This is a genomic window from Paraburkholderia terricola, assembly GCF_900142195.1.
Taxonomy (GTDB): Bacteria; Pseudomonadota; Gammaproteobacteria; order Burkholderiales; family Burkholderiaceae; genus Paraburkholderia; species Paraburkholderia terricola.
Genome location: NZ_FRAB01000018.1, coordinates 1 through 57,671, shown reverse-complemented (window position 1 = coordinate 57,671; position 57,671 = coordinate 1). Strand labels below are relative to the sequence as shown.

Sequence of the window (57,671 nt, the reverse complement as noted above, 5' to 3'; positions counted from 1 at the left end):
TGAAAATAATCTCAGAAGAACAGAAAGAGCTTATTGATTCCATTACGGCGGAGGGACTCGCCGGAAATCTCTCCGCGTTTATTCTCGAGAAAGACATCCATGTCACCGACGCGTTGCACGCGTTGGCGAGACTGCGGCATCCGCACATTCAGTTTGTGTTTTGCGGCGGAACGAGTCTGTCGAAAGCCCACGGCCTGATCGAGCGAATGTCCGAGGACGTCGACTTGAAGGTCATCCCCCGGGGCGACCACGGGCTTTCGCAAAGTGGTGTGCGAACCCATCTCAGCCAACTGAAAGACGCCGTCATCAAGGCGATGACGGCCATGGGCTTTGGCGCAATCAAAGAAGAACAGCGTGCACTGAACGGGAGCCGTTACTTCGCGTCGGGCTGGCACTACAAGTCACGCTATGCCACGCACACCAGCTTGCGGCCTCATTTGAGTCTTTGAATTGACAGTGCGCACGCCGAGCTTCGCCGTCGTGCGCAAACCTCTCGGGTAGACCGTTGGGCGAATCGTGAGGGCGAGCCAACCGAGATGTCGTGTGTCGCCGTTGAAGAAACGCTTGCGGAGAAAGTCCTGTCGTTTTTGCGGCGTCACGCGGAACACCGCGCTGGCGTACGCGAGAAATGGGATCAGGCGTTGGTGCGCCACATCTACGACGTCCATTGCATCGTCTGCTCGAATGCTGAATTGGTCGATCGGGCGGCTGCCCACTTCAAGGACTGTGTCGAATACGACCGCGGGGAGTTTCACCGGCACGCGTCGTTCGTTGAGAACCCGAAGCAATGCATGACGGCGAGCCTGATCACGGCGGAAACAGAAGAGCAGACGAAGCGCGAATACCAGCATGTGCTGCTGCCGCTAATCTATGGAACGGTCCGGCCTACTTTCGAAGAGGCATTCGCGGTATTCAAGCAGGCCTCGACCAAGCTTCTGGCGGCGCTTTGACAACACACATCGTGCATTGAACCGCATGACCCCGCCACGGACTTTGCTATGATCACTGTATAAACATACAGGTTCCGTGAAAGCCCGTGGCAACAGATGCCCCTTCAAACCCCCCTTACTACCTGCTGAACTTCGAGCGCGCGCTCGCGTGGCTCGCAGAGCGCTACGACGACCTGCTGGATGCGCACGAGCAGGCATTCCTGCGTGCTTTCGCCGCCTTGCCGCAAGCATCGCGCGCGTTGCTGGTGCGCATGCTGATGCGCAAGGGCACGCTCTTCCGCGCGAGCCGGCTGTCTTATGAAGAGATCGGCTGCCCGTTGCAGGCGGCCGCGCCGTTGGCGGCGCTCGGCTGGGTCGAGACCGAACCGCCGCTCACACTCGACGATCTGTTTGCGCTCACCACGCGCCCCGAGTTGCTGCTGATCTTCGCGGATGCCATCGCATGGGTGCCCGGCGCGAAAAACCTGCGCAAAGCGGATCTGCTGGAAGCGCTGCGACCGTTCCACCAAAACATAGACGACGAAGCACACGCGAGCACGGCGCAACCGCTGTCGATGTGGCACGACCAGACGACCGACCGCGTGCTGCAGGTCGCCATTGCGCCGCTTTGCGAGCGTCTGCGGCTGATGTTTTTCGGCAATCTGCAACAGAGCTGGTCGGAGTTCGTGCTGGCCGATCTCGGCGTGTTCCAGTACGAGAAGGTCGCGTTCGCGCCTTCGTCGCGAGCCTTCCAGCAACGCGCGGACGTCGACGCCTATCTGGCGCTGCATGCGTGCCGTGAAGCGCTCGAATGGCTGCTCATCGGCGAGACGGCGCCGCAAGCGATCGACGAACTGGTCGCCGCAGTCAGCGCGGTAGAAACCTCGAACCCCTGGCTGGAAACGCGTCGCGCGAAGCTGCTGTTTCGCATCGGCCAGCATTGCGAGCGCGAGCAGAACTGGCCCGCCGCGCTGGCCGTTTATGAGGTCTGCGCGTGGCCTGGTGCGCGTCATCGGCGCATGCGCGTGCTGGAGCGCAACGAACGCTTCGACGAAGCCTTCGCGCTGGCCGTGCATGCCGCCGCCGCGCCCGAAAGCGACGAAGAAGCGCAGCGCGTCGCGCGCATGCTGCCGCGTTTGCAACGCAAGCGCGGCGAGCGGGTCGACCGCGTGCCGGCCGCGCGGCCGGTCGAGCGCAGCACGCTCGTACTACCGAGGCCCGCGGCCGCGCAAGCGGTCGAATACGTCGCACGCGATCATCTGACTTCCGACGCCGCGCCGGTGCATTACGTCGAGAACGCGCTGATCAACTCGCTGTTCGGCCTGTTGTGCTGGGAGCCGGTGTTCGCAGCGTTGCCCGGCGCGTTTTTTCATCCGTTCCAGCGCGGTCCGGCCGACCTGCATGCGCCGGATTTTCATGCGCGTCGCGCGGACCGGTTCGCGGCGTGTCTCGCGCAACTGGAGAGCGGTGCGTATCGCGAAACGATTCTGCGGCATCTGCATGGCAAGGCGGGCGTGCAGTCACCGTTCGTGTTCTGGGGGCTGCTCACGCCGGAGCTCGTCGCGTTGGCGCTCGACTGTCTGCCGGCCGCGCATCTGAAGCTATGGTTCGAGCGGCTGTTGCGCGATATCCGCGGTAATCGTTCCGGTTTGCCGGATCTGATCCGTTTCTGGCCCGCCGAGCGCCGCTATGAACTGATCGAGGTGAAGGGACCCGGCGACCGCTTGCAGGACAACCAGATTCGCTGGCTCGCCTACTGCGCGCAGCACGGCATGCCGGTGCGCGTGCTCGACGTGCGTTGGGCCGATGAAGCCGTCGCGCAGAATGCAACCGAAGCAACGCCCGGCACGGAGGCTGCCGCATGACTTACGTGGTCGCCGTGCGGGCGATGTGCGAATTCACCGCGAGGCGCGGCGATCTCGATCTGCGCTTTACGCCCGCGCCCACGTCTCTCGAAGGCATGGCGGGCCACGTGACGGTCGCCGGGCGGCGCGCGAGCGGCTATGAAAGCGAGATCACGCTGACGGGCACGCATCGCGGCCTGACCGTGCGCGGCCGCGCCGACGGCTACGACCCGGCGGCGAACCGCCTGGAAGAGGTCAAGACCCATCGCGGCGCGCTCGAACGGATGCCCGCCAACCACCGCACGCTGCATTGGGCGCAAGCGCTCGTCTATGGTCATTTGCTGTGCCGCACGCGCGGGCTCGGCGAATTGACGGTGGCGTTGGTGTACTTCGACATAGGCACTCAGAAGGAAACGCTGCTGACGCAAACGCATACCGCGCGTGAACTGGAGGTTTTCTTCGTCGAACAGTGCGAGCGGTTTCTCGATTGGGCCGTGCAGGAAGAGGCGCATCGCGCGGCGCGCAACGCCGCGCTCGGCGCATTGCAATTTCCGCATGCGCGGTTTCGCAGCGGGCAGCGTGAACTGGCGGTGTCGGTGTATCGCTGCGCGCGCGACGGCAAGCCGCTGATGGCGCAGGCGCCCACCGGCATCGGCAAGACGCTCGCGACGATTTTTCCGTTGCTCAAGGCGTGTGCGTCGGAGCAGATCGACCGCGTCTTTTTCCTGACCGCGAAGACGCCGGGCCGCGCGCTGGCGCTGGATGCAATCGAGACCTTGCATCGAGGCGCCGAGCGCTTGCCGCTGCGAACGCTCGAACTCGTCGCGCGGGACAAAGCCTGCGAGCATCCCGACAAGGCTTGCAACGGCGATTCGTGTCCGCTTGCGCGCGGCTTCTACGACCGGCTCGATGCGGCGCGCGGCACGGCGCTGGCAGGGCCGCGGCTCGACCGCGCGGCGGTGCGCGAAGCGGCGCTCGCTCACGACGTCTGCCCGTACTATCTGGCGCAGGAACTGGCGCGCTGGGCCGACGTGGTGGTCGGCGATTACAACTACTACTACGACGGCAGCGCAATGCTGTACGCGCTCACGCAGATCAACCAGTGGCGCGTCGGCGTGCTCGTCGACGAGGCGCACAATCTGCTCGAGCGCGCCCGGCGAATGTATAGCGCGTCGCTCGATCAGGCGGCGTTCCGGCTCGCGCGCAAGACCGCGCCGGCCGTGTTGCGCAAGCCGCTCGAACGATTGCAACGCGAGTGGAACGCGCTCAGGCGCGCGCAGACCGACACGTACCAGGTCTATGCCGAGGTGCCCGGCAAACTGCTGTCGGCCGCGCAGAATCTGATCGGCGCGGTCGCCGATCAACTCGCCGAAGCGCCGCTTTCCATCGACGACGCGTCGCTGCGTTTTTTCTTCGACGCGATGCATTTCGTCGCGCTGGCCGAGCAATTCGGCGCGCATTCGATTTTCGACATCACGCTCGCCACGGATCGCCACGCTCCACGCGACAAGACCAGCGCCACGCTATGCGTGCGCAACGTGATCCCCGCGCCGTTTCTCGCGCCGCGTTATGCCGCCGCCCGTACCACGGTGATGTTTTCCGGCACGTTCAGTCCGCATCATTTCTATCGCGACACGCTGGGGCTGCCGGAGCAGACGCAATGGCTCGAAGTGGACGGGCCGTTTCGCGCCGAGCAGTTGCAGGTGCGCGTGGCCGCCAACGTGTCGACGCGCTGGCGCGACCGCGAGCGTTCGCTCGTGCCGATCGTCGAGTTGATCGCACGGCAGTACGCGGCGCAGCCGGGCAATTACCTCGGCTTTCTCAGCAGCTTCGAGTATCTGCAACAGGTGGTCGCGATGATGCGCGAGCGGCATCCGCAGTTGCCGGTGTGGGCGCAGGAACCGGGCATGGACGAAGCGGCGCGCGACGCGTTTCTCGCACGTTTTCGCACGATGCAACAGGGCGTCGGCTTTGCGGTACTCGGCGGCGCGTTTTCAGAAGGCGTCGATCTGGTCGGCCAGCAGTTGATCGGCGCGTTTATCGCGACGCTCGGCTTGCCGCAGATCAACGAGGTCAACGAGCAGATGCGGCGCACGATGGAAGCGAAGTTCGGCAACGGTTACGACTACATGTATCTGTATCCGGGCTTGCAGAAGGTCGTGCAGGCGGCAGGGCGGGTGATTCGCACGGAGCAGGATCGCGGCGTCGTGCATCTGATCGATGACCGGTATCGGCGGGCCGAGGTGCGCAGGTTGTTGCCGCGGTGGTGGGGGATGGGATAGCGTTTTTGGCCGTCGCAGCGCACGCGAAACCTTGCGCTGCGAACCCCTCGGGTTTCGATTCGTGCGCTTCTTCGGGTCATTCATGCGGCGACGTCGGCCCCGGATTGCCCGGCGTTCCCGGCCCGCCGGCCGGCTTGGGGTCCACCGGCAATTGGTCCTCCACCGGCGCGTCGGCCTTCCCGGCGGCCGCTTTCACCGAAGCGCCGGCAGCCGGCGTTTTGTTCGGTGTGTTGCTCGATGGCTTGTCGTCCGGCGCATCCTTCGGCTCGATTCTCGCCGGCGCGCTCCGCGCGTCCCACGTCAGCAAATTGCGTTGCGGATTCGCGATCACGATGCCGCGCGCGCTGAACTGGTCGACGATGCGCCGGTTGAACTCGCGCTGCACGCCCCAGCGCGCACTGTCGCGGCATTGCATCTGGCCCGCCAGCGTCACCGCCGAGCCGTCCACGGCATCCACGCCCCAGAAGCTGAAGTCCGACAGAATGCCGTCCTTGAATTTTTCGTCCTCGCGTAACGCGGCGCCGATTTCCTTGAGCGTGTCGATCGCCAGATCGACGTCCTGGCCGAACACGATGTTCACCTTCACCGCGGCATTGCCGAGCCCGCGGTTGGTGTTGTTGACCGTCGATACCGAGCTGAACGGCACCGTGTACAGCGAACCGTCGCCGCCGCGTAGCCGCACCGTGCGGATCGACAGATATTCGACGGTGCCCGACACGCCCGCGAGCGTGACCCAGTCGCCGACCTGCATCGCGTTTTCCATCAACAGGAAAATGCCGGTGATGAAATCCTGCACGAGTTTTTGCGAGCCGAAACCGAGCGCCACGCCGAAGATGCTCGCGCCCGCCAGCAGCGGCCCGATGTTCACGCCGAGTTGGCTCAGGCCGGTGAGCGCGACCACCAGCGCGATCGCGCAGAACAGCGCGCTGCGCAGCATCGGCAGCAAGGTGCGCAGGCGCGCGGCGCGCACCAGGTCGCCGCTGGTGGTCCAGCGGTCCAGCCGCCGTTCCACCGATACGTTGACGCTTTCCCACACCAGCAGCGCGATCACGGCGGCCACGCCGATCGTGGCGAGCGCCGAGGCGAGCCGATGCCCCACGGTGCCGTTGCGGAACAGATCGCCGACGTCCACGCCCCACACCTGCAACAGCGCCAGCACGGTGGCCACGCCGACGATCCACGAGACGATGCGCCGCATCAGCGGGTAGTAGCGATACGCGTGCCGATGCACGAGCGACTTCTCCGCGTCGTCCTGCGCATCGAAGAAGCGGGCCAGCCCGCCGAAGATCACGATCGACACGACCCGCGCACCCACCAGCACGGCCAGCGACAGGCCGCCCAGATGCAGCAGCGTTTGATAGCCGTTCCGCACGTCGAGCGCCCAGATGAACCACAGCGCCATCACGACGAATACCGCGAGCCACGCCCACGCATCCGCGAGGGCATTGCCGAACATCCGCAGCGATTCGCGCGCGGCGAAGCGCTGGCGGATCAGTTCGCCGACCGGCTTCGCGCATTGCAGGATCAGGATCGAGATCAGGATGTGGCCGGCGAGCGCGACCACTTTCATCAGCGCGAGATGCGCCGCATCGTTCAACCCGAGCGACCGGGCGATCTCCGCGAGCGCCGAACCCGCGCCGATCACGCTGACGATCCGCACGATCCAGCGGTGCATGAAGGCGGCCCACGCGTCGCTCATGCGCAACAGGCGCAAGCGCGGCGCGGCCGGTTGCAGAAAGGAGCCGCTGACGATCACGACCACGCGGCACAGCACGTAGATGTCGATCAGCGGCTCGAGTGCGCGGTCTTGCGGCGAGCCGTCGTCGATCAGGATCGACATCAGCGCGCTCGCCGCGCCGACGAACACCGCGAGCGGCACCAGCCGCAGCGCCATGCTCAACAGCGCGCGCGGCAGGCGCTGCAGGAGCGTCCAGTGATGCACCGCCTTCTGTTTGCCTTTGGCCTGGATGGCATCGTCCCTGGGCGAAGCGGCGGGGGATGCGCCGGCCTTCATCGCTTCTGCTTTTATCCGGGCCTCGGTCTCAGCTTCCGACGCGGACGAAGCGGGCAGCGGCGGCGCGGCGTTCGGCGCATCGGCGGGCTGCGGCCTGACATCGACGGGCAGGTCGGCTTGCGGCGCGTCGTCCTGATCGCTCTGTTCGCGGCGCGCGGCGATCGCCCGATAGGTGCGCCGCAACAGCCGCCGCGCGAGCCATTCCAGCACGAGCGCGGGCACCAGCGCGGCAAGCAGCGACCACGCGACGTGAACCAGCGTGCTGCGCGCCTGCGAGCTGGTCGATTGCCAGTTCCACCAGGCGCGCACCGAGGCGACGTCGAGCAGCGCCGCGACCGAACTGCGCAGCGAGGCGCCAAGGTGGACCGCCCAATGCGCGCCTTGACGGGCCAGTTGCGAGGCCAGTCCATTGGACTTGAAGGCGGCTGGAACAAGGGCGGCGGCACCGCTTGCCGCAGCCGGCGCGGAGGCGCCCGATGCCCCCGCCGCGGCGGCGGGCGGTGCGCTCAGGGCGCCGGCTGCGGCGATGGCTTGCAGCGTATCGGCGACCTGCGCGCGGCGTTTGGGATCGTTGAGGACGGCGAGGGCCTGGCGGGCCTGCTCGGGCGTCAGCGTGACCGCCGCGCCGGAGGCCTCGGAGGCGGGCGCGGCTTGCACCAGCGCGGCGACGGCCGGCGAAGCGCCGACGACCAGAACAATGAAAAACCAGACGTGAAGTAGTTTGCGCATAGGGTGCAAGGCGGGAGGCAAGGTGCGGGCGGCGGTGCCGCGACACGAGGACCGGTTCGGCGGGGTGATGATGAACCGACACCTTTTTGGTCGTACAAGTTCCTCGATGGGACGTCCTGGGTCCCGCCGTTCTGCCGGCCTGTCGAGCGCAAGCACCGGTAGCAGAAAGCTTGCCTGTCAAACCGCACTGGCGCGAATGCGCCTGGGATGCGCGGCGCACGCGCGTCCCCGCCGCGCGTGCTTAGGCCGCCCCGGCCTCGCGAACCGGCGCCACGCCGAGCGTGCCCTCCACCACCTCGGTGAAAGTCCGCTCCTCGCGCAAGATGAAACGCCTGGTCTGTGCGAACCTGAAATTCTCGCGTGCTTCGTCGTCGGTTCGCAGCCTTGCGCGATAGGTCTCGTAGGCCGCGAGGCTGTCGAATGCGACCAGGCCCCAGGCGATGTCGTTGGTGCCTTCGTGCGGCAGGAAATAGCCGATCAGATGACCGCCGCAGCGCGGAATAATGCGCCCCCAGTTGCGCGCGTATTCGTCGAAGGCATCGCGCTGGAATGGATCGATCTGATAGCGGACGAAACAGGTCAGCGTCATGTGAAAACCCTGGTCGAGTGAGGGTGGGTGGAAGTGGCCTGAACGGGCACCGGTACGCCAGTATGGCGACTCATCGAGCGTGACGTTTCACTGCTTTCTGAAGTGTGGGCTGGCGTGGTGCGTTGATCGTTGCTCGCTGCCCGCACCACGCACCACGCAACACAAACAGCGCCGCGTCTCGATGCTCGCGCTTCAGCGCGCATGCGGCGCGGCCGCTTTGCCGCTCGTCTTGCGGATCGTCCACACCGCCAGCGCCGCGCCGGCCAACGCGCACACCGCCGATACCAGCGCAACCGCCTGCAACGCCGCCGCGAGCGCATCGGCTTGAGCGCGCGTCACCTCGGCCCGCATGGCGGCGTTCGGCGCAGCCGTTGCGCGGGCCGTCGGCGGCGCGGCCATGCCGATCTGCGTGAGCCGTGCCGCCTCGCGGACGTCTCGCGGCGCATGCAATTCATCGAGCCGCGTCCCGAGCGCGGCATCGTGCGACCACACGAACACGATGCCCAGCACTGCGATCGCCAGCAGGCTCGCCACCCGCGCTACCGCGTTATTGATGCCCGACGCGACGCCGGTACGCGCGGCGGACACCGACGTCATCACCGTGGTCGTCAACGGCGCGACGGTGATCGTCATGCCGAGCCCCAGTACGGCGAGCGCCGGAAACAGGCCGCGCCAGTATCCGTCGCGCATCCAGGGCAGCGCGAACATCGCGAAACCGAGTGCGGCGATCATCGGGCCGACGCTCAGCAGGACGCGCGCCCCGTAGCGACCCGTCAGACCGCCCGTGAAGCGCGACAGCAGGCCGATCGTCACCGGCACCGGCAGCAATGCCGCGCCCGCCTGGGTCGCGCTGTAGCCTTCGGCGCGGATCAGCGTGAACGGCAGGAAGAACAGCGCGCCGCTCAGGCCGAAATAGAGCAGCAGCGTGACGAGATTCGCGCCGACGAAATCGCGTGAACGGAACACGTCGAGCGGCACCATCGGATTGCGGCTGTTGGCTTCGAGCGCGACGAAGCCGGCCAGCACCAGCACGCCGCCAAGGATCGACGCCAGCACCCAGCCGTCGCCGAAGCCGCGCGTCGACGCGAGGGTGAGTCCGTAGGTCAGCCCGGCGAGCCCCGCGGTTGCCGTGACCGCGCCCGGCCAGTCGAGCCGCGGCGGCGTTTCGCCGATACGTCGCCCGTGCGCGCGGGTTTGGCCGTCGTCCTCCTGGCGGCTGTCGGGCACGGCGACAAGCGCCAGTGCGACGGTCGCGCAGGCGATCGGCACATTCAGAAAGAAGATGGCGCGCCACGAGAACGCGTCGACGAGCCAGCCGCCCGCCACCGGCCCGAGCGCCGACGTGATCGAGCCGACGCCCGCCCATGTGCCGATCGCCCGGCCGCGCTCCGCGTCGTCGAACACCGCGCCGATGATGGCGAGGCTGCTCGGCACCAGCAGCGCCGCGCCGATGCCTTGCACCGCGCGCGCCGCGATCAGCGAGCCGGCGCCCGGCGCGAGTCCGCAGCCGATCGACGCCAGCGTGAAGAGGCTGATCCCGGCGACGAACACGGTGCGCCGGCCGAGCTTGTCGCCGAGCGAGCCGCCCACCAGCACCAGCGCGCCGAGAAACAGGAGATACGCGTTGACGACCCACTGGATCGCCGCGACGCTGGCGTGCAGTTCGGTCTGAATCGAAGGTAATGCGACGTTGACCACCGAGCCGTCGATGAACGCCATGCTGGAGCCGAGGATGGTCGCGGCCAGCGCGAGCTTCTTGCGCCGGCTTGGGCGGCCGGAGCCCGCGGGCTGCGCGCGGATCACGAGGGCATCGCACGGACTGGCCTGAGCGGGATGGGCGGAGGAGTGGCGGTGCGCGCGCGCCGCGATGTGCTGATCGGCCAAGTCCGCTCCCGTCTGGATGAACGGCTTTCAGCATAGCAACGCCAGGAGGGATCCGATAGGCGCGCGAGGCCTGCGTGGTCGGGAAAGGCCGGGCAACCCGGCAACCGGCAACCGCAACGGGAAGCCGCAATCGGCAACGGCAACGGCAACCGGCAACCGGCAACGGCAACCGGCAACGGCAACCGGCAACCGGCAACCGGCAACCGGCAACCGGCAACCGGCAACCGGCAACCGGCAACCGGCAACCGGCAACCGGCAACCGGCAACCGCAACTCGCAGCTCGCAACTCGCAGCTCGCAACTCGCAACTCGCAACTCGCAACTCGCAACCGCAACCGCAACCCCGGCAAGCCAGCTCACGCCGTGACGGGTCCCACATCCCCCACAAAACCAGTTCAGGCGCGCGGCGCTCCGAGTTCAAGCGAGCGAATGCGCCCGCCGCTCGGCCTCGTCGTCGGCGCCTGTGCCGCCGCTGCCGTTCAACGCGCGCGAGGCCGCCGGTTCCTGATGCAGCCGGTTCGCATGCATCAGCCGATACAGCGTTGCCCGTGAAATGCCCAGTTCGGCGGCGGCCTCGGACAACTTGTAGCCGTGCCGCTGCAAGGCATGCTCGATCGCATCTTTTTCGGCTTTGCTGCGGATTTCGGCCAGCGTCACGGCGGGCGCGTTGTCGGCCTCGGGCAAGCCGAGGTCGCCCGCGGTAATGAAGCGCCCCTCGCTCATCACGACGGCGCGGCGCACGCAATTGATCAGCTCGCGCACGTTGCCCGGCCACGGATAGTTCGACATCGCGACGATCGCGTCGCTCGACAGCCCGCGCAGTTTGCGCGCGCCGTCCTGCTTGTACATGCTGAGCGCATAGTTGGCGAGCAGCTTGATGTCGCCGCCACGCTCGCGCAACGGCGGCTCCACGAGGCGCAGCACGCACAGGCGGTGATACAGGTCGGAGCGGAACCGGCCGTCCTCGACCGCTTTGTCCAGGTCGACGTGGGTCGCCGAAATGACCCGAGCATCGACGTTGATCACGGCGTTGCCGCCCAGCCTCTCGATGGTGCCTTCCTGCAGGAAGCGCAGCAGCACCGCCTGGCACTCGTGCGGCATGTCGCCGATTTCATCGAGAAAGAGCGTGCCTTCGTGCGCGCTCTCGATCCGGCCGATCTTGCGCTGAAGCGCGCCGGTGAAGGCGCCGCGTTCGTGGCCGAACAGTTCCGCTTGCAGCAGGCTAGGCGGAATCGCCGCGCAATTGATCGCGACGAACGGGCGGCCCGCGCGCGGCGAGCGGTCGTGAATGGCCCGCGCGGTCAGTTCCTTGCCGGTGCCGGACTCGCCGGCGACGAACACCGGCGCCTCGGTCACCGCGCACTTGTCGATGCGGCGGTACAACTGCTGCATTGCCTCGCATTGTCCGACCATGCCGTGCCGGCCGAGCGACGGCTCCGGCGCGACCTCCACATGCCGCAAGTTCGACAGCCCATGCGCGTGGCCGAGCGCGAACACGAGCCGCTCGTTCAGCCAGGGCCGCGTGACGAAATCGAAGCAATAGTCGAGGATGAAGCGGCCGACCAGTTCATTGTCGGCCTGCCCCGGCGCGATCTGGGCGACCCAGTTGGTTTCGACGCGGCGCATGCATGACGCGAGCGCGGACAGATGCTGGGATGTGCAGTTGCCGGGTAATTCGACGAGGCCGACCTTGATGTTGCCGCGTTCGATCATGCGCTCGGCGGCGGCCGCGGTCTTGGCGTGCACGGCATGCCAGCCGGACGCGGCGAGGAAGTCCGCGAGTTTTTGATCGGGCAAGCTCGACACATAGAGAACGGTGCGTTCGGTGTCGACAGGTGTGCCAGTCGTGTTCATGTTACCCCCGGTTCGATGCTGCTCTCAGCACTGCAGTTCGGCCTACTCGCCAGGCCGGCAAGCGCGCCGATCCTCGGCCAACCAAGCTAGCCCGCTTCCGCGTGAACGGACCCGGGCATGGATTTTCGTCACGGCGATCGAGCCCGGTTGCGGGCAGCCCGGCGGTGACGGATTCACGGTAGCGGCAATGGCGGGGGCGTGATGCGTGCGGCATGAGCCGCGAGGTGCTACGCGTCGGGCGGACAGCGGAACAGCGGTCGTGCTGGCTCCTGCCCGGCGTTTTCATCCCCGAATCACTACAACCGATTCTTGACCTCGTTAACCTCGTTGATCTGATACAGGCGCTCTAGGCGGCGCGTGACTTAACCATAAGCGAAAGATCATTCGAATGCCATACAAACAAATAGGGATTCAGAAAGGATTTTTCGCGCCGATGTTGTCTGTGGCGCCGCTCGACGATAGCCGGCCAAATTCGTTATGAGCGCTATCGCACACATCGCGGCAGGTCGCCTTGCGGCATGGCGAAACCGACCTGGCGTCCAGCCATGCGCCGTGTCTCAAGCGTGCGACATATCGGGCCGCCTGCTCCGCTAGCGTTGAATGCCCACCCGCATCGGCACGAATGACCGACGCTTGCGGTCCAGGTCTGCTGCAAGCGGGCTGGCGCGCCGCCGCCGGAGACCCTGGCGTGCCAGGTTCATGCGCAACGCTTCGACGGAGGACTCAATCGTGTGTCGAATACGAATCAACGGCGGCCGGAAGGGGCGGCCCGGCCGTCTGCGCCGCGGTGCGGATCGCCGTGCGACAAGGCTTTCGACCCGCATGGCATGGGCGTTGCACTAAGCGATTCACAGCGAAAGCATTGCCGCCCGATGTGACGCACGGGGAAGCAGCGGTTGGAGCAGACCGGCGGCAAATAAAGACTTCGCAAGCGCGGCCGGGGAAGCCAGTGCGTTTTGCGAGGGTGCGGCGGGGCCATTGAAAAACGGATGTCAATAAAGCGGGGCGAACTGCCGATATACAGATATCGGTCGTTCGCGAACGGACAACGTGAACGCGGCCCCGCCACTTTTTTCGTCCGACTGGATGGAACCGAAGTTGCAGCCGACGTTGAAGCCGTAGTTGAAGCCGCAGTTGAAACAATAACGACAGGCATCGCGCTCATGCGGTTCGCGATCGATGCATGGAACAGGGAAGGGGCAGCGCTCGGCCAGGACCAGCCGGCGCGAGGAAGCGGGGAGAACGGGCCAGGAGCCTTCATAGAGAGGCGCGTGTTACGAGCTGAACCGGGCGCCGTGCCGCGCATTTGCGCGAGCACGGTCCACCCGCAAACGGCCCCGGGAAGGGGGCAACACATTGGGGGTTGTCATGAACAGACTGACCAGCAAGCCGACCATCGCATCGTCGTTGGACCGTCAAGCCACGGTGCGTACCGCTGATGTCCGCTATCAACGGCATGTGGCGCCGCCACGCGCGCTGTTCGCCACGCCTTCGATCGATCTGCAGACGCTCGTGATCGCCGACGCGCTCAAGCGCAAGGCTCAGGCGGAGATTCAGCGCGAGGCGCTGCGCGACGCGATGTTCGAGATGCCGGCGTCGCCCGAATGGACGCGCGATCGCGAGGCGGGCATTCAGCCATCCGATTTCGAAGACTGAAGTGCTTACGCGTCGATCGTGATCGGCGTGGCATCGTCAACCGAACGGCGTTAGACCGGAGGAGACCCCGCATGATCGACGTCTTTCTGCTTTCGTCCAGCACGGAACGCGCGCCGCACATCATCGCGCGCCTCGACGAAAGCGGCGTGCCGTACCGGCTGCGCGCGGCGCACGGCACGGCGCGGCAACTGCGCGTGCACGCCCGCGCGATCAGAAGCGCCGATCTGCTGATCGTCGACGACGTGCATCTGGGCGCGCGCGAACTGGACGGCGTCGAGGAAGCGCTGGCCTGCACCCCGACCTTGCATTGCATGCTGGTGACGCCGGCGCCTCCGGCCGCCTTGCTTGCCGTGGCGGCGCGCATCGGCGTGCGGCATGTGCTGCCGTGGCCGCTCGACGCCCATCAGATCGCCGCCGCGCTCACCAGGATCGCCGCGAACAAGAACATGGATATGCGCCGCGCCGGACGCGTCGTCTCGCTTGCATCGAGCAAGGGCGGCAGCGGCACGACGCTGATCGCCGTGAATCTCGCTTACTCGCTCGCCGCGCCCGGCAACCGGCGCGTGCTGCTGATCGACCTGAGCCAGCAGTTCGCCGATGCGAGCCTGCTCGTGGCCGACAAACCGCCGCCCATCACGCTCGCCGATTTGTGCTCGCGGATCGAGTTCCTTGACGCCGCCTTGTTCGAATCATGCGTGATGCATGTGCACGCGAACCTCGACGTGCTCGCGGGCGCGGGCGATCCGCTCAAGGCCGCGGAGTTGCTGCCCGCGCAACTGGAGCGCATCCTCGCGCTGGTGCGCGAACGTTACGACGCGGTGCTGATCGACGTCGGGCAAAGCCTCAATCCGCTGACGATCCGCGCACTCGACGCGAGCGATGCGATCTGCATGGTGGTGCGGCAGAATCTGCTCTACCTGCACGGCGGCCGACGCATGCTCGACATCTTCAAGGAACTGGGTTATCCGGCCAGCAAGGTGCGGGTGGTGGTGAATCAATACGACAAGAACGCGCCGATCAACCTGCCGACACTCGAACACACGCTCGGCGCGAAGGTCGCGCATCAGCTTCCGCGTGACGACCGGCAGGCCAACGAGGCGCTCAACCGCGGCGTGCCGCTCGTGACGTCGGCGAAAGACAGCGCGCTGGCGCGCGGCATCGGGCTGCTTGCCGACATGCTGTGGCCGGCCGCCGCCGAGCGCCGCAAAGGCGTGCTCGGCCGTTTGCTTCCGATATCGCCGGGCTTGCCGCGGCGGTTCAAGCCGGGGCATTGAACGCATGGCGTCAGGTTGAATGCCTGCGCTTACAATGCGTTCATACGATCCCCGCAACCATGCTCTTCGACACAAAAATGAGTCACCCCAACACCGAATTGATCGAGCGTTTCTACACCGCCTTCCAGCGGCGCGACGCCGAAACCATGGTCGCCTGCTATGCCGACGACGCTGTTTTCAGCGACCCCGCATTCGGCGAGTTGCGCGGCGAGGAAGTGCGCGACATGTGGCGTCTGCTGGTTGCGCGCGCACAGGATTTCTCGCTGACCTTCGAGGGCGTCGACGCCGATGACACGAACGGTCGTGCCCATTGGACAGCCAGTTATGTATTCAGTCAGACGGGCCGCCCGGTGGTCAACCGGATCGACGCGCGTTTCGTGTTTCACGACGGACGCATCGTCGAGCATCGCGACACGTTCGATCTGTGGTCGTGGATGCGCCAGGCGATGGGCGTCAGAGGCACGCTGCTCGGCTGGTCGCCGTTGGTCCAACGGGCGATCAGGACGCAGGCGCGTCGAGGGCTCGATCTGTATCGGCGCAGGCAGCGCAGCGCCTGATACGACGGCCAGGCTTGCCACGCCTGGTGTTGCGCTTGCCACGCCGCAGCCAGTCGATGCAGTATTTTCGTCATCTGGACGAATGGGAGTTCCAATGCCCGTAGTCGATGCCGCATGGCAGGAATGGCTGGTCAGCAACGTCGCGCGCGGCTGCAGCATGGACTCGATGATCGACGCGATGGTGCAAGCCGGTTTTGCCGACGAGGCCGCGCGTGCCGCCGTGCACGCCGCGTTCGGCCGGAAAGCGGCGAACGCGGCGAACGTGGCCGCCGGCGCGAGCGAGGCCGTGCTGACGAAAGCCGCGCCGCACGCTTACCAATACGATCAGTCGCCGGTCGCGCGGGGCAACGTGATTCGCGCGCACGATCGCGACGTCCGCGTGCTGATGCGCTGCGAGCGCCCCGAGTTGATCGTGTTCGCGGATGTTCTTTCGCCCGACGAGTGCGGTGAGATGATCGAGCGCTCGCGGCATCGGTTGAAACGTTCGACGATTGTCGACCCGGCCACCGGCAGGGAAGACGTGATCCGCAACCGCACCAGCGAAGGCATCTGGTATCAACGTGGCGAGGACGCGTTCATCGAGCGGATCGAGCGGCGCATTTCGAACCTGATGAACTGGCCGGTCGAGAACGGCGAAGGACTGCAGATTCTGCGCTACGGCGCGACCGGCGAATACCGCCCGCATTTCGACTACTTTCCGCCCGATCAACCCGGCAGCGCGGTGCATACCGCGCAGGGCGGACAGCGCGTGGCGACGCTGGTGATCTATCTGAACGACGTGCCCGAAGGCGGCGAAACGATTTTTCCGGAAGCGCGCCTCTCGGTCGCGGCGAAGCAGGGCGGCGCGGTGTATTTCCGCTATATGAACGGCTCGCGTCAACTCGACCCGCTGACCTTGCACGGCGGCGCGCCGGTGCTCAGCGGCGAAAAATGGATCATGACGAAGTGGATGCGCGAGCGTGCTTATGGCTGATCTTTTTTCTACATTGCGCGGCGCTGCATGCGGTTATGCCGTCTTGTAGACGTCGGGATCGTGCAACTCCATATAACGCTCGGGGTTCGCCAGTTCACGGAAGCCGTGCGGCCTGTACACATGATGTGCGTCGGTCGTCACCAGCACGATTCTGCGTAGACCCGTGAGCGATGGGCTGGCGAAAACGTGCTTCATCAACGCCGACGCATAGCCCTTGCCGCGATAGTCCGGCAGCACGAAAACGTCGCACAGGTAGGCGAACGTCGCCTCGTCGGTGATCAGGCGCGCGAAGGCGATCTGCCTGCCGCCGACATAGCCGCCGAAACATAGCGAGCCCGCGATCGCACGCTCCAGCGTGTCGCGCGGCATGCCCTGCGCCCACGCTGTTTGCCGTGACAGGAATGCATGGATCATCTCGATGTCGAGGTCGGCCTTGTCGCTCGAAATCGTTAGTTCGGCTGCTTGCACGTCATCACCCTTTGGCCGGATCTTCGGCGCCGCGCGAACCGCCGCCGATGCTCTGGCCGGCGTCGTGCGCGAGGCCCATATAGCCGATCACCGACACCAGCGTCAGCACGCCCGCGCACAGAAACGCGAGACGGAAATCGTCGAGCGTGAAGATGCGGCCCGTCGTCTCGCCGTTGAAGAACGCCGCCGCGCGCAGCGCTACCGCACCGAACGCGATGCCGAGACCGATCGTCATCTGCGCGGCCGCGCTCCATAGCGTGCTTGCCGCGCTCATCTGCGGCTGCGCGACGTCGGCGTAGGCCAGCGTGGCAAGCGTCGAGAATTGCATCGAACGCGCCACGCCGTAGATGAACACGACGAACAGCACGAGGGCAAGCGGCACCTCCGGCGTCAACAGCCCGCACGCGATGATGAACACGCCGGCCACCGCGACGTCGACGATCGACACCATGCGGAAGCCGTAACGTTGCAGAATGCGCGTGGTCAGCGCCTTCATGCCGAGGTTGCCGAGCGCGCTCGCGAGCAGCAGCAAGCCCGACTTGAACGCGGACAAGCCGAAGCCCACCTGAAACAGCAGCGGCATCAGATAAGGCACCGCGCCAATGCCGATGCGTGTGAACGAGCCCGTCACGACCGTCACGGAAAAGGTGGGAATCTTGAGCGTTGAAACGTCGATCAGCGGATGCGGGTGACGCTTCGCATGCTGGAACGCCAGCACGCCCATCAGCAACCCGCCGCCGATGACCGCCGCGGCCACCCACGGATTTTCGCCCGGCTGGCTCGCCAGTTCGGCGCCGTACAGGATCGCCGTGAGCGTCGTGCCGCTCAGCAACAAGCCGACCACGTCGAGCGGTTTGCGTTCGCTGCCGCGCAGGTTCGGCACCAGCGCGAACGCGACGGCCATCGCCGCCAGGCCGAACGGCACGTTCAGCAGAAAGATCCAGCGCCACGACGCATAGGTCGTGATGAAGCCGCCCACCGGCGGCCCGATGACCGGCGCGGCGATCGCGGGCCACGTGATGGTCGAGATCGCCTGCATCATGCGGCTCTTCTCGGTGCTGCGGACCACGATCAGGCGGCCCACCGGCACCATCATCGCGCCGCCCATGCCTTGCAGCAATCGCGCGGCCGTGAACTCCACGACGTTCTGCGACAGCCCGCACAACACCGACGCCACCGTGAACACGGCGATCGCGCTGACGAACACCGTGCGCGAGCCGCAGCGGTCGGCGACCCAGCCGCTCGCCGGAATAAAGATCGCGAGCGCCAGCATGTAGGCGGTCATGCCGAGACTCAGGCTGTTCGGTCCGACGCCGAACGACTGCGCCATCTGCGGCAGCGCCGTCGCGATCACCGTGGTGTCGAGGTACTCCATGAAGAAGGTGGCCGCGACGATATACGGCAGCCAGCCGACATGCGCGTTGCGTGTGCCGCCGGCGGTCATTGCGCTGTCTCCGCCGCACGGCGTGCGGGCTCATGAATGTCGTGAAGGTGCAGGCAGGTTCGGAGAGAGGGTCTGGATTTCATGGTTCTTGCGACTACCTTTCGAAGAGGTGTTTCCGGCCTTCGGACGACGCGAATGCGCGACAGGATCGCGGCTGCGAATAACGCTCCATTAAAGGGACGCGCCTCGTCGCCGGCCTTGAATCCTAACCTGGTAATCGCTGTTGCATCGTCGGCCAGGGCAGTCGCCCGGCGCCCGAGGCGACCGGCGCGCTCCCTGCGCGCCGGTCGGCCGGAAACACGAGCGCGCGCGTCGCTCAGTCTTTCGCGGCGTACTCGCGGTCGAGCTTGTCGTACAGCGGCTTGTTGACGAGCCGCTGGCGTTCGCTGAACGGCGCGACGAGCGTCGCGTCCTCGTCGAGGCGGCCGTTGTTTTTCAACGTGCCGAGCGCGCGCTGCATGCCGAGCACCGCGCCTTGCAGCGCCGCGTTCGCGTACAGCACGATGCCGTAGCCGAGTTGCGCGAGCGCCTCGCGCGATTGCACCGGCGTCTTGCCGCCGATCACGATGTTGATCAACTGCGGCCGGTCGAACAGCGACGGCAGACGTTCGATGTCGGCGAGCGATTCGGTCGCCTCGATAAACAGAATGTCGGCCCCGGCCTCGATGAAACGGTGACCGCGTTCGATCGCGTCCTCGATGCCGTGGACCGCCGCCGAGTCGGTGCGCGCCATGATCTGCAGATTGCGGTCCTCGCGGGCATCCACGGCCGCGCGAATCTTGCCGACCATCTCGCTCGTGCCGACCACTTCCTTGCCGGCGAAGTGGCCGCATTTCTTCGGCATGACCTGGTCCTCGAACTGGATCACGTCGGCGCCGCTGCGCTCGAGCACGCGCACCGTCTGACGCACATTCAGCGCGTTGCCGAAGCCGGTGTCGGCATCGACGATCAGCGGCAGCGCGACCGCGTCGCGAATCCGCGCGGTATGTTCGGCGACTTCGGCGAGACCGATGAAGCCGAGGTCGGGCAGGCCGAGCGACATGTTGGTGACGCCCGCGCCGGTGATGTAGAGCGCTTCGAAACCGGCGTCCTCGATGACACGCGCGCTCATCGCGTTGAAGGCGCCGGGCACCAGCAGGCCTTGGCGTTGCTCGACCTTGGCGCGGAAGGCGGCGCGGCGTGTGGCGGAAGTGGTCATGACGGTGTGTCTCCGAAAAAGGTAAGCGGGTTTGAGAGGCGGCCGTGATTTTGCAGGAAGCATGCCATCGCGCGAGGCTCCGGGACTTAGGCAATCGAATCAGGAGCTTGCGGCGCGAAGCGGCGCTGCGCGGGTTCATGGCAGAATGCGCGTGTGTTCCGTGAAACGTTTCATGGAACGTTTCAACTGTTCGCGGAGTTACCGCAATGTCCACGTTCCCGTCGCTCGTCGCGAATGCCAATACGGCGCTGCCTGGCGTTGCCCTCGTCAGTATCAGCCGCTTGAAGTCGCTTTGCGAGGCCGTCGCGCCGCGTTACGCCGGGCGCGCCCGATTCTTTTCGGTTCGCGAAGGCTACGGCGCGGCCGTCACCGCCTTGCAGGCCTACGTGGATGCGGGCTCGGTCGACGTGGTGCTGGCTGCCGGCTCGAACGGCGCCTACCTGCGCGACAACCTGAACGTGCCGGTCGTCATGGTCAAGGTGAACGGCTTCGACGTGCTCGGTGCGATTGCCCGCGCCGCCACCACGTGGCCCGGCGCGCGGATCGGCCTGGTGCTGCACGAAACGATCTCGCACGAACTGGCGGATCTCGGCGCGTGGCTCAAGGTCGGGCTGACGCAGCGCGCCTACCGTTCGATCGACGAAGTGCGGCTCGCCGTCGAGAAGCTGGCCGCCGAAGGCTGCGGCGTCATCATCGGCCCCGGCATGGCTTGCGATTTCGCGCAGCAAGCCGGGCTCGAAAGCGTTTTCCTGTACTCGCTCGGCGCGGTCGAGGAAGCGTTCGAGCGCTCGGTCGAACTGGCGCGGGTGAGCCGTCAGAAGGAGTCGAAGCGCGTGCGGCTGAATACGATCGTGGCCCATCTGCGCGACGGCGTCGCCGCTTTCGACGACGCCGGCGTGCTCGAAGCGGTCAACCCGGCGATGCTCGAACTGCTGGGCCTCGGCGCCCCGAAAGAAGCTCTTTCGGCGGACCGCCAACAGGACGCGGCGGCGCAAGTCGCGCGCGTCGTCGGTCCGTGGCTGCGCGAAACGCTTGCGAACGACCTGCCGATCGAGGAACGGATCGAGCGGATCGGCGGCCGCGCGCTGATCGTCAACTGCGTGCCGATCATGGAGCATGGCGCGCGCTCCGGCTCGGTGGTGACGGTGCAGGACGCTCTCGTCGCGCAGCGGATCGACCATTCGCTACGCACCAGCCAGCGGCCGAAGCATCTGGTCGCGCGGCATCGGCTGGACGAGTTGATCGGCGGATCGGCGGCGCTCGAACGGGTGCGGCGGCTCGCGCGCGCGGGCGCCGCTCACGACGCCACCGTGCTGCTCACCGGCGAAAGCGGCACCGGCAAGGAACTGGTCGCGCAAGGCATCCACAACGCCGGCCGGCGGCGCGGCAATCCGTTCGTCGCGTTCAATTGCGCGGCCTTGCCCGAGGGGCTGATCGAAAGCGAACTGTTCGGTCACGAGGAGGGCGCGTTCACCGGCGCGCGCCGTGGCGGCAAGCCGGGCCTTTTCGAAATCGCGCACACGGGCACGATCTTCCTCGATGAAATCGGCGAAATGTCGGCCGCGTTGCAAAGCCGTCTGCTGCGCGTGCTGCAGGAGCGCGAGGTGATGAAGCTCGGTTCCGGGCGCGCCACGCCGGTCGACGTGCGGGTGATCGCCGCGACGCATCGCGATCTGCATGCGCTCGTCGAACAGGGATTGTTTCGCGCGGATCTGTATTTTCGTCTGAATCTGCTTCGGATAGAATTGCCGCCGCTGCGCGAACGGCGCGGCGATGTCGCGCAACTGGCGCGGCACTTGTTAAGCCGCGGGGCGCGCCAATATGGGTTGTCGGAGGCGACGCTCGACCGGGTGCTGACGTTTCTCGCACCCTTGTTCGAGCATTACGCGTGGCCCGGCAATGTCCGGGAACTGGAAAACCTGCTGACGCGCGCCGCGATCTATCTAAGCGACGCGGCCGGCCAAGGCCAGGATAGGCGGGATTTGCAGTCGATGTTCCCGGAGTTCGGGCGAATGAAACAGGCGCCGGCTGTCGCAACGCCCGCCGCGCCGATGTCCCGAGCCGGCGAAGACGAACACGCGCCGGCCCGCACTTCCCCGACTCGCGAGGACGTCATGCGCGCTCTCGAGCAGTCGGGCGGCAATCGCGCGGCGGCCAGCCGCGCACTCGGAATCGGCCGCACGACCCTCTGGCGGCTCATGAAAACCGATCCGCCGCGATAGCTGCCAGCGGCGCGATAAATAGCGTATGACTATTGCTATCATTAAAACAATCCGCTTTACCTATTAAGCGCGGTCTGACATACTGGCTCCACTTTCCAACCACTCCGAAAGAGGACTCAGCAAATGCCGATCATCAATAGTCAAGTCAAACCGTTCAAGGCACAGGCTTATCACAACGGCGAATTCGTGACCGTCACCGAAGAAAGCCTGAAGGGCAAGTGGTCGGTTTTCGTTTTCTACCCGGCCGACTTCACGTTCGTTTGCCCGACCGAACTGGGTGACCTGGCCGATCGCTACGCCGATTTCCAGAAGCTCGGCGTTGAAATCTACAGCGTGTCGACCGATACGCACTTCACGCACAAGGCATGGCACGACACGTCGGACACGATCCAGAAGATCAAGTACCCGATGATCGCCGACCCGACCCTGGCTATCTCGCGCAACTTCGACGTGTTGATCGAAGAAGAAGGCCTGGCGCTGCGCGGCACGTTCGTGATCAACCCGGAAGGCGAGATCAAGCTGTGCGAAGTCCACGACAACGGCATTGGCCGCGACGCCGGCGAACTGCTGCGCAAGGTGCAGGCCGCGCAATACATCGCCGCGCATCCGGGTGAAGTTTGCCCCGCCAAGTGGACGCCGGGCGCTGAAACGCTGACCCCGTCGCTCGACCTGATCGGCAAGATCTAAGGTCTCAAGACCCTTTGCAGTCAGCGCCTCGCGGCGCATCGCCGCGCGGGCCGCTTTTCACAGCGGCCCGCGCGTCCCCGGGCCGCGCACGTCCTATCCGATGTGCGCGGCGCCGGGAACCCAACACCCCTCGTCACGGAATCGAAAGCCATGCTGGACGCCAATCTCAAGACTCAATTGAAAACATACCTGGAAAAGGTGAGCAAGCCGATCGAGATCGTCGCGTCGCTCGACGACAGCGCGAAATCGCAGGAGCTGCTGGCGTTGCTGAACGATATCGCGACGTTGTCGGAACGCGTCACCGTGATCGAACGCCGTGGCGACGACGAGCGCAAGCCGTCGTTCTCGATCGGCGAGCCGGGCAAGGCCACAGGCATCCGTTTCGCCGGCATTCCGATGGGGCATGAATTCACGTCGCTCGTCCTCGCGCTTTTGCAGGTCGGCGGCCATCCGGTCAAACTCGACGACGCGGTGATCGAACAGATCCGCAACCTCGACGGCGACTACCAATTCGAAACGTATTTTTCGCTGTCATGCCAGAACTGCCCGGAAGTCGTGCAGGCGCTGAACGTGATGGCGCTCATCAACCCGCGCATCCGCCACGTGGCGATCGACGGCGCGCTGTTCCAGAACGAAGTCGAAGCGCGCCAGATCATGGCGGTACCGACCATGTTCATGAACGGCGAAGTGTTCGGCCAGGGCCGCAGCGGCGTGAAGGAAATTCTCGCGAAGCTCGACACCAACGCCGGTGCGCGCGCCGCGAAGGAACTGGAAAAGAAGCCGGTGTTCGATACGCTGATCGTCGGCGGCGGTCCCGCGGGCGCGGCGGCGGCGATCTACTCGGCGCGCAAGGGCATTGCGACGGGCGTGGTGGCGGAACGCTTCGGCGGCCAGGTGCTCGATACGCTGGCGATCGAAAACTTCGTCTCCGTGACGGAAACCGAGGGGCCGAAGTTCGCGACGGCGCTCGAACAGCACGTGAAGAGCTATGAAGTCGACATCATGGACGTGCAGCGCGCCGAAGCGCTGATCCCCGGCCGCATCAACGCAGTGCGTCTTGCCAACGGCGCGGTGCTCAAGGCGAAAACCATCATCCTGGCGACCGGTGCGCGCTGGCGCGAAATCAACGTGCCCGGCGAGCGCGAATATCGCAATCACGGCGTGGCGTACTGCCCGCATTGCGATGGCCCGCTGTTCAAGGGCAAACGCGTCGCGGTGATCGGCGGCGGCAACTCCGGCGTGGAAGCGGCGATCGACCTCGCGGGCATCGTGCGCGAAGTCACGCTGTTCGAATTCGGCGCCCAGTTGCGCGCGGACGAAGTGCTGCAACGCAAGCTGCGCAGCCTCGCCAACGTGACGATCGTCACTCAGGCGCAGACCACGGAAATCACCGGCGACGGCAAGAAGGTCAACGGTCTGGTCTACAAGGATCTGCGTTCGGGCGAAACGAAGAACGTCGAACTCGAAGGCGTGTTCGTGCAGATCGGTCTCGTGCCGAACACCGAATGGCTCAAGGGCACGGTGGAGTTGTCGAAGCACGGCGAAATCGTCGTCGATGCTCGCGGCGCGACGTCGGTGCCGGGCGTGTTCGCCGCCGGCGACGTGACCACGGTGCCGTTCAAGCAGATCGTGATCGCGGTGGGCGAGGGCGCGAAGGCATCGTTGAGCGCATTCGATCACCTGATCCGCAATAGCGAAGAAGTGGAAGTGGTGAAAGAGGCTGAAGCTGAAGTGGCAGTGTGAGTGAGTGGTTGGTTGGTAGTGGACGGCGGCCTGCGGGCCGCCGTTTTTATTTGAGGCGTGCGGTGTTTTTAAGGTGAAAAGACAGAGGGCGAACGCAACGTTTGATTCCGTGCGTTCGAACCCCCCTCAAACCACATCAAGCCCACAACTCCGACATCTCGATGTCGCGCAGATCGAACACGAGCACTTCGGCGTCATGGCCTTGCGTGAAGCTCAGCGCTTGCTCGCCGCGCACGCGCGCGCCGTCGCCTTCGCCGAATTCGACGCCGTTCACCGTCACGCTGCCGCGCGCCACGTGAACATACGCATAGCGATTGCTGGCGAGTTCGAGCCGGGCGCTTTCATCGCCATCGAAAAGACCGGCATAAACCCGCGCATCCTGTTGCAGCATCAGCGAATCGTTCGCGCCATCCGGCGAGAGCACGAGGCGCAGCACGCCGCGCTTCTGATCCGCGCCGAAGTGACGCTGCTGATAACGCGGCTGCGTGCCCTTTTGCCCCGGCGCGATCCAGATCTGCAGAAAGTGCACCGGCTCGCTCTTCGAATGGTTGTATTCGCTATGCGCGACACCCGTGCCCGCGCTCATCAACTGAACGTCGCCGGGCACGATCACCGAGCCGGTGCCCATCGTGTCCTTGTGCTCCAACGCGCCTTCCAGCACGTACGAGAAAATCTCCATGTCGCGGTGCGGATGCTTGCCGAAGCCTTGCGCCGGTGCGACACGGTCGTCGTTGATCACCAGCAGGTCGGAAAAGCCGTTCTGCTTCGGGTCGTGATAGTTCGCGAAAGAAAACGTATGACGCGAACTGAGCCAGCCGTGCTCCGCGCGGCCGCGTTGATTGGCGTGTCTGATATCGAGCATCGTGTTTCTCCTGGGTTGTTTGCGATCGGGCAATGGTGAGTCCGCGATCCATGAATGACAGTGTAGGTCAATCAGGATGGCTATAATCGCCGTCATACGGGAAACACTGTCACGACACGGTGGACAATACGATGCAACTCGATGACATGCGGATCTTCGTCGCCACGGTCGACGCTCATAATTTCACCGCGGCGGCCAGGCGGCTGGCGCTCTCGAAGCAATTCGTCAGCCGGCGCGTGATGGCGCTCGAAGAAGCACTCGGCGTGCAATTGCTGATCCGCAATACGCGCAAGCTGGCCGTGACCGAACTCGGTCAGGAGTTTTACGAGCGCGCCAAACGCATCCTCGGTGAAGTGGAAGACGCCGAACAGGCCATGTCGCTGCGGCGCGCCGGTCCGCGAGGGCTGCTACGCGTGAGCGCGCCGATGTCGTTCGGCATGACGCATCTGTCGCCGCTGGTGGCGGCGTTCCTGCGCGAGCATGGCGACGTGCGCTTCGACATGGAGTTGAGCGACCGCACCGCCGACGTGGTGGGCGAGGGCTTCGACATGGCGATCCGCATCGGCACGCTGGCGGATTCCACGCTGATCGCGCAGAAGCTCGTCGACGTGAGGATGGTGGCGTGTTGCAGTCCCGGCTATCGGCGGCGGCGCGGGGCGCCTGCGGCGCCTGCCGATCTGCAACGTCACGCGTGCCTGTTGTATGGGCACGGCGGGGCGGTGAACTGGGAGTTCATCGTCGAGGGCGCGCACAAGAGCATCGAAGTGCACGGGCCGTTGCGGGCCAATAACGGCGAACTGATTCGCGATGCCGCCGTGGCCGGATTGGGCATCGCGCGGCTGCCCGACTTCATCGTTGCCGACGCGTTAAAAAGCGGCAAGCTCGTGACCGTGCTCGAGGAATTCCTGCCCGCCGCGGCGAGCGTCTACGCGGTTTATCCGCAGCATCGGCAAAGCTCTCTGACGATTCGAGCCTTTGTCGAATTCTTGCGCAAGCATTTGAAGAAGCAGTTGGCGGCGTGATTCGCCACGTCGCCATGACAACACCTCGCCGCCTCGCGGCGGCAGCCGGCTCGATGCATGCCGGCCGCCGTCGCGTCGCTCATCGCGCTACTCGCCGCTCAGCCGTTGCGGAAAATGAAGCTATAGCCGTTCAGCGCCGGCACGCCGCCCAGGTGCGCGTACAGCACGCGCGACCCTTCCGGGAATTCGCCGTTGCGCACCATGTCGATCATGCCGTGCATCGACTTGCCTTCGTAAACCGGATCGGTCAGCATGCCCTCGAGGCGCGCGCACAAGCGGATCGCCTCCAGCGTGCCGTCGTTCGGCAAGCCATATTCGGGACCGCCGAAGCGCTCGTCCAGCACCACGTCCTTGCTCGTGATGTCGCGCCCCAGTTCGACTTTTTCCGCGGTCTGCTTCGCGATTCGGATGATCTGCTCGCGCGTTTGCGCGGGCTTCGCGGACGCGTCGATGCCGATCACGCGCTCGGCGCGGCCGTCCGCGGCGAAGCCGACCACCATGCCGGCCTGCGTGCTGCCCGTCACCGAGCACACCACGATGTAGTCGAACTTGAAGCCCAGTTCCGCTTCCTGCTGCCGAACTTCTTCAGCGAAGCCGACGAAACCCAGCCCGCCCAACGGATGATCCGAGCAGCCGGCGGGAATCGCGTAAGGCTTGCCGCCGGCCGCGCGCACGCTCTCCAGCGCATCTTCCCAGCTCTTGCGAAAGCCGATGTCGAAGCCGTCGGCCACGAGCCGCACATCGGCGCCGAGAATGCGCGACATCTGGATATTGCCGACGCGGTCGTACACCGCATCCGAGTAGTTGACCCAGTTCTCCTGCACGAGCACGCACTTCATGCCCAGATGCGCGGCGACGGCGGCCACCTGGCGAGTCTGGTTCGACTGGATCCCGCCGATCGAAACGAGCGTGTCGCAACCCTGCGCCAGCGCTTCGGGAATCAGATATTCGAGCTTGCGCGTCTTGTTGCCGCCAAATGCAAAACCGCTGTTGCAGTCCTCGCGCTTCGCATACAGATGCACTTTGCCGCCGAGGTGATCGCTCAGGCGTTTTAGCGGTTGGATCGGCGTCGGCCCGAAAGTCAGCGGATGACGCGGGAATCGTTGCAGGTTCATGGCAGTTCCTGTGATGAGTAGGTTCGACGCGAACAGCAGGTCGTCGCGTTGAGACAATGGTAGGGAAAAGCGCCAGAAATGAGCTTGCGAAAAAATTGCGATGGGCGTAATTTTGAAAAGAGAAATGTCAAAGTGACTTAATAAAAACTTGTGAACTAACCTATGAGCGCAACGAAAGTGCGAAGCGCGCCGGCCGCATCGGCTGCCGCCCAATCACAAGCCGATCCGCTGCAATCGCTCGATCGCATCGACCGCGCGATCCTGCGCCAGTTGCAAACGGACGCGTCGATTTCGAACGTCGCGCTCGCGGCAAAAGTGAAGCTGAGCGCGCCGGCGTGCTTGCGGCGCGTCGAGCGGCTCAAGGAGTCGGGACTGATTCGCGGCGTGGTTGCGTTGATCGATCCGAAAGCGGCGGGCGCGGGGATGCTGGTGATCATCGGCGTGGTGCTGGATCGCTCCACGCCCGAGTCGTTCGCGGACTTCGAGAAAGCCGCGCAGAAGGTGCCGGGTTGCATGGAGTGCCACGTCGTGACCGGCGAATTCGACTACTTTATGACGATCCGCACGCGCGACAGCGACAGCTTCAACCGTTTGCATGCGGAGCAGTTGCTTTATCTGCCGGGCGTCCGGCAGATTCGCTCGTTCATGGTGCTCAAGGAAATTCTCTCGACCACGAAATTTCCGCTGTGAGCGCCGCTGTAGCCCCGGCTGCGATGCCTTGATGCCTCGATGCGGAAAGACGCGCATGCTGTCATAAAAGCCCTTGCTGGCCGACTAAACATCGAGACCACTCGCGGGCGGCACGACCAACGCCCGAACGGGTGAAACGTGCGAACTTTCCGGGACGATCATCATGGCTTGCAGCAGACGGATTTTCTTCAGGTTGATCGGCGCGGCGTCGCTTGCCGGCGGCGCGTCGGCATGGCGCATCGCGTTCGCGTCCGAGGCCGCGGTTGTGATCGCGCCGCCCGCGCTCGACGAACCGGTCTCCGCCGCCACGGCGCACGAAGAAACGGCGGTATTCGCAGGCGGCTGCTTCTGGGGCGTGCAGGGCGTGTTCCAGCATGTGCGCGGCGTCAGCAAGGCGGTGTCGGGCTATGCGGGCGGTGAGCGCGACACCGCGCACTACGAGACGGTGAGCGGCGGCGAGACCGGCCATGCGGAAGCCGTGCAGGTCACCTTCGACCCGGCCAGGGTCACCTACGGCCAGTTGTTGCAGGTGTACTTCTCGGTCATTCACGATCCGACCGAACTGAACCGCCAGGGGCCGGACAGCGGCACGCAATACCGCTCGGCCGTGTTCCCGATGACCGATATGCAGCGGCGCGTCGCGCAAGGCTACATCGCGCAGCTCGAGAAGGCGCATGCGTTTCGGGCGCCCATCGTCACGAAGACGGAGACGTTCAAGGCTTTTTACCCCGCCGAGTTCTATCACCAGAACTACCTCACGCTGCATCCCAACTCCGCGTATATCGCGCTTAACGATATGCCGAAGGTGGCCAACCTCAAGCGGCTGTTCCCGAATCTCTATCGCGACAAGCCGGTCCTCGTCGAAGCGGCCAGGTAGGATCGCCCGCGTTCGATGCATCAACGGCGCCGCATCGCGCGGCGCCGTGGTTTCCTGAAGGCGCATTGCGCTCGCGATTCCTTGCCACGGCGTGCTGGCACGCTCGCTCGGCCTCTCGTTGTTTCCCGTTTGCGTTTAACCGGTTTCGCACCGCTTCCGCCGACCAGGCCCGCATTTTGCACAGTGGGTCCGTCGGCAAGGCTTTCGCGGCAATGGTTCATACGAAAGGCCCGCTGTCCGGTACGCGACTCCCCGAGCAGGTGCGTTCTTGCCGGGCAACGCGTATCGTTTGCTGAAAAAACTACACGCCGCGCCTGAGAGCGCGGCGTGCGCCGGGGTGCTGTTCGATTCCTTGCGGACCCAGGCGGAACCTAAAACCCCTTCGCCCTGCGCGAGATCGGAGGCTTCTGGTGCGCAATGACAGCCGTGAAAAGCGGATCGGCACGTTCCGCAATAAACCAATAGGCATCGCGGCAGTTTCTCTGGTCGCCGTGACCCTCGGCGTTGCCGTCGTTCCGGGCGCCGCCTTGGCGCAAACGCCTTCGCCGCTGGGCGAATGGCAATACTCGGCGGGGATTCCACTGCAAAAGGTGTGGCAGCCGAGCGTTCCCGACTGGCAGTTGCGCGTCGGCGCGGCGACGTCGTTCCAGCCGCGCTACGAGGGCTCCGACCGGTATCACTTGATGGCCGGCCCGAGCGTCGACGTGCGCTACAAGGATCTGTTTTTCTTTTCGAGCGGCGAGGGACTCGGCGTCAACTTTGCGCAGGGACAAAACTGGCGTGCAAGCCTCGCGGCCATCTACGATCTCGGACGCCGCGGCCACGACGATCCGCAGGAACTGAACGGCCTCGGCAACATCAATCCGGCGCCGGGCCTCAAGCTCTCGGGCGAATACGTGGTGTCGAAGGAATTCCCGCTGGTGCTGCGCGCGGACGTCAGACGCTACTTCGGCGGCTCGAACGGCTGGACCGGCGATCTCGGCGCGTATATGCCGATGCCGGGCAGCACCAACAACTTCTTCTGGTTCGCCGGGCCCAACGTAACCTTCGCGGACTCCACCTACATGAACAGTTGGTTCGGCGTGAATCGCGAGCAGGCGGCGCACTCGCGGTATCCGGAATATCACGCGAGCGCGGGCGTCAAGTCGGTGGGCTTCGGCATCAGCGTGGTGTGGCTGTTCGACAAGCATTGGTTCGCCACCGCGGATGGCGCATTCCAGCAACTGGTCGGCAGCGCGGGCAACAGTCCGATCACGCACCGCAAGGCGAACGGCGTGGCCGACATTTCCATCAACTACCGCTTCTGATGCGTTTGCCGATGCACGGCGAAGGCGGTGCTTAACCGATGGCCGCTATCGGGCGATGAAAGTCGGAAGCGCTATCGATGGGCAGCGGCATGCCACACGAACGTTGCGAGAAGGGCGCGGCGCAGCGGCGCGCGAACGAGATCGGCTACGGCGCGCGAGTAGGGCTCGAATGAATGGGAGGCGCTGCATGGCTCGCATGATTGACCGGCGCGGGCGGTGCAAAGTTGCGTGCCGTCGAACACAGCAATACCCGAGCCGCCTCACCCGGGCGCTGGACGGCGCGTGCTCGCGCCGCGAGGCGGCCGGTCAGCCGCGCTTCGTTTTCGCCCCGGCCTGCGTTTCGCGGTCCCAGCGCTTCAGCCAGGGCACGATGAATTCCGCGAAGCCGTCGGCGGGCGGCGACAGCGCGCGCTCGGTGGAGCGGTACAAGCACACCTCGCGGATGGTTTCCGGATCGACGATCCGCTTCATCACCAGCCCGAACGTGCGCGCGAGCGGCGCGACATAGGCGGGCGCGAGCGTCACCGCCAGCCCTTGCGATGCGAGACCGAATGCCGTGGTGACGTTGTCCACCACGTCGACCGGAATGATGCGGGCCTCGGCCGGCAGATTGGCGAGCATCTGCCCGACCGCGCGTTCGTGGTCGCGGCCGGTGGCGACGATCGGCACGTCGCGCAGATGCCGCCACTGCACACGGCGCCGCGCGCTCAACGGATGCGCCGGCGCGCACCACATCACCCACGGACTCGCGAACGCCCGCTCGCGCCCCACGCGCGCGCCGCTTTGCCGGTCGGGGCCGATCGCGAGATCCACGTCGCCGCTTTCCACGCGCTCCACCAGTTGCTCGACCACGGTGTCGACAATCCGCACGACCACTTTCGGTTTGCCGCGCGCGTATTCGGCGATGGCCGCGGGCAACGCGGTGGCCGCGAGCACCAGCGGCGCGCCGACCCGCACGATGCCGGCCGCGCGGTTGCGGATGTCGTTGGCCGATTGCGCGGCGGCGCGCACATGGCGCAACACCGATTCGGCCGAGGCAAGAAAATCCTGCCCCGCGCTCGACAGATTGACGCGCCGCGTGGTTCGGTCGAAGAGGCGAAAGCCCAGTTCCGTTTCGAGTTCGGCCAGCAACTGGCTGACCGCCGACGAGGTCAGCCCGAGCCGCTCCGCCGCCGCGCCGATACTGTGCAAATCGACGATGGCGAGAAACGCTTCGAACTGACGAATGGTGACGCGCGTGAGTGACATGAAAAACGATTGTAAAGAAAAACTTACTAATCGTGAAAAATCGATTGATTGTGCGCCGCGAGCGATTGCCTGACACTTGCCCCAATCGACGCACGCACCCAATGACGCTTAGACTTTGGGTCTCGTCCGGCGGGTGTCGGCGCTTTGCTCGCCGCACCGAAACCATAGCGACGCCGGACCCACGCCCACCACCAAGGACTTGCCATGTTCGACCACATTCCCGCCTACCCAGGCGACCCGATTCTGAGTCTGAACGAGGACTTTCAACTCGATCCTCGCCCCAACAAGGTCAATCTGAGCATCGGCATCTATTTCGACGACGCCGGCAAGCTGCCGGTGATGGACGCCGTGCGGCGCGCCGAAACCGCCTTGCTCGATGCGATCGGCCCACGCTCCTATCTGCCGATGGCGGGCCTGCCGCTCTATCGCGACGCCGCCCAAGCGCTGGTATTCGGCGCGGACCACGAAGCGCGCGCGACGGGCCGCATCGCGACCTTGCAGACCATTGGCGGCTCGGGCGCGCTGAAGGTGGGCGCGGATTTTCTGAAGCGCTATTTCCCCGGCTCGCAGGTGTGGATCAGCGATCCGAGCTGGGAAAACCATCGCGTGATCTTCGAGGGCGCGGGCCTGACCGTCAACACCTATCCGTACTACGACGAACACACCGGCGGCCTGCGTTTCGCGGACATGCTCGACGCGATCGGCCGCTTGCCGGAGCGGAGCATCGTGCTGCTGCATGCGTGCTGCCATAACCCGACGGGCGTCGACCTCACCCCGGCGCAATGGGCGGAACTGGTGCCGGTATTGCAGCGCCGCAATCTGATCGCGTTTGTCGACATGGCGTATCAGGGCTTCGGCGCGGGCATCGACGAAGACGCCGCGTGCGTGCGTCTGCTCGCCGATGCGGGCGTGGCGCTGATCGTCGCGAATTCGTTCTCGAAGAATTTCTCGCTGTACGGCGAGCGCTGCGGCGCGTTGAGCGTGGTTTGCAAAAGCAGTGAAGAGGCCGGCCGCGTGCTCGGCCAGTTGATGTCCACGGTGCGCGCGAACTACAGCAATCCGCCGACGCACGGCGCGCGGCTGGTCGCCAACGTGCTCGCCGATGCGTCGTTGCATGCGTCATGGGAAGCGGAACTCGCCACCATGCGCGAGCGGATTCTCGCGATGCGTACCACGATCCACGAAGGACTCGCCGGCCGCGTCGATGAAGTGATGCGCGCGCGTTATCTCGCGCAGCGCGGCATGTTCACCTATACGGGCCTGAGCGAGAGCCAGGTCGAGCGCTTGCGCGGCGAGTACGCGGTGTACGTGCTGCGTTCGGGGCGCATGTGCGTGGCCGGATTGAACGCGCGCAACGCCGGTTATGTGGCGTCGTCGATCGCGGCGGTCGTGGCGGGGGCATAGCGTTTCCGATTCCTTCCGATTCGCGGCAATCGAACCGCGACAACCACAGCGAACCACAACGATGGAGACTCGAATGACCCCGACCCTTGAGATGCAAGCGGCCGACGCACCGAAGCACGCCGCGATGCATCCCGACGAATGGCAGGCGCGCGTGCAACTGGCCGCGTGCTATCGCATCTTCGACCTGCTCGGCTGGACCGAGATGATCTACAACCACATCACGTTGCGTGTGCCGTCGAGCGCGAGCGGCGGCGAGCGGCATTTTCTGATCAATCCGTTCGGCCTGCACTATAGCGAGGTGACGGCGAGCAATCTCGTGAAGATCGACGTGCAAGGGCGCGTGCTCGACCACTCGCCGTATCCGGTGAATCCCGCGGGGTTCGTCGTGCATGCGGCGATTCACGAAGGCTTGCCCGACGCGCACTGCGTGATGCATACGCACACCACGGCGGGCGTCGCGGTGGCGTGTCTCGAGGACGGCTTGCAGCAAACCAACTTCTATAGCGCGCAGTTGCACGAGCGCGTTGCGTACCACGACTTCGAAGGCATCACCGTTCACGCGGATGAAGGTCCGCGCCTGCTCGAACATATCGGCGACCGGCAGGCCGTGATCCTGCGCAATCATGGCCTGCTTGCGTGGGGCCGCACGTTGCCGCAGACTTTCGCGATGCTATGGACGCTGAACCGCGCGTGCGAGATCCAGATGGCGACGTTTTCGATGGGGCGCGCGCGGCCCGTGCCGGAAGAGGTCGCGATTCGCTGTTCGCGCGACGCGTTGCAGTTCGACCCGCGTCACGGTGCGGGACAGGACGTGTTCGACGCGCTGGTGCGGCGGGTGGACCGCATCGACGCGAGCTATAAGGATTAAACGCGAGGATTAAACGCGAAGATTAAACATAAACGACTAAACGCAAGGATTGAAGCGATGAAAGTAGCGATCTACGGTGCGGGCGCGATCGGCGGCTGGATGGGCGTGAAGCTCGCGCAGGCCGGCCACGATGTCGGCGTGGTGGCGCGTGGCGCGACGCTCGGCGCATTGCGCGAGCACGGCTTGCGTCTGATCGAAGGCGGCGCCACGCATGCCGTGAAGGTGAAGGCGAGCGAACAGCCGGCCGAACTCGGCGTGCACGACCTCGTCGTGGTGGCGGTGAAGGGACCGGCGATGGCGTCGGTGGCCGCGCACGTCGCGCCGCTGCTGAGTCCGCGGACGATCGTGCTGACGGCGATGAACGGCGTGCCGTGGTGGTTCTGCGACGGCCTTGGCCGCGACTTCGCGGGCAAGCGGCTCAAGTCGATCGATCCTGACGGCGCGATCGCCGCCGCGATTCCGACCGAACAGACCGTGGGTTGCGTGGTGCACGCCAGTTGCCTCGTCGAGGCGCCGGGGGTGATCCGGCATCATCAGGGCAATGGGCTGATCGTCGGCGAGGCGTCGGGGCAGCCGAGCGAGCGCGTCGCGGCGCTCACCGCGACGCTCGCCGCGGCAGGCTTCAATGCGTCGATGTCGGAGCAGATTCAGCGCGACGTCTGGTACAAGCTGTGGGGCAACATGACGATGAATCCGATCAGCGCCATCACCGGCGCGACCACCGACCGGATTCTGAGCGACGAGCTGGTGCGCGGCTTCGTCACGCGCATCATGCTGGAAGCGAAGGAGATCGGCGCGCGCTTCGGCATTCCGATCGAGCAGGCGCCGGACGATCGCCACGAGGTCACGCTCAAGCTCGGCGCGATGAAAACCTCGATGCTGCAGGACGTGCAGGCGGGCAAGGCGGTCGAACTGGATGCGCTGGTGGCCGCGGTGCGCGAACTCGGCCAACTGACTCATGTGGCGACGCCTTACACGGATGCGTTGCTCGGTCTCGCGAGGCTGCATGCGAGCACGTTGGGCTTGTATCCGCAGCAGTGAGGCGGGCGGCCGACCTTCGGCGATATGACGCGGGCTTCGCGCTGAGCGCCGCAGAGGGACTCGGCTTTCCTCCATTTCGCGGCGGGCAGGGTCGGTGCCGCAGCCGGCTTCGCGCTGTTCCTGCAGTCAACGCCGCAGCCATTCCCGCCCGTCAACGCCGCAGTCAACCCGCAGTCAACCCGCCGTCACTCCTTCAACCACTCCCGCCCACATGCGAAGCCTGCCGCGCGTGCTGCGTGCCCGCCGCCGCGAGGCATTCCTCGATCATCGCGCGGAAGGTCGGCGCCGCATGCGAAGCGCCGGTCGCGCCCATTTCCGGCCCCGCTTGCGGCGCTCCGCCGACGCCGACCACGAGCGTCGCGCGCGGCCGCCATTGCCGCGTGCGGCGCAACATATTGCGCAGATACGGCGGCGATTCCGGCGCGTCGAGCGAGACGATGCAGATGATCGGCGCATCCTTGAAGGCCGGTTCGTCGGCGCGCGCGCTGCGATAGCCCGAGTGCGTCGCCATTAGCGGCGCAAGGCCCTGGCGGCCGAGCAGTTGCACGGCGATCGCGGTGGTGACTTCGTCGAATGCGCCGCGTCCGGGCACGCACAGCACCGAGGTTTTTTCAGTCTCGGCGCGCGAGTGCGGATGCGCCGACATATGGCTCTCTGGCCGCTCGGACAGATCCGCCGACGCCGAAGCCAGCGCCGCCCCGGCGGATTCCGCCGGATCGGCGCGAGACAACCGCTCCGGCACGCCGTCCGCGATTTCCAGGTTTTCGACGATATCCACCAGCGACTCGTTGACCCGCGCCAGTTGCTCGGGCATCAGCACGCCGCGCATCGCGTCGTTGCGGGCGAGCTTGAGACCTTCGAGCGCGACCTTGTCGTAGTAGTCGATCAGCGACATCTCGCGCAACAGACGCTCGGCCTGCACGATCGCCTCATGCGGATCGTCGGCGAGCAGGCGCTGATAAAAGGTCTGCGCCGGCGTGAGCGCGGGCTGATCGCCCAGCAGCACGGTGAGGAAGTTCAGGCGGTCCGCATAGCGGCCCAACGTGACGACGCACAACGTGAGCGGCGTGGACAGCACGAGGCCGACCGGTCCCCACAGCCAGCTCCAGAAAATCGCCGCCACCACCACGGCGAGCGGCGACAGCCCCGAGCGGTGACCGTACAGCAGCGGCTCGGCGACCTGCCCGGCCACCACGTCGACGACGATGAAAAGAATCAGCGTATACACCGCCATCGTCCATTGCGGCTGAATGGCGGCGGCGAGAAAGACGGCGAGGATCGCCGCGATCCAGATGCCGATATACGGCACGAAACGCAGCAACGCGGCGATCACGCCGAACAGCAGCGCGCCCGGCACGCCGATGATCGCGAGACCGATCGCGATCACGCCGCCCGCGCTCACGTTCACGCCTAGTTGCGCGACGAAGTAGCGGCTCAGGCGCCCGGCGGCGTCGTTGATCGCGGTGGTGGTGCGGTGCAGATCGCGCGAGCCGAACAGGCTGATCAAACGGTCGCGCAAGTCCTCGCGCTGCAACAGGATGAAGATCGTCACCACCAGCACGATGAAGGTCGTTTCGAGCGGCGCGATGGCCGGCGACAACGCGCGCTGGGCGAGTTGCAACGGCGTGGGCGACGGCTCGTGCACTTCGACGGGCGTCGGCACGGCGGGCGCATTGCGCGCGGCGCGCCCGGTAGGGCGCGGCGGATTCGGTTTCGACGGCGCGACGCGTTGCAGCGTGGCGGCGGCGCGCTTCATCAGCGAATCGGCACGGCCCACGGTCTTTTCCTGCACCGTCTCGATCTTCTGCTCGATCGCCACCTGATACTGGGGCAGGTCGCCGGCGAGTTGCACCAGTTGCGCCCCGATCAGTCCGCCGACCGCGAGCAGGGTGGCGAGAGCGAACAGCACCGCGATGAAGATCGACGGCAACTGTCCCATATGCAAGCGCCGCAGCGTCTGCACGAGCGGCGCGAGCAGGAAGCTGAGCAGCACCGAGAGCGTGATCGGAATCAGCACCGCGCGGCCGAAGTACAGCGCGCACACCACCACGACGCCGGTGATCACCGAGGCGAGGCCGTGCAGGCCAGGCGTGCCCGGCGGATAGACGCGGTTCGGCCGCCCATGCGGCGGGAGCGATAATTTCATGAGCACACTTTCCGATTGAATGGCGTCGCTTTATAGGGAAGGCGCGCGCGGCTGGAACGTCGGCGTCGACTAAAGCGCCTGGCAGCAATACGCATGCCCGAATTGTAGGCGCTTTGATCGTCTCAAGGCTTATAGAAGCAGCGCGCGACGCTCCACGCGCTCATCCCGCATGCACGCGCAGCAACTCGAACAGTTGCGAACTCGCGTACAGCACGAGCCCGATAAAGCCGCCGACGATCGTCCCGTTGATGCGGATGTATTGCAAGTCCTTGCCGATGTTCAGCTCGACTTGCCGCGACATCTCGCGCGCGTCCCAGTTCTTCACGGTATCGCTGATGTGGCGCGTCAGGAACTGCGCGAAGTCCGGCGCCATGCCGCGCGCCGCGTCCTCCAGGTGATCGTTCAGCGATTGACGCAGCGTGGGATCGTGCGCGAGCTCGCGGCCCACCCATTGGCCCATCGCCATCACTTTCGCGTGCAAGGCCGAGTCGGGGCTTTGCAGATCGCGCTTGAGCCAGGCGCGCAATTCGCCCCACATGTCCTTCACATAGGTGCCGAGCGCGTCGCCTTCCAGCAGATAGCGCTTCAGTTCCTCGCCTTTTTGCAGGAACGCCGGATCGGTTTTGAGTTTGGCGATCAGCTTATGCGCGGCGTCATCGAACTTTTGACGCAGCTCATGCGTGGGGTTTTCGCTGATCTGTTCGAGCATCCGGTTCACCGCGTTGGCGATCGCTTCGGCGCCTTTCTCGCCGAGCCATGCGGAGGGCAGGATCTTTTCCATCTTCGGGTATTCGCTCTTCACCCAGTCGACGATGCGGTCGGCGATAAACGCGCGCGCCTGCTCTTCGCGCAGCAACGCGAGCACCTGTTCGATGCCGGCGTCGAGCAATTCCTGATGACGGCCGTCCTTCGTGAGCGTGTCGAGAATCGCGCCCATCGATTGCGACAGATCGACCTTGGCCAGCACGCCGCGCAAGGCGTCCTTGATGAAGACCTGGATGCGCACGTCGTCGGTCAAATCCAGAATGCCGCCGGTGAGCTTGACGACGTAGTCGCCGAGCCGCGCGGTGTTGGCCGGCTGCGTCAGCCAGCCGGTAATGCTTCGCGCCGGGTCGTGCTTCTGGATCAGACCGACCAGCGAGGGCACGTCCAGGAACTTGTCCTGCACGAAGACCGCGAGGTTGTCGGCGATCTTGTGCTTGTTCCTCGGAATGATCGCCGTGTGCGCGGAGACGATCGGAATCGGCACGCGGCGAAACAGCGCGACCACCGCGAACCAGTCCGCGAGCGCGCCGACCATCGCGGCTTCCGCCACCGCCTTGATGCCGTCGACCCACACGCCGCGCGGCATGAAGGCGGTGACCACGAAGACGCAGGCGGCCGCCAGCAACAGCAGCAAGGGTGTGCGCTTGGCCTTCTTGAGTTCGATTTCCTTGTTCATCGGCAGCGGTGCGGCGGGTTCCATTCGATTGAAATACGGCGCAGCAATCGACGCGCGCGTTCGGAACCGCGAGTGTAGCGCCGCTGTTCGGGCAATGCGCCATCCACGTGGGGCTATCTTTGCCGCGTCGGCGCGGTAACATCTGCGGCTGGAGTGCTGGAGCGGGCGGTTCGGCCAGGCGCGAAAGACACGATGCACGCGATGAGCGCCCACCGGTCGAACCCGCGCCGACGCCACAACGCCAGGCAAGGCCACGCAAGGCCACGCAAGACCAGGCGACGCTGCAATTGAACGGAATGGAGGCACAGTGATCAGGTTTCTGCACACCGCGGACTGGCAGATAGGCACGCAATTCGGCCAGTTCGAGCCGGACGAGGCCGCGCATCTGGCGGAGGCGCGCTTCGAAACCGTGCGCCGCATCGCCGACGAAGCGGCCGCACGCAAGGTCGACGCCGTGCTGGTGGCGGGCGACGTCTTCGACCTGCAAACGGTGTCGGACACGGTGATCCGCCGCCTGTTCGGCGCATTGCAAGCGTTCTCGGGACCGTGGATCATGCTGCCGGGCAATCATGACGCCGCGCTGGTCGAAAGCGTGTGGACCCGCGCGCAGCGGCTGAACTGCGTCGCGCCGAACGTGCGGCTCGTGCTCGAACCCGGCGTGGTGCTGCTCGACGAGTGCCGCTCTGCATTGCTCTGCGCGCCGCTCACGCAACGCATCACCTACGACGACACCACCGCTTTCTTCGACGCCGCCGAGACGCCGCCGGGCTATCACCGCGTCGGGCTCGCGCACGGCAGCGTGAGCGGCATCCTGCAGGAGGGCATCGATTCGTCGAATCCGATCGCGCCCACGCGTGCGGCGAGCGCGCGGCTCGACTATCTCGCGCTCGGCGACTGGCACGGCCACCTGCGGGTGGACGAGCGCATCTGGTACGCCGGCACGCACGAACAGGACCGTTTTCGCGGCAACGATCCCGGCTTCATGCTCGACGTCACGTTGCGCGAGCCTGGCGCGTCGCCGCGGGTCGAGCCGGTGCGGGTCGGCAAATATCAATGGCGGCGCTGGGACGAAACGATTGCCGTGCCGACCGACGTGGATTCGCTCAAGGCGCGCCTCGCGGCGTTGAACGGCAACGACGTGCTGCGTCTCGCGGTAAGCGGCACGGCCGCGCTGGCCGATGCCGAGGCGCTGCACGTCGCGGTGGAGGAAGCCCGCGCGCGAGTGCGCGCGCTGCGCGTCGATCTGAGCGGCCTGCAAGTGCTGCCCACCGCCGACGACCTCGCCGAACTCGGCGCGCAGAGCGGCTATCTCGCGAAGGTGGTGGCGCGTCTGCGTGGCTTGCAGGAGGACCCGCAGTCGGACCCGCGAGAGGTCGCGCGCGCGGCCGAGGCGTTGTTGCTGTTGGCGCGCATTCAACGTGAACTGCCGCGCGAAGCGAGGTCCGCATGAAGCTCGAAAGCATTGCGATCCAGGAGTTCAAGCAGTTCACCGGCCGGCTTGTGGTCGACGATTTGCAGCCGGGGCTCAATCTGTTCACCGGACCGAACGAGGCCGGCAAGAGCACGATCGCCGAAGCGGTGCGCGCCGTGTTTCTCGAACGCTACAAGGCCTCGCATCTGAAGGATCTGTTGCCGTGGGGCAAGGCGAGCGGGCAGCCGTCGGTCGAAGTGACTTTCGATCTGGACGGCACGAGCTGCAAGCTGTCGAAGCAGTTCGTCTCGCGGCAGCGCTGCGAGTTGCGGATCGGCCAGTCCGTGTTCAGCGAGGACGAAGCCGAGGACAAGCTCGCGGCATTGCTCGGTTTTTCGCGTGCCGCGCGCGGGCCGTTGAAAGCCGAGAACGCCGGCGTTCCCGGTTTGCTGTGGGTGCAGCAGGGCGGCACGCAGGAGATGCGCGATTCGACCGGGCACGCGGCGCAGTATCTGCGCGACGCGCTCTCGCAACTGTCGGGCAGCCGGGAGTCGGCGGGTGAGGACGCGTTGATCGCCGCCGTGCAGCGCGAACTTCGGCAACTGCTCACGGCCCGCACGCAGAAGTCCACCGGGCCGCTCGCCGAAGCCGAACAGGCCCTGGCCGCGCTGCTTGTCCAGCGCGACGAGCTGGAACAGCAGCGCGAGCAGTTCGAGGAGAACATCGCGCGCCTCGCCGCGCTTCAGGAAGCGTTCGACGACACGCAACGCAAGCGGCCCTGGGAGCTTCACGAGCAGAAAGCCGTGCAGGCGCAACAGCGCGCCGACGCCGCGGCGGAACTCGAACGAAGCGTTCAGCAACTCGCACAGTCGCTGCAAGTGAGTGAAGCGGAACTGGCGCTTTCGTTGCAACAGGAGCAGGGCGCGGCCGAACTGGAAGCGGCCGTCGCTCGCGAGCGGCAGCAACTCGATGCGGCGCGAGCCAACGTGTCCGCCGTTCAAACCGAGCATGATCGAGCCGCGGCGAGCGTCGCGCGATTCGAGCAAGCCTCCGCCGATGCCAACCGGGCGCTCGACCTGGCGAACGCGGCGGTGAGCGCGGCGGACTTGCGCAGCCAGATCGGCCTGCATCGCGCCGAAAGCGAGCGGCTCGAAGCCGCGATCGCCGACGCGGGCAAGGCGAACGACGCCGTTCTCGAAGCCGCGCGCGCCGCGGCTTCGCTCGAAATCGACGCGGCGAAACTGAAGCGGCTTCAATCGCTCGATGCCGAATTGACGGTGCTGCGTGCGCGCACCGAAGCGGCGATGACGCGCATCGAATACCGGCTGAACGGCGCGATCACGGTTGGCGAAGCGCAGGTGAGCGGCGCGGGCGTGTTGCGTCTGGACGAGGAGAAGCTGATCGGCCTCGGCGCGCTCGGTGAGTTGCGCGTGATTCCGGGCGTCTCCGATTTGCCGGCGCGGTTATCCGAGCTTGCCTCGCTCGAAGCCGGTCATGCGCAGTTGTTGCAGGCGTTGGGCGTGGCATCGCTCGGTGAGGCCGAAGCGCGCCATGAACAGTGGAAGGCGCTCGTCGCGCAACAGAAGAGCCAGGCGAAGATTCTCGAAGTGCACGCGCCGCAGGGCATCGACGCGCTGCGTGCGGCGTTGGCTTCCACTAGCGCGCGCTGGCAGGCGTCGAATGAACGGCTGGCGTTGCTGCCCGATGTGTCCGCCGCGCCGCCGCTCGACGAAGCGCGCCGCAACGCCGAGATCGCGCGCGATGCATGGGAAGCCGCCAGAAAACTGCTGGCGCAGTCGGCGGAAAAACGATCGACCGCGACAGCCACGACCGACTCGCTCGCCGCCCAATTGCAGCGCAAGGAAGCGCAGTTGAACGACGAAGCGTTCCGCCGCCACCGCGCGCAATGGCAGACGAAAATGATCGAGCAGCGCGTACAGGTCGATGCATTGAGGAAGCAGCGCGAGGGACGCGAGCGCGAACTGGAAGCCGCGCGCCTCGACGATCCGGCTGCCGAGGCGAAGCGCTATCGCGCGTCGGCGGAACTCGCGCGCGGCGAGCAGCATGAGCGGCAAGTGCGGATCGCGCAATTGCGCAGTCAACTGGAGACGGTCGGCGCCTCCGGCCTCGGCGAGCGTCTCGCGGCGGTGCGGGCGCGCGTCGAACAGGCCACGCGCCGCAAGGACGAACTCAGCTTGCGGGCCAGCGCGTTGAGCCTGCTCGACGAAGTGCTGGTCGACGAACGCGACGCGGCGGTGGCGCAACTGCGCGCGCCGTTGACCGAGCGGCTCGGGCATTATCTGCGGCGAATTTTTCCGCAATCGACCATCGCGCTCGGCGACGATCTGAGTCCCGCGACACTGGATCGTTATGGCCGCGCGGATACGCTCGACGCGCTGAGCTTCGGCACGCGCGAACAGCTCGGCATTCTGACGCGGCTCGCGTATGCGGATCTGCTTAAGGCATCGGGCCGGCCGACCTTGCTCATGCTGGACGACGCCGCCGTGCATACCGACGCCGCGCGGCGCGATGCCATCAAGCGCGCGCTGATCGACGCGGCGACGCGCCATCAGATCCTGGTGTTCACCTGCCATCCCGAGTTGTGGGACGACTTGGGCGTCAGGCAGCGGGCGATCGACGATCTGAAGGCGGCGGCATAGGCCACCCCACCCGTTATCTGGATCGATTCACTCGTACCAGCGCGGGGTATAAATCCATTCGCCGCCTTCGGCGTTTTTGGCGAAGCCCCGCGTGGTCGATGAGCCCACGATCACCATCGTCCGCATATCCACGTCGGACGAGCGCAGTTCGCCGAGCGCGATCGTGCGCAGCGTGCCGCCCGGCCTGCCGATATCGCGGCCAAGCACCACCTTGGTGGTCGCGGCGCGATATTCCCTCACGATGTCCAGCGCCTTATCCAGTTGCCACGGACGCGCGCGCGAGATCGGGTTATAGAACGCCATCACCAGATCGGCTTCGGCCGCGTGCCTTAGACGCTTTTCGATGATCGTCCACGGCTTCAGATTGTCGGACAGCGACAGCATGCAGAAGTCGTGACCCAGCGGCGCGCCGGCTTGCGCGGCGGTGGCCATCGCCGCCGACACGCCCGGCACGATCGACAGGTCGACCGCGTGCCACTGCGCGTTCCGCTCGGCGTCGAGCGCTTCGAGCACCGCGGCGGCCATCGCGAACACGCCCGGATCGCCGGACGACACCATCACCACCGAGCGTCCCATGCTCGCCAGTTCGAACGCGTGACGCGCGCGTTGCATTTCCTCGCGATTGTCGGTGCCATGCACGCGCTGATCCGCGCGCAACGGGCCGGCCATTTTCACGTAGGTGTCGTAGCCGAGAATATCGGTCGCTTCGTTCAGCGCCGCGCGCGCGGCGGGCGCCATCAGATCGGCGCTGCCGGGGCCGAGGCCGATCACCGTCAGACGGCCGCGTGCGCGGCCGATCGTGTCGGGATCGATCGCCAACGGCGCCACTGCGAGCGCGACGCCGCTAGTCGCGTCGTCATGCAGCGTTTCGTAGGGAATGCGCAGCGCGGCATGCAGCAGGTTGCTGGGCCGCTCGCCGTCTTCGGGATGCGTTTGAGTGAAACGCAGCGGCACGTTCAGACTGGCGGCGGCCTGAGCGAGCGCCTGGTCCGCCATGTGTTCAGACGAAGCCAGCAACGCCGCGAGAGAAAGCACCGCAAGACCCTGCGCATCCAGCGCCTCACGCACGCGCGCTTCGATCTCCGCACCCGCACCCGACACCGCCACCACCACACTGCGCGGATGAATCACCAGTTCGTCATCACGTCCGCTCCACGCTCGCGGCGTCACGCGAATCGCGAGACGCGCCGATGCCGAGCGCGGCAACTGCGCATCGTCGAGCCACGGCGCTTCGCCTTCGATCCGCGTGCTCTCGCCGGCCAGCAGATCGGACACAAAGCGTTTGCCTTGGCCGAGATCGGCGAGCGCATAGCCTTCGGGCGGATTGAGCACGCAGGTGCCGAAGCGCAATTCGCCGCTCGTCGTGATCGCCGGCGACACGGCCAACGCGGCGGCAATCACGCGCGCCATCACGTTGACGCCGGCGAGACCGCCGAGCAAGGGCACGACCGCGCTGCCGTCCTCCGCGACGGCCAGCACCGGCGGCTCCGCGCCCTTGTTCGCGAGCAACGGCGCGACGCAACGAATCACGATGCCCGCCGCGCACAACGCGACGATCGGCGTGCCGCGCGCATACAACTCGCGCAGATGCGCGCCGAGTTCGCTGTACGAGACATCGGCCGCGACGCGTCCCTGCAACCCATGCACCTGGCTATTCGCGTACAAAGCTTGAATGCGCCGCGCGGTCGTCAACGCGCCCGCGCCGAGAATCACGATCGCGGGTGGCGTCATCCTTGCCATTTTTCCCCCGGCACGACGAGCAGCGAGAAATACGGCGACGCCATCGGATCGACTTCCGCGAGCGGCACGATGCGCTGATTGCCCATCGTCGCACGCTCGACGTAAAGCGCGCGCCGCGCGAGACCGAGTTCGCCCAGCACGCGCCGCACCTTGTCGAAATTGCGGCCGAGTTTCATCACGACGGCGGCGTCGGCATCGGCGAGACGGCGGCGCAATTCGTCCTCGGGCAGCACGCCCGAGAGCACGGAGAGGCTCTGGTTGCGATAGACGAGCGGCGCGCCGAGCACGGCGGCGCCGCCGAGCATCGAGCACACGCCGGGCACGACTTCGCTCTCGTAGCGCGCCGCGAGCCGGTCGTGCAAATACATATAGGAGCCGTAGAAAAACGGATCGCCCTCGCAAATCACGGCCACGTCGCGGCCCGCATCGAGATGACCGGCGACGATCTCCGCCGCCGTGTCGTAGAAGTCGGCGATGATCGCTTCATACGAGAGCGGCGGTTCGAGCGCTTCGGTGGTGACCGGATACACGAGCGGCAGATGCTGCTGCGCGTCGTGCAAATGCGCTTCGATGATGCTGAACGCGTTGCCTTTCTTACCCTTCGCGACGAAATACGCGACCACGGGCGCCGCTTTCAGCAGACGCAGCGCCTTCAGCGTGATGAGTTCAGGGTCGCCGGGGCCGACGCCGAGTCCGAACAAACGTCCTTGCACGGTCATTTATTCGACCTCCGTCGCGAGCGCGTTCACGGCGGCGGCGGCCATCGCGCTGCCGCCGCGTCTGCCGTGCACCACCACGTAGGGCACGCCGCGGCTGTCGTCCGCGAGCAGCGCCTTCGATTCGGCCGCGCCGACGAAGCCCACCGGAAAACCGAGAATCAGCGCGGGCTTCGGCGCGCCGGCATCGAGCATGTCGAGCAAATGAAAGAGCGCGGTCGGCGCATTGCCGATCACGACGACGCTGCCCGCGAGTCGCGGACGCCACAATTCGAGCGCGGCGGCCGAGCGCGTGTTGCCGAGTTCGCGAGCGAGCGCCGGTACGTCGTCGTGGGTGAGCGTGCAGATCACTTCGTTGTTCGCGGGCAGCCGCGCGCGCGTGATGCCTTGCGCGACCATGCCGGCATCGCAGAGAATCGGCGCGCCTTGCGCGAGCGCCGTGCGGCCCGCGGTGCCCGCGCCTGCGGAAAATTGCAGGGCGTCGACGATATCCACCATGCCGCACGCGTGAATCACGCGCACCGCGAGTTTTTCCAGGTCCGCGGGGATGCGCGATAAATCGGCTTCCGCGCGGATCGTCGCGAAGGATTGGCGATAGATCTCCTGACCGTCGCGAATGTAATCAAGCATCTATGGGCTCCGGGCCAGGTGGTCGAGCAGGTCGGCGGCCTGGTCGATCGTCAGTTGGCGCGCGACGCACTGGCCGAAATCCGAGTGCCCGTCGTCGCGTCGATAAAGGTCGTAAGTGCCGGGCGACACAGCCAGCAGTGTGTACGGCGCACGATGCGCGGCGGCGCACGAGCGCGGGCAGCCGCTCAGATGGACCTCGACGTTCTCGGGCAAGCGCGCGGCGAGCCGCAGTGCGTCGGCCTTGGTGTCGGCGAGGCTTTTCGCGCAGCCTGGCGAGCCCGCGCAGGCGATCAGACGCGTGATGGCTTGCGTGGCATCGCAGGCGAGGCCCAGCGTGTTCAGTGCGGTCAGCACGGCTGGCACGGCGTGCGCCGCGATGTCGGTCAGCAGCACGCTTTGCCACGGCGTGACGTGCAGCGTGCCGTTGCCTTGCTGTCGTGCGAGCGCGGCGAGGGCATGCAGGGTGGCGGCGTCGAGGCGGCCTAGCGGCGGCTGGCCGCCTACGTGCCAGGTCTCCGTCGTGCGTTGGGCGTGCGCGCCGAGACGACGCGCGGCATCGGCCGGTGTCGCGCGATGCCAGGACGCGAGCGACGCGTCGCGTGACAGCGGGAAATCGACATACGTTTGCGCGCGCTGCAATACGGCGTCGACGGAACGCGCGGCGAGCAGGTGACGCATGCGCGTGGCGTCGGCGGCGGCGAGGTCGAGAAACGAGTGCAGCAGCGCGCGGACAAGCGCAGGGACTTGCGATGACGACACGGCGGCTAATGCGCCTGCGTCGTCCACGCGACGAGCTTGTGTCGAGTCATCGCAACCGGCAGCCGGGTTTTGCGGTAACGCCACCGCTGGCGGGCAACCCGCAAGACCGAACACGAACCGCACACCGTCACGAACTTGCGACGCCGCGAGCCACACGTCATGCGGATGATCGAGCCTCGCCAGGCGCTCGCCGCCATCCACCAGCAGCGCGAATTTCGGCGACAACGCCGCGAAGCGCGCTTCGCCTTGCAGCAGCGCCAGCAGTTCGGCGCACAGCGGCCTCGTGTCGAACAAGGCGAAGGGATCGCGCCCGGCGGCGGGGCTGATCATCACGTTGCGCACGTCGTCGGCGGCCGCCGCGCGGAGCGAGTTGGAAGCCGGCGCGGCGCGCTTCGCCATCGCATCCGAACCAGCCGCCGCGTCGGGCGCCGCTCCATCGGGCCCAAGCCCCGCCGCCACCAACGCCGCGCTCAACGCCGCTGCCTCGCCGCCACGCACGCCGCGCACCTGCAGGTTCGCGCGATTGGTCAACTCGATCACGCCGGCCGCATGCCGCGCGCTCGCCTCGGCAATCGCCTCGGCCTGCGCGGCGCTCAACTCGCCGCCAGGCAGCTTGATCCGGCAGATGCCGCCGTCGCGCGCGGCGACGATGCGCAGCAGCCCCGGACACGCCGAGGGCCGTGGCGCTGGGGCCGCGTCGGGCAAAACGGTGGAGGGCGAAACTTGATTCAAGACGGACACCGGGTTTAGCGTCGCGCGAAAGCCCGAGCAAGCCGTGAGGCGGGCATTGCTGCGGCATCGGTACACCCCGCCCGATGCAGGCTGGCACGAACAGTCTCGCCGGCAGGTCTCCTGGCTGGCAGGTCATGGTCCGCCGCTGCCTTCCCGGTGAAACCAGTGGCGCGGAGCGCAAACGGACTCGCTGCATACAGTTGCGGGGGCAGCCACAGTGGCACTGTGTTCCCTCTTCGGCCCCGAAGGGCACCGGCGGCTGTATTATGCCTTTTTTCGGACAGCACAACGAGGCTGGACGCTTTGACCGGCGTGGCACAGCGCATGATTTGAAGACACAGAATGAGGATGGATGCATGCCTGCGTGGCTGACGGTGGTGGGCATGGGCGATGACGGCTTCGCCGGTTTGGGACGGCCCGCGCGGCGTGCGTTGCTGGAGGCGTCGGTGATTTACGGCGGCGAGCGTCATCTGGCGATGCTGCCCGCGCGCCTCGCCGCGCGCCGCGCGGCATGGCCGCGGCCGTTCGATCTCGCGCCGTTGCTGGCCGAGCGCGGCGCTTCCGTATGCGTGCTGGCGAGCGGCGATCCGATGCTGTTCGGCGTCGGCGCGACGCTCGCGCGGCAGTTGCCGGCCGGCGAGTTGCGGGTGCTGCCCGCGCCGTCGTCGCTGTCGCTGGCGGCGGCGCGGCTCGGCTGGCCGTTGCAGGAGGTCGCGACCGTGTCGCTGGTGGGGCGGCCGCTGCCCGCGCTGAACGCGCATTTGCACGACGGCGCGCGCGTCTTCGTGTTGAGCGCCGATGGGCGCACGCCCGCGGCGTTGGCCGAACTGCTGAATGCGCGCGGCTTCGGCGCGACCCGCATGATCGTGCTGGAACATCTGGGCGGCGAGCTGGAACGTCGCATCGACGGCCGCGCCGATCAGTGGTCCGCTCCCGATGTCGCCGCGTTGAATCTGATCGCGCTCGAATGCCGCGCGACCGAAGGCGCGCCGCGTCTGCCGCTGACCTGCGGCTTACCCGACGACGCTTTCCGCCACGACGGCCAGTTGACCAAGCGCGACGTGCGCGCGATCACATTGGCGCGCCTCGCGCCGACGCCCGGCGAATTGCTGTGGGACGTGGGCGCGGGCAGCGGCTCGATCGGCATCGAATGGATGCGCGCGCATCCGACCTGCCGCGCGATCGCGATTGAAGGGCACGCGGAGCGGCAGCGTTTCATCGAGCACAATCGCGACGCGCTGGGCGTGCCGGGTCTGCAACTCGTGGCCGGGCGCGCACCCGAAGCGCTGCAAGGGCTGCCGGCGCCGGACGCCGTGTTCATCGGCGGCGGCGCGACGGCGGCGGGCGTGCTGGAGACGTGCTGGGCGCGTCTGCGCGACGGCGGCCGGCTGGTCGCCAACGCGGTCACCTTGCAAGGCGAGGCGGCGCTCGCGGCCTGGCGCGAGCAACATGGCGGCACGCTCACACGCATCGCGCTGGCCGACGCGCAACCGCTCGGCGGCTTCGATACGTGGCGCCAGGCGTTGCCGATCACGTTGCTGGACGTGACGAAGGCCGCGCGTGAAACCGATACGGCCGCCATCGCGACGTCATCCGAATCACGGCGACAACCGTAATGCGCGAAGAAACGCCCGAACAACCCGCGCCGCTGCGTAGCGGCTATACGACCGGCAGTTGCGCCACCGCGACGTCGCTCGCGGCGGCGCGTCTGCTGCTCGCGGGCGTCGTCAGCGAGGTTGCGGAAATCGTCTTGCCGAAAGGCCAGCATGTGCCGATGCCGCTGGTGTACTGCCGCTTCATCGCTGACGGCGCGGGCGGCGCGGAAGCGGGCACCGTGAAAGATGCCGGCGACGATCCCGACGTGACGCACGGCGCGATTGTGTTCGCCCGCGTGCGGCTGCTGACCGAACCGGGTGTGATTTTTCGCGCGGGGCCCGGCGTCGGCACGGTGACGCGCGCGGGACTGACGCTGCCGGTCGGCGAGCCCGCGATCAACCCGGTGCCGCGCAAGATGATGACCGACCATCTCACCGACCTCGCCGCCGAGCACGGCTACGCAGGCGGTTTCGAGGTGACGATCGGCGTCGAAGACGGCGAGGCGCTCGCGCTCAAGACGATGAACCCGCGCCTGGGCATACTCGGCGGCCTGTCGATTCTCGGCACTACCGGCATCGTGCGGCCGTTCTCGTGCTCGGCCTATATCGCGTCGATCCATCAGGGCATCGACGTCGCGCGCGCGAACGGCTACACGCATCTCGCCGCCTGCACCGGCAACGCGAGCGAGGACGCGATGCGCGCGCATTACGGCCTGCCGGATATCGCGCTGATCGAGATGGGCGACTTCGTCGGCGCGGTGCTCAAGCATATGAAGCGCGCGCCGGTCGAGCGGTTGAGCGTATGCGGCGGCTTCGGCAAGCTCAGCAAACTCGCGGCGGGGCATCTCGATCTGCATAGCCGCAATTCGAGCATCGATCTGGAACGGCTCGCCGTTTGGGCCGCCGAAGACGGCGCCGACGACGCGTTGCAGGCGGCGATTCGCGCGGCCAATACGAGCCAGCAGGCGGTCGCATTGGCGCGGGCGCAAAACGTGCCGCTCGGCGACATCGTCTGCCGGCATGCGCTTGAAGTGGCGCGCGCTATCGTGCCGCCGCAGGTCAACGTCGAAATGTTCGCGATCGACCGCCAGGGCAATCTGATCGGAGCCGCGCAATGACGCGTGTCCTGCTGCTCGGCGGCACCGGCGACGCGTTGCGGATTGCGCGGCAACTCGGCCGTGAGCACGTGTACAGTCTCGCGGGTCTCGGCAAGGTGCCCGACGATCTCGCGTGTACGGTGCGCGTGGGCGGCTTCGGCGGCAGCGAAGGGATGGCGCGCTATATCGAGGCGCAACGCATCGCGCTCGTGATCGACGCGACGCATCCCTACGCCGCGCAAATCAGCGCGAACGCCGTCACGGCGAGCCGCGCGGCGCGCGTGCCGTGCTGGGCGCTGCGCCGCGAGGGCTGGCAGCCGCAAGCCGGCGACGATTGGCGCAGGGTCGGCGATTGGGCCGAGCTTACGGCGGCGCTTGCTGCGTTCGAGCGTCCGCTATTTACATTGGGACGCGAACCGCTCGCGCATCTCGACGACATTCCGGCGCATCAGTTCTGGACCGTGCGCTGTCTCGATCCGCACGAAGGCAATGCGCGGGCGCGAATTCTGGCGACGCGCGGACCCTTCACGCTCGAAGGCGAGCGCGCGTTGTTCGCCGCCGAAGCGTTCGACGTGGTGGTCAGCAAGAACAGCGGCGGCGGCGCGACCGAAGCGAAGCTCGAAGCGGCGCGCGAACGCGGTGTGCCCGTTGTCATGCTGCGCCGCCCGCCGTTGCCCGCCGTGGATCGTGAATTCGAACGCGTGGCCGATCTGCTCGAAGCGTTGCGAATCGCAGTTTGAACCGCGCATGCATCGCATGCCGCAATGAATCATGGAGTGTTGAATGACGGTGTTTTTTATCGGCGCGGGCCCCGGCGATCCCGAACTGATCACGGTGAAAGGACAGCGCCTCGTGCGCACGTGCCCGGTGATTCTGTATGCGGGCTCGCTCGTGCCGGCCGCGGTGCTTGAGGGCCATGCCGCGCGGCAAGTGGTCAACACCGCCGAGCTCGACCTCGATCAGATCGTCGCCTTGCTCAAGGACGCACACGGCCAGGGCCACGACGTGGCGCGCGTGCATTCCGGCGACCCGTCCCTGTACGGCGCGATCGGCGAGCAGATCCGCAGATTGCGCGAGTTGAACATTCCCTACGAGATCGTGCCGGGCGTGACCGCCACGGCCGCGTGCGCAGCGGCGCTCGGTTGCGAACTCACGCTGCCCGATATTTCGCAGACGCTGATCCTCACGCGCTATGCGAGCAAAACCACCATGCCGGAAGGCGAGCAACTCGCCGACCTCGCGAAACACCGCGCGACGATGGCGATTCACCTGGGCGTGCGGCATCTCGCGCGCATCGTCGATGAATTGCGTCCGCACTACGGCGGCGCTTGTCCGATCGCGGTGATCTACCGCGCGAGCTGGCCCGATGAGGAAAAAATCACCGGCACGCTCGACGATATTCTCGGCAAGGTGCAGTCGGCGAATATCGAGCGGACCGCGCTGATTCTGGTGGGCCAGGTGCTCGCCGCCGAAGGCTTCGCGGAGTCGACGCTGTACGCGAAAAACTGACCGGCCACCGGATGCGCGGCGGCGTCAGTCCTCGATCGGCGCCAAGGCTTCGTTCGGCATCTTGCGGTCCGCGCCGAGGTGAATCGCCGGCACCAGCGTCAGCAGCAGGACCATGAAGATCGAGATCGCGAAGATCGAGACGAAGGTGAGGTGCAGCGACTCGTGCAGCACCATGCGGGTCATGTCGCTGTTGACGAGGCTCGCCGCCTGATTTTGCAGCAGCGCCTTCAGTTGATCCGAGGTGACCGCGACCGCATCCTTCGCGTGACTGAGGCCGAAGTTGAGCACCGCGCCGAACAGCGTCGCGCCCAGCGTGCTGCCGAGATTGCGCGAGAACAGATTCGACGCCGTCGCGCTGCCGCGTTCGTCCATGTGGACGATTTCCTGGATCAGCACCAGCGAACCGACGCTCGAGGTGCCCATGCCGAAGCCCATCACCAGCGAGCCGAATGCCGCGACGAGCGGCGAGCCGCCAGGCGACAGAAACAGCAGCAAGACCGCGCCGAGCGGCACGAACGCGCTGCCGCCGACCAGAATGCGGCGCAGGCCGATGCGGTGAAACGACTTGGCCGCGAGCGTCGCGCCGACGGGCCAGCCCACCATCATCATGGTGAGCGAGAGGCCCGCGATCACCGGCGAGCGATGCAGCACGCCTTGCACGTACATCGGCAGGAAGGTGGTCGCGCCCATCAGGATCATGCCGGAGAGCAGCGTCGCGCCGTTGCATGCGGCAATCGGGCGGCGGCTCCAGAGCGCGAAGGAAATCATCGGCTCCGCCGCGCGCCGCTCCTGCCAGACGAACAGCAACACGCACAGTACGAAGACGCCGCCCGCCAGCGAGGCCCGGGCAAGCTCGTCGTCGCCGGCGAAGGTCAGCGCCATCATGAGCGCGGCGATCGCCGCCATGAAGAGCGCCGCGCCGCCGAAGTCGATCGACGGCCGCGCATGCCGCTCCGATTCGCGCAGGAACGCGATGAAACCCGCCGCGGACGCAAGCCCGATCGGCACGTTCATCCAGAAGATCCAGGCCCACGAGATGTTGTGAATGATGAAGCCGCCCACCATCGGACCCACCACCGCCGAAATCGCCCACACGCTGGCGAGATAGCCTTGCACCTTGCCGCGTTCGCGCGCCGGATACAGGTCGCCGACGATGGTCAGCGTGACCGGCTGGATCGCGCCCGCGCCAACGCCTTGAATCAGGCGGAACGCGATCATCGCGGGCATCGACCACGCGAAGCCGGCCAGCACCGAGCCGAGCAGAAAGATCGCGATGCCCATCAGCACGATGGGCTTGCGTCCGTACAGATCGGCGAGCTTGCCGAACACCACGGTCATCGCGGTCTGCGTGAGCAGGAACGACGAGAACACCCAGCTATACAGATGCAGGTCGCCGAGTTGCGCGACGATCTGCGGCATGGCGGTGGAAACGATGGTGGCTTCGATGGCGACCATCGCCATCGAAGCCATGACGGCGGCGATGACGAGGCGGCGCGATGATTGCAGGCTGCGGGACATGGGGCGAGGGTTAGTATTAGGATGTTGGGCGTCGGGCGGCATGACAATCGGCATGCGCGCCGCGACACGACAGCAGGCCGTTCGAGGGCGGCCGACGTGAAGTATGCGCCTTGCGAGGAATTCGCGCTGAGCCTGGGACCGCCGGCTTGCAACTAAGAAACCACGCCAGAAGCGACATCGGAAACAACGCCGGTTTGGCACAGCGCTTGCATTCGCAAGGCTTTCTTTCGACAAATGGAGGTTCATGATGAGGATCGAATTCACCGGACGCCGCGAAGTGGTGGCAGCGGCGCGCGTCGCCTTCGAAGCCAATGTGGATGGAGCCGACGTCTGGTGCAGCGTGTCACTGGATGCGCTGAACGACCACTTCGGCAACGGCGGCACCTCGGCTCACGATCTCGTCGGCACCTTCGAGGCGAATCGCGCGCGAATAGAAAACGCCACGCGCAAGGTGCTCCAGAAGAACGGCGGACAGTCGGTGGAACTCGAGACGGGGGACTTCAACTGACACCTGGCGGCGACAGGCGTCGCGCGAGGCGAGCCACGTTAATAAGAGGACGGCGCTGGCGGCACGTCGAACAATCCATCGTGGGCCGCCAGTTCCACCGCGCAATCGCCTTGCAGTTCCGGCGGACTCTGGCGCTCGCTGAACGCCGCGCGCACCCATGCGCTCAGACGCTCCTGAAACACTCGGCGCTGTGCCGTATCCAACGCGGCATAGCGGCTGATCTGCGGCTTGGTGAACGCGATCGTCACGATGCAACGCGCATCGAGCGAGGTATCGCGATGCGATTCCATCACCCATGAAAGCTGAATGAAAAGACGCGCGCCTTCGTCGTAGCTGCTGACGCGCGGCGCTTTCGGCGATTCGAAAATGCCCGCCAGCGCTAGTTCGATTTCCTCGATGCGTTGCTCCAGTTCGGTTTGAATCATTGCTTCCTCCTCGCGGCTCGCCGTCGGTGCACGTCGCGCGGACTGCCGCGTGGTTCAACCCGGACCCGCGCATGTCTCGTTGAATGAGCAACGCGCATTCCTCCTGAAGATGAGCAGATGAGCGCCCCGGTCACGGTCGGGTCACAGGCGGGTACGGGCGTTGCTGCGTCGCATGGGCTGTTTTTTCATCGACATCGCGGACAAGGGTAAGCGATCCACGAACGACGCCCCTCAGCGTAAGGTGGCAGAACGCGTGAGGTGTGGTAGCGGTGCGGGTCAGCGGAGATTGGCCGGCATTTTCCACGGAAGCAGCGCGTCGTAGTCGTCGACGGTCTTCGCCAGCGGGAGACGCTGGAACAGCCAGGTGAGATAGCGATACGGATCGATACCGCCGGCCTTGCAGGTTTCGACGAGAGAGTACAGGTTGGCGCTCGCGTTCGCGCCGTCGACGGTGTCCGAGAACAGCCACCCGCGACGCTTAGGAAAGCCTTTCCATAAGCGCCGGGGCTGGCTGTTCGCCGATACGGTTGCTGGTGCGCAGTCGAGTGCGAATCTCTACTCGCTGGTCGAGACGGCCAAGGCCAACGTCATCGATCCCTATCGTTACCTGATCACGTTGTTCCAGAAGTTGCCTCTGGCGAATACTGCCGACGACTACGCGGCGCTCCTGTCCTGGAACACTCTGGAACGGACTCTACACTGTCACCGGACCAAACGCGGAGAGCAGGTCACCGCGAATTGAATCTCAACGACGAAATGCGCGAGTCAAATAACGCTTCCGGAAAAACACGCCTCGCTCAGTCTCATCAAAGCCGAGTGCACGGTGTAAAGCTTGCGCATCCACGTTGTCGATAGACGTATCAGAAGCAAATTCTGCGCATCCATGCGAAGCGCCCCACTGTTCGATCGATGTACGCAACAAACTCGCGATACCTTGGTGACGCATACCGTGGACTACGTAAATGCCTTCGAGAAAAAGCACCGGCGAGGTGTCACAGCCGTTGACGTAGTCGCGTCGTATCGCAGCCTCAGCAAAGCCGAGCGCCTCACCTTGGGATGAGACGGCGATAACCATCGCGTAACGATCAGGCTCGGCAAGCAACTGCTTAGTTTCTCGTACATGGTCATCTACACTTGCATGTGGCCAGAGCATATGAGCTGACTCGCGTCAAGCGCAGCCAGGCGACCATGTCTTACGCGCTCGCGCTTGGCCGTGCCGAGCTGTTTCCAGAAATGCCCGTCACTGTCGTGGGCTTCAAACCGGATATCGATGAAACGCCGTGGCTCGTGAAACAGGTCACGCACACGATTACCGGCGACGCTGGCTTCACGTCACAACTCGAATTGGAAGTGCGCGACGATCCGACGACAGATCGGCATCGGTCACACTTCCGGAAGAGAAGCCGATAGAAAAAGCCCGCACATGCGGTAATGCCGTTCAGTTAAGGCACTTTGAGGTGCCGAACGGAGTAACGCTGATACAACTGTTTGACTGCTTTTGCAGACGGACATCCTGTTACGGCCCGCATGCATGAATCCGATGATAAAATACTGCCTGTGGCGATTTTCAGGCCCGCCGATTACGACGAATGGTTGCACGTAAGGATCGTCAATGCCGCGTGCAGTGCCACAACTCGATCCCACCGACGAGATGTCCACGGCGCCCGCGCCAAAGATAATGAGAATATCGAGTGACTCGACGAGAGTTCTTTCGCGACATTTGGCGTGAACATCCGCACAAACCCCTTGCGCCTGCATTTAAATTCTGAAAGTAATATTCACCTGAAAACCTTACACCTTGCGATTGAGAATGTGAAAACACAAATACTCCAAAATGCAGTAGTACCAACCTATATTATCATCGTTCTTCATTGATTCTATCTTGGCCCAGTCATTTTTATTAGAAAAACTCCAGCGCCAAACCCATTTCAGCTCGTTATCAGCCGGCCATTTTTTTATACCATGCTTCCTTGCATATAAAGTTATCTCTGAATACGTTTTAATGTCCCTGCGCATAATTGCCCCGGCAATATCCCTAGAATTAGGTAGGGCGATTTCTGATATATTGCTCCACGCATTTTCCACATCTTCTTCGCTTGCGCAAAAATATACTGCCGAAAAAGCAAAGCTCGTTGCATTGGGCGGCAATGCCCCACCCTTCACATTGAATTTCACTGTTCTCGGCGGATTATTATCGGGGCTAAGCGGCAAATTGAATCCAGTTTCCTCCAAGAACTCGCGCCTAGCACCGTCCTCGATGTTAGGTTCCTCTAACTTGCCTCCAGGCAATGCATATTCTCCAGGGCCGCTATTTATCGTCCACCCAAGCGCATTGACCTTCCCCCCGTCGGCTTGGGTATAGTATGACTTCATCTGCTTTTTAGCCATTAGAAACGTACCGCTCTTATCGTATAAGACGGCATAAACAGAAGCCATGATGCCTCCACAATTTGATTTTACGCACGATGTCGTTCGGCATTGATTCGGCTGCCGAACAATCGATGTTGCGAGATTTGACCGATCTATTTCCGCTCTGCCGATGGCGGGCTACGCCCGCCATCAGTGTCCCCAACAATTGAGGTTCACGAAATTTAAGCTCAGCCCTGCACTGTGAGTACCTTCCATGTGCCGCTACCGCCGTCACGATTGGCGAGACGCGAACCCGTGACCAAATATTGGAAGGGCTTATTATTACCTGCGCCGTTGGTGTCCAGAACGCCTGCCAAAGTATTAAAATTAGCCACCAAAATTATGTTGTCCTCGTAATTTAAGCCGACATCTTTGCCGCTTTTTTTGGTGGTAATAATGATGGTCCAGTTGATAGTAACCAGAGCATCGTCCGTATCAGTGGTTGTTGCCACGGGGTAGCCGGAATCGCTCGGGGGATAGCTGTTGAATAATGCCAAATTACCACCATCACTAGCATTTACCAGGGTAATCGTATCGCCACTATAAACGGAGCTACCATCACCAGAGGATTCCACCAACCCTATTGTCCATTGCGTTTCATTTACATAATCGCTAAATGACTTGTACGTTCCAATGGGGTCCAGGGCGCTAGTTATACTCGTAGTCTGTTTGGTATTGATGCCGAGATAGCTGGGATTACCTTCGCCTCCGTAAAGATTGCTAATTCGGATATTGGTGCCATATTGCACATAATTTGACATTTTCATTCTCCGGTTTTCAATTTGACGACGAATGCGACCTAGCCATCATGATTTTGGCGAAAAATTCAAATCCGCTTGAATTCACAGCGCAAAATAAGAAAGCTTGCGCACAAAAAATATAGCAGCTCGCGCGCGGAAGATCGATTACACTCAATTACACGTAATAAGTGAGTTGCATGCGGCGATCCAAACTGCGATCCCCGAACGACGTCCCTCAGAGTAAATCGGTGGAGCGGCTGAGGTGCGGTAAGGAAGTGGATCAGCGCAGGTCGGCCGGCATTTTCCAGGGTAGCAGCGCGTCGTAGTCGTCGACGGTGGTCGACAGCGGGAGGCGTTGGAACAGCCAGGTGAGATAGCGATACGGGTCGATGCCGTTGGCCTTGCAGGTCTCGACGAGCGAGTACAGATTGGCACTCGCGTTCGCACCATCGACCGTATCGCTGAACAACCATCCACGACGCCCGACGCAGAACGGCCGGATCGCGTTTTCGCACGGGTTATGCCGACTCCTCGATTATGCCGCGTCATGCATGCGCGTGGCGGTGGGTATGGCCTTTCATGATCGCTGCGTCGGCATAAACATATGATTTCTCAGGCTGGCTAACGCGCTGGCCAGGAGAGATCAGATGAATGCAACACGCACAGTCAGCGAATCCGGCGGGCTGCCGGCCCATCACATCGATGCATTTCTTGATCGTCTACGGACGGCACACTATTCCGAGGTATCGCTTCGCAAGAAACGAAGAGTCCTGTGCGCGTTCTCTGGGTGGATGAAGAACAGGAACATTGACCTGATCGATCTCGATGAGTCTGTCACGGCTCGTTTTTTGAATC

Annotated in this window: 45 protein-coding genes, 6 pseudogenes and 1 riboswitch (2 of these 52 only partly in view); of the genes and pseudogenes, 28 read left to right on the top strand and 23 right to left on the bottom strand. The window is 65.2% G+C overall.

Annotated elements, in window-relative coordinates; genetic code table 11:
- Nucleotides 1–37 carry the end of a DUF6088 family protein gene (locus tag BUE39_RS17370; RefSeq protein ID WP_073429956.1) on the top strand. 389 nt of this gene lie to the left of the window's left edge, so 37 of the gene's 426 nt are visible here — the last part of the coding sequence; its start codon lies off the left edge, out of view; its stop codon occupies nucleotides 35–37.
- Nucleotides 1–950: pseudogene (locus BUE39_RS17365) on the top strand (nucleotidyl transferase AbiEii/AbiGii toxin family protein); it begins 1 nt to the left of the window's first position. Before BUE39_RS17370 ends, BUE39_RS17365 begins: the two are co-directional and overlap by 38 nt.
- Before the next feature lie 86 nt (nucleotides 951–1,036).
- On the top strand, nucleotides 1,037–2,794 hold the full coding sequence (locus tag BUE39_RS17360) for a VRR-NUC domain-containing protein (RefSeq protein ID WP_073429955.1): 1,758 nt from the start codon (nucleotides 1,037–1,039) through the stop codon (nucleotides 2,792–2,794).
- Nucleotides 2,791–5,055: an ATP-dependent DNA helicase gene (locus BUE39_RS17355; RefSeq protein ID WP_073429954.1), complete on the top strand. Its 2,265-nt coding sequence runs from the start codon at nucleotides 2,791–2,793 to the stop codon at nucleotides 5,053–5,055. The genes BUE39_RS17360 and BUE39_RS17355 overlap by 4 nt, the downstream gene beginning before the upstream one ends.
- A gap of 76 nt (nucleotides 5,056–5,131) precedes the next feature.
- On the opposite strand, the gene BUE39_RS17350 is transcribed toward BUE39_RS17355, so the two are convergent.
- From BUE39_RS17350 to BUE39_RS17330, 4 genes are all read right to left on the bottom strand, one after another.
- Entirely contained in the window at nucleotides 5,132–7,798 is a 2,667-nt protein-coding gene (locus BUE39_RS17350) for a mechanosensitive ion channel family protein (RefSeq protein WP_073429953.1), read from the bottom strand.
- Nucleotides 7,799–8,039: 241 nt separating this feature from the next.
- Nucleotides 8,040–8,387: an NIPSNAP family protein gene (locus BUE39_RS17345; RefSeq protein ID WP_073429952.1), complete on the bottom strand. Its 348-nt coding sequence runs from the start codon at nucleotides 8,385–8,387 to the stop codon at nucleotides 8,040–8,042.
- Nucleotides 8,388–8,579: 192 nt separating this feature from the next.
- Entirely contained in the window at nucleotides 8,580–10,271 is a 1,692-nt protein-coding gene (locus BUE39_RS17340; protein WP_073429951.1) for an MFS transporter, read from the bottom strand.
- Nucleotides 10,272–10,687: 416 nt separating this feature from the next.
- Nucleotides 10,688–12,124, bottom strand: a complete 1,437-nt coding sequence (locus BUE39_RS17330; protein ID WP_073429950.1) for a sigma-54 dependent transcriptional regulator — start codon at nucleotides 12,122–12,124, stop codon at nucleotides 10,688–10,690.
- A 1,368-nt stretch (nucleotides 12,125–13,492) separates the two neighbouring features.
- On the opposite strand from BUE39_RS17330, the gene BUE39_RS17325 reads away from it, so the two are divergent.
- The 4 genes from BUE39_RS17325 (at nucleotide 13,493) to BUE39_RS17310 (ending at nucleotide 16,584) form a co-directional block, all read left to right on the top strand.
- Nucleotides 13,493–13,780 carry a hypothetical protein gene (locus BUE39_RS17325; protein ID WP_073429949.1) on the top strand — a complete coding sequence of 96 codons (288 nt, stop codon included), beginning with the start codon at nucleotides 13,493–13,495 and terminating at the stop codon, nucleotides 13,778–13,780.
- A 71-nt stretch (nucleotides 13,781–13,851) separates the two neighbouring features.
- Nucleotides 13,852–15,054, top strand: a complete 1,203-nt coding sequence (locus tag BUE39_RS17320) for an AAA family ATPase (protein WP_073429948.1) — start codon at nucleotides 13,852–13,854, stop codon at nucleotides 15,052–15,054.
- A gap of 77 nt (nucleotides 15,055–15,131) precedes the next feature.
- Nucleotides 15,132–15,611, top strand: a complete 480-nt coding sequence (locus BUE39_RS17315) for a nuclear transport factor 2 family protein (protein ID WP_073430014.1) — start codon at nucleotides 15,132–15,134, stop codon at nucleotides 15,609–15,611.
- A gap of 94 nt (nucleotides 15,612–15,705) precedes the next feature.
- Entirely contained in the window at nucleotides 15,706–16,584 is an 879-nt protein-coding gene (locus BUE39_RS17310; protein WP_073429947.1) for a 2OG-Fe(II) oxygenase, read from the top strand.
- A gap of 33 nt (nucleotides 16,585–16,617) precedes the next feature.
- On the opposite strand, the gene BUE39_RS17305 is transcribed toward BUE39_RS17310, so the two are convergent.
- From BUE39_RS17305 to BUE39_RS17295, 3 genes are all read right to left on the bottom strand, one after another.
- Entirely contained in the window at nucleotides 16,618–17,052 is a 435-nt protein-coding gene (locus tag BUE39_RS17305) for a GNAT family N-acetyltransferase (protein ID WP_073429946.1), read from the bottom strand.
- Between the two features lie 4 nt (nucleotides 17,053–17,056).
- Nucleotides 17,057–18,496, bottom strand: coding sequence for an MFS transporter (locus BUE39_RS17300; protein ID WP_073429945.1), 1,440 nt, complete (start codon nucleotides 18,494–18,496; stop codon nucleotides 17,057–17,059).
- Nucleotides 18,497–18,812: 316 nt separating this feature from the next.
- Complete coding sequence (locus BUE39_RS17295) at nucleotides 18,813–19,694, bottom strand: isocitrate lyase/PEP mutase family protein (RefSeq protein WP_073429944.1); 882 nt, start codon at nucleotides 19,692–19,694, stop codon at nucleotides 18,813–18,815.
- A gap of 206 nt (nucleotides 19,695–19,900) precedes the next feature.
- Here BUE39_RS17295 and prpR point away from each other — a divergent pair, with 206 nt between their 5' ends.
- From prpR to ahpF, 3 genes are all read left to right on the top strand, one after another.
- Nucleotides 19,901–21,916, top strand: a complete 2,016-nt coding sequence (prpR, locus tag BUE39_RS17290) for a propionate catabolism operon regulatory protein PrpR (protein WP_073429943.1) — start codon at nucleotides 19,901–19,903, stop codon at nucleotides 21,914–21,916.
- Nucleotides 21,917–22,039: 123 nt separating this feature from the next.
- Nucleotides 22,040–22,603, top strand: coding sequence for an alkyl hydroperoxide reductase subunit C (ahpC, locus tag BUE39_RS17285; protein WP_006046984.1), 564 nt, complete (start codon nucleotides 22,040–22,042; stop codon nucleotides 22,601–22,603).
- Nucleotides 22,604–22,753: 150 nt separating this feature from the next.
- A complete protein-coding gene (gene ahpF, locus BUE39_RS17280; protein ID WP_073429942.1) occupies nucleotides 22,754–24,346 on the top strand; it encodes an alkyl hydroperoxide reductase subunit F in 1,593 nt (530 codons plus the stop codon).
- Nucleotides 24,347–24,482: 136 nt separating this feature from the next.
- Here ahpF and BUE39_RS17275 read toward each other — a convergent pair whose 3' ends face one another.
- On the bottom strand, nucleotides 24,483–25,208 hold the full coding sequence (locus tag BUE39_RS17275; protein ID WP_073429941.1) for a pirin family protein: 726 nt from the start codon (nucleotides 25,206–25,208) through the stop codon (nucleotides 24,483–24,485).
- 131 nt (nucleotides 25,209–25,339) lie between these two features.
- Here BUE39_RS17275 and BUE39_RS17270 point away from each other — a divergent pair, with 131 nt between their 5' ends.
- Nucleotides 25,340–26,230 carry a LysR family transcriptional regulator gene (locus tag BUE39_RS17270; protein WP_073429940.1) on the top strand — a complete coding sequence of 297 codons (891 nt, stop codon included), beginning with the start codon at nucleotides 25,340–25,342 and terminating at the stop codon, nucleotides 26,228–26,230.
- A 98-nt stretch (nucleotides 26,231–26,328) separates the two neighbouring features.
- Here the strand turns inward: BUE39_RS17270 and BUE39_RS17265 are convergent, their stop codons facing one another.
- Nucleotides 26,329–27,345: a 1-aminocyclopropane-1-carboxylate deaminase gene (locus BUE39_RS17265; RefSeq protein WP_073429939.1), complete on the bottom strand. Its 1,017-nt coding sequence runs from the start codon at nucleotides 27,343–27,345 to the stop codon at nucleotides 26,329–26,331.
- A 162-nt stretch (nucleotides 27,346–27,507) separates the two neighbouring features.
- On the opposite strand from BUE39_RS17265, the gene BUE39_RS17260 reads away from it, so the two are divergent.
- The 3 genes from BUE39_RS17260 (at nucleotide 27,508) to BUE39_RS17250 (ending at nucleotide 30,219) form a co-directional block, all read left to right on the top strand.
- Nucleotides 27,508–28,035: an Lrp/AsnC family transcriptional regulator gene (locus BUE39_RS17260; protein ID WP_073429938.1), complete on the top strand. Its 528-nt coding sequence runs from the start codon at nucleotides 27,508–27,510 to the stop codon at nucleotides 28,033–28,035.
- A 163-nt stretch (nucleotides 28,036–28,198) separates the two neighbouring features.
- On the top strand, nucleotides 28,199–28,912 hold the full coding sequence (msrA, locus tag BUE39_RS17255) for a peptide-methionine (S)-S-oxide reductase MsrA (RefSeq protein ID WP_073429937.1): 714 nt from the start codon (nucleotides 28,199–28,201) through the stop codon (nucleotides 28,910–28,912).
- Between the two features lie 467 nt (nucleotides 28,913–29,379).
- On the top strand, nucleotides 29,380–30,219 hold the full coding sequence (locus BUE39_RS17250; RefSeq protein WP_073430013.1) for a MipA/OmpV family protein: 840 nt from the start codon (nucleotides 29,380–29,382) through the stop codon (nucleotides 30,217–30,219).
- Between the two features lie 306 nt (nucleotides 30,220–30,525).
- Here the strand turns inward: BUE39_RS17250 and BUE39_RS17245 are convergent, their stop codons facing one another.
- Nucleotides 30,526–31,467 (bottom strand): LysR family transcriptional regulator, encoded by a 942-nt coding sequence (locus BUE39_RS17245; protein ID WP_073429936.1) that lies wholly within the window; start codon nucleotides 31,465–31,467, stop codon nucleotides 30,526–30,528.
- A gap of 204 nt (nucleotides 31,468–31,671) precedes the next feature.
- Here BUE39_RS17245 and BUE39_RS17240 point away from each other — a divergent pair, with 204 nt between their 5' ends.
- The 3 genes from BUE39_RS17240 (at nucleotide 31,672) to BUE39_RS17230 (ending at nucleotide 34,780) form a co-directional block, all read left to right on the top strand.
- The gene (locus tag BUE39_RS17240; protein WP_073429935.1) at nucleotides 31,672–32,871 is read left to right on the top strand and encodes an amino acid aminotransferase; all 1,200 of its coding nucleotides are present in this window, start codon (nucleotides 31,672–31,674) and stop codon (nucleotides 32,869–32,871) included.
- Nucleotides 32,872–32,944: 73 nt separating this feature from the next.
- On the top strand, nucleotides 32,945–33,739 hold the full coding sequence (locus BUE39_RS17235) for a class II aldolase/adducin family protein (protein WP_073429934.1): 795 nt from the start codon (nucleotides 32,945–32,947) through the stop codon (nucleotides 33,737–33,739).
- A 57-nt stretch (nucleotides 33,740–33,796) separates the two neighbouring features.
- Complete coding sequence (locus BUE39_RS17230) at nucleotides 33,797–34,780, top strand: 2-dehydropantoate 2-reductase (RefSeq protein ID WP_073429933.1); 984 nt, start codon at nucleotides 33,797–33,799, stop codon at nucleotides 34,778–34,780.
- Nucleotides 34,781–34,973: 193 nt separating this feature from the next.
- Here the strand turns inward: BUE39_RS17230 and BUE39_RS17225 are convergent, their stop codons facing one another.
- Both BUE39_RS17225 and BUE39_RS17220 read right to left on the bottom strand, forming a co-directional pair.
- Nucleotides 34,974–36,926 carry an AI-2E family transporter gene (locus BUE39_RS17225; protein ID WP_073429932.1) on the bottom strand — a complete coding sequence of 651 codons (1,953 nt, stop codon included), beginning with the start codon at nucleotides 36,924–36,926 and terminating at the stop codon, nucleotides 34,974–34,976.
- A gap of 160 nt (nucleotides 36,927–37,086) precedes the next feature.
- A complete protein-coding gene (locus tag BUE39_RS17220; RefSeq protein ID WP_073430012.1) occupies nucleotides 37,087–38,367 on the bottom strand; it encodes a DUF445 domain-containing protein in 1,281 nt (426 codons plus the stop codon).
- 307 nt (nucleotides 38,368–38,674) lie between these two features.
- Here BUE39_RS17220 and BUE39_RS17215 point away from each other — a divergent pair, with 307 nt between their 5' ends.
- On the top strand, nucleotides 38,675–39,817 hold the full coding sequence (locus BUE39_RS17215) for a metallophosphoesterase family protein (RefSeq protein ID WP_073429931.1): 1,143 nt from the start codon (nucleotides 38,675–38,677) through the stop codon (nucleotides 39,815–39,817).
- Entirely contained in the window at nucleotides 39,814–42,438 is a 2,625-nt protein-coding gene (locus BUE39_RS17210) for an AAA family ATPase (protein ID WP_073429930.1), read from the top strand. The genes BUE39_RS17215 and BUE39_RS17210 overlap by 4 nt, the downstream gene beginning before the upstream one ends.
- Nucleotides 42,439–42,465: 27 nt before the next feature.
- Here the strand turns inward: BUE39_RS17210 and cobJ are convergent, their stop codons facing one another.
- Genes cobJ through cobG form a run of 4 tightly spaced genes read right to left on the bottom strand, consistent with a single transcriptional unit; the run spans nucleotide 42,466 to nucleotide 47,024 of the window.
- Nucleotides 42,466–44,169 carry a precorrin-3B C(17)-methyltransferase gene (gene cobJ / locus BUE39_RS17205; RefSeq protein ID WP_083086372.1) on the bottom strand — a complete coding sequence of 568 codons (1,704 nt, stop codon included), beginning with the start codon at nucleotides 44,167–44,169 and terminating at the stop codon, nucleotides 42,466–42,468.
- Nucleotides 44,166–44,897 (bottom strand): precorrin-2 C(20)-methyltransferase, encoded by a 732-nt coding sequence (locus BUE39_RS17200; RefSeq protein WP_073429928.1) that lies wholly within the window; start codon nucleotides 44,895–44,897, stop codon nucleotides 44,166–44,168. Before BUE39_RS17200 ends, cobJ begins: the two co-directional genes overlap by 4 nt.
- Entirely contained in the window at nucleotides 44,898–45,524 is a 627-nt protein-coding gene (locus BUE39_RS17195) for a precorrin-8X methylmutase (protein ID WP_073429927.1), read from the bottom strand.
- The gene (cobG, locus tag BUE39_RS17190) at nucleotides 45,525–47,024 is read right to left on the bottom strand and encodes a precorrin-3B synthase (RefSeq protein WP_083086373.1); all 1,500 of its coding nucleotides are present in this window, start codon (nucleotides 47,022–47,024) and stop codon (nucleotides 45,525–45,527) included.
- Nucleotides 47,025–47,108: 84 nt separating this feature from the next.
- Nucleotides 47,109–47,287: riboswitch (cobalamin riboswitch) on the bottom strand.
- Between the two features lie 84 nt (nucleotides 47,288–47,371).
- On the opposite strand from cobG, the gene BUE39_RS17185 reads away from it, so the two are divergent.
- Genes BUE39_RS17185 through cobM form a run of 4 tightly spaced genes read left to right on the top strand, consistent with a single transcriptional unit; the run spans nucleotide 47,372 to nucleotide 51,216 of the window.
- Nucleotides 47,372–48,631, top strand: coding sequence for a bifunctional cobalt-precorrin-7 (C(5))-methyltransferase/cobalt-precorrin-6B (C(15))-methyltransferase (locus BUE39_RS17185; protein ID WP_073429926.1), 1,260 nt, complete (start codon nucleotides 47,372–47,374; stop codon nucleotides 48,629–48,631).
- On the top strand, nucleotides 48,631–49,728 hold the full coding sequence (locus tag BUE39_RS17180) for a cobalt-precorrin-5B (C(1))-methyltransferase (RefSeq protein WP_073429925.1): 1,098 nt from the start codon (nucleotides 48,631–48,633) through the stop codon (nucleotides 49,726–49,728). The genes BUE39_RS17185 and BUE39_RS17180 overlap by 1 nt, the downstream gene beginning before the upstream one ends.
- Nucleotides 49,725–50,447: a cobalt-precorrin-6A reductase gene (locus BUE39_RS17175; protein WP_073429924.1), complete on the top strand. Its 723-nt coding sequence runs from the start codon at nucleotides 49,725–49,727 to the stop codon at nucleotides 50,445–50,447. The genes BUE39_RS17180 and BUE39_RS17175 overlap by 4 nt, the downstream gene beginning before the upstream one ends.
- A gap of 43 nt (nucleotides 50,448–50,490) precedes the next feature.
- The gene (gene cobM, locus BUE39_RS17170; RefSeq protein WP_073429923.1) at nucleotides 50,491–51,216 is read left to right on the top strand and encodes a precorrin-4 C(11)-methyltransferase; all 726 of its coding nucleotides are present in this window, start codon (nucleotides 50,491–50,493) and stop codon (nucleotides 51,214–51,216) included.
- A gap of 24 nt (nucleotides 51,217–51,240) precedes the next feature.
- Here the strand turns inward: cobM and BUE39_RS17165 are convergent, their stop codons facing one another.
- On the bottom strand, nucleotides 51,241–52,734 hold the full coding sequence (locus tag BUE39_RS17165) for an MDR family MFS transporter (protein ID WP_073429922.1): 1,494 nt from the start codon (nucleotides 52,732–52,734) through the stop codon (nucleotides 51,241–51,243).
- A 247-nt stretch (nucleotides 52,735–52,981) separates the two neighbouring features.
- Between BUE39_RS17165 and BUE39_RS17160 the strand changes: the two genes are divergently transcribed.
- On the top strand, nucleotides 52,982–53,242 hold the full coding sequence (locus BUE39_RS17160; RefSeq protein WP_073429921.1) for a DUF1488 family protein: 261 nt from the start codon (nucleotides 52,982–52,984) through the stop codon (nucleotides 53,240–53,242).
- Between the two features lie 38 nt (nucleotides 53,243–53,280).
- Here the strand turns inward: BUE39_RS17160 and BUE39_RS17155 are convergent, their stop codons facing one another.
- On the bottom strand, nucleotides 53,281–53,667 hold the full coding sequence (locus BUE39_RS17155) for a DUF3022 domain-containing protein (protein WP_073429920.1): 387 nt from the start codon (nucleotides 53,665–53,667) through the stop codon (nucleotides 53,281–53,283).
- A gap of 276 nt (nucleotides 53,668–53,943) precedes the next feature.
- A pseudogene (locus tag BUE39_RS17150) lies at nucleotides 53,944–54,144 on the bottom strand (transposase domain-containing protein); the annotation flags it as partial.
- A 22-nt stretch (nucleotides 54,145–54,166) separates the two neighbouring features.
- Between BUE39_RS17150 and BUE39_RS17145 the strand changes: the two are divergent.
- Nucleotides 54,167–54,409 (top strand): annotated as a pseudogene (locus BUE39_RS17145) (transposase domain-containing protein); the annotation flags it as partial.
- A 3-nt stretch (nucleotides 54,410–54,412) separates the two neighbouring features.
- Here the strand turns inward: BUE39_RS17145 and aac(6') are convergent.
- Nucleotides 54,413–54,820 (bottom strand): aminoglycoside 6'-N-acetyltransferase, encoded by a 408-nt coding sequence (gene aac(6'), locus BUE39_RS17140; protein ID WP_073430010.1) that lies wholly within the window; start codon nucleotides 54,818–54,820, stop codon nucleotides 54,413–54,415.
- Between the two features lie 2 nt (nucleotides 54,821–54,822).
- Between aac(6') and BUE39_RS17135 the strand changes: the two are divergent.
- A pseudogene (locus BUE39_RS17135) lies at nucleotides 54,823–55,077 on the top strand (phage late control D family protein); the annotation flags it as partial.
- Between the two features lie 381 nt (nucleotides 55,078–55,458).
- Here the strand turns inward: BUE39_RS17135 and BUE39_RS17130 are convergent.
- The 3 genes and pseudogenes from BUE39_RS17130 to BUE39_RS17120 form a co-directional block, all read right to left on the bottom strand.
- Entirely contained in the window at nucleotides 55,459–56,103 is a 645-nt protein-coding gene (locus BUE39_RS17130; protein ID WP_073429919.1) for an NUDIX hydrolase, read from the bottom strand.
- Nucleotides 56,104–56,264: 161 nt separating this feature from the next.
- The gene (locus BUE39_RS34235; RefSeq protein ID WP_073430009.1) at nucleotides 56,265–56,837 is read right to left on the bottom strand and encodes a hypothetical protein; all 573 of its coding nucleotides are present in this window, start codon (nucleotides 56,835–56,837) and stop codon (nucleotides 56,265–56,267) included.
- Nucleotides 56,838–57,096: 259 nt separating this feature from the next.
- Nucleotides 57,097–57,339, bottom strand: a pseudogene (locus BUE39_RS17120) (transposase domain-containing protein); the annotation flags it as partial.
- A gap of 124 nt (nucleotides 57,340–57,463) precedes the next feature.
- On the opposite strand from BUE39_RS17120, the pseudogene BUE39_RS35520 reads away from it, so the two are divergent.
- Nucleotides 57,464–57,671 (top strand): annotated as a pseudogene (locus BUE39_RS35520) (integrase); the annotation flags it as partial.

Coding starts and splice junctions, on each gene's coding strand:
- BUE39_RS17155 (WP_073429920.1), bottom strand. CDS start 53,667: ATGATTCAAACCGAACTGGAGCAACGCATCGAGGAAATCGAACTAGCG.
- BUE39_RS17350 (WP_073429953.1), bottom strand. CDS start 7,798: ATGCGCAAACTACTTCACGTCTGGTTTTTCATTGTTCTGGTCGTCGGC.
- BUE39_RS17300 (WP_073429945.1), bottom strand. CDS start 18,496: ATGACCGCCGGCGGCACACGCAACGCGCATGTCGGCTGGCTGCCGTAT.
- BUE39_RS17225 (WP_073429932.1), bottom strand. CDS start 36,926: ATGAAATTATCGCTCCCGCCGCATGGGCGGCCGAACCGCGTCTATCCG.
- BUE39_RS17265 (WP_073429939.1), bottom strand. CDS start 27,345: ATGAACCTGCAACGATTCCCGCGTCATCCGCTGACTTTCGGGCCGACG.
- ahpC (WP_006046984.1), top strand. CDS start 22,040: ATGCCGATCATCAATAGTCAAGTCAAACCGTTCAAGGCACAGGCTTAT.
- BUE39_RS17165 (WP_073429922.1), bottom strand. CDS start 52,734: ATGTCCCGCAGCCTGCAATCATCGCGCCGCCTCGTCATCGCCGCCGTC.
- BUE39_RS17210 (WP_073429930.1), top strand. CDS start 39,814: ATGAAGCTCGAAAGCATTGCGATCCAGGAGTTCAAGCAGTTCACCGGC.
- BUE39_RS17325 (WP_073429949.1), top strand. CDS start 13,493: ATGAACAGACTGACCAGCAAGCCGACCATCGCATCGTCGTTGGACCGT.
- BUE39_RS17180 (WP_073429925.1), top strand. CDS start 48,631: ATGCGCGAAGAAACGCCCGAACAACCCGCGCCGCTGCGTAGCGGCTAT.
- BUE39_RS17275 (WP_073429941.1), bottom strand. CDS start 25,208: ATGCTCGATATCAGACACGCCAATCAACGCGGCCGCGCGGAGCACGGC.
- BUE39_RS17235 (WP_073429934.1), top strand. CDS start 32,945: ATGACCCCGACCCTTGAGATGCAAGCGGCCGACGCACCGAAGCACGCC.
- BUE39_RS17270 (WP_073429940.1), top strand. CDS start 25,340: ATGCAACTCGATGACATGCGGATCTTCGTCGCCACGGTCGACGCTCAT.
- BUE39_RS17175 (WP_073429924.1), top strand. CDS start 49,725: ATGACGCGTGTCCTGCTGCTCGGCGGCACCGGCGACGCGTTGCGGATT.
- BUE39_RS17245 (WP_073429936.1), bottom strand. CDS start 31,467: ATGTCACTCACGCGCGTCACCATTCGTCAGTTCGAAGCGTTTCTCGCC.
- cobM (WP_073429923.1), top strand. CDS start 50,491: ATGACGGTGTTTTTTATCGGCGCGGGCCCCGGCGATCCCGAACTGATC.
- BUE39_RS17260 (WP_073429938.1), top strand. CDS start 27,508: ATGAGCGCAACGAAAGTGCGAAGCGCGCCGGCCGCATCGGCTGCCGCC.
- BUE39_RS17315 (WP_073430014.1), top strand. CDS start 15,132: ATGAGTCACCCCAACACCGAATTGATCGAGCGTTTCTACACCGCCTTC.
- BUE39_RS34235 (WP_073430009.1), bottom strand. CDS start 56,837: ATGTCAAATTATGTGCAATATGGCACCAATATCCGAATTAGCAATCTT.
- prpR (WP_073429943.1), top strand. CDS start 19,901: ATGTCCACGTTCCCGTCGCTCGTCGCGAATGCCAATACGGCGCTGCCT.
- msrA (WP_073429937.1), top strand. CDS start 28,199: ATGGCTTGCAGCAGACGGATTTTCTTCAGGTTGATCGGCGCGGCGTCG.
- BUE39_RS17160 (WP_073429921.1), top strand. CDS start 52,982: ATGAGGATCGAATTCACCGGACGCCGCGAAGTGGTGGCAGCGGCGCGC.
- BUE39_RS17185 (WP_073429926.1), top strand. CDS start 47,372: ATGCCTGCGTGGCTGACGGTGGTGGGCATGGGCGATGACGGCTTCGCC.
- ahpF (WP_073429942.1), top strand. CDS start 22,754: ATGCTGGACGCCAATCTCAAGACTCAATTGAAAACATACCTGGAAAAG.
- BUE39_RS17130 (WP_073429919.1), bottom strand. CDS start 56,103: ATGGCTTCTGTTTATGCCGTCTTATACGATAAGAGCGGTACGTTTCTA.
- BUE39_RS17345 (WP_073429952.1), bottom strand. CDS start 8,387: ATGACGCTGACCTGTTTCGTCCGCTATCAGATCGATCCATTCCAGCGC.
- BUE39_RS17295 (WP_073429944.1), bottom strand. CDS start 19,694: ATGACCACTTCCGCCACACGCCGCGCCGCCTTCCGCGCCAAGGTCGAG.
- BUE39_RS17330 (WP_073429950.1), bottom strand. CDS start 12,124: ATGAACACGACTGGCACACCTGTCGACACCGAACGCACCGTTCTCTAT.
- BUE39_RS17310 (WP_073429947.1), top strand. CDS start 15,706: ATGCCCGTAGTCGATGCCGCATGGCAGGAATGGCTGGTCAGCAACGTC.
- BUE39_RS17320 (WP_073429948.1), top strand. CDS start 13,852: ATGATCGACGTCTTTCTGCTTTCGTCCAGCACGGAACGCGCGCCGCAC.
- BUE39_RS17195 (WP_073429927.1), bottom strand. CDS start 45,524: ATGCTTGATTACATTCGCGACGGTCAGGAGATCTATCGCCAATCCTTC.
- BUE39_RS17230 (WP_073429933.1), top strand. CDS start 33,797: ATGAAAGTAGCGATCTACGGTGCGGGCGCGATCGGCGGCTGGATGGGC.
- BUE39_RS17355 (WP_073429954.1), top strand. CDS start 2,791: ATGACTTACGTGGTCGCCGTGCGGGCGATGTGCGAATTCACCGCGAGG.
- BUE39_RS17200 (WP_073429928.1), bottom strand. CDS start 44,897: ATGACCGTGCAAGGACGTTTGTTCGGACTCGGCGTCGGCCCCGGCGAC.
- BUE39_RS17240 (WP_073429935.1), top strand. CDS start 31,672: ATGTTCGACCACATTCCCGCCTACCCAGGCGACCCGATTCTGAGTCTG.
- BUE39_RS17220 (WP_073430012.1), bottom strand. CDS start 38,367: ATGAACAAGGAAATCGAACTCAAGAAGGCCAAGCGCACACCCTTGCTG.
- cobJ (WP_083086372.1), bottom strand. CDS start 44,169: ATGACGCCACCCGCGATCGTGATTCTCGGCGCGGGCGCGTTGACGACC.